This window comes from Streptomyces sp. NPDC033178 (assembly GCF_055577685.1).
The window spans coordinates 165917-223587 of record NZ_JBVIPT010000016.1 but is presented as its reverse complement, the minus strand read 5'-3'; the positions used below and the strand labels follow the sequence as shown (position 1 = coordinate 223587).

The window sequence follows — 57671 nt, the reverse complement described above, 5'->3', positions numbered from 1 at the left end:
CCCGCCAAGGAGAAGTAAGTATCACCGAGCCCCTGCCTTGCAATGGAAGGCAGGGGCTCTGTGCTGGGCGAGAATGTTCGGGTGATTCAGGAACTCTTCACCCCGTCCGTCCAGCACACACTCGACCTGGTCGGCATCTTCGTCTTCGCGATCTCCGGTGCCCTGCTGGCCGTCCGCAAGAACTTCGACGTCTTCGGCATCGCCGTCCTCGCCGAGGTCACCGCGCTGGGCGGCGGGCTGTTCCGCGACCTGATCATCGGAGCCGTGCCGCCCGCGGCCTTCACGGATCTGGGCTACTTCCTCACCCCGCTGCTCGCCGCCCTGCTGGTCTTCTTCCTCCACCCCGAGGTGGAGCGGATCCAGCTCGGGGTGAACATCTTCGACGCCGCCGGACTCGGCCTCTTCTGCGTCGCGGGCACGACGAAGGCGTACGAGTACGGGCTCGGCCTCACCGCCTCGGCCACCCTCGGACTCGCGACCGCGGTCGGCGGCGGTGTGCTGCGGGACGTCCTCGCCAACGAGGTCCCCTCGCTGCTGCGCTGGGACCGCGACCTCTACGCCGTGCCCGCCATCGTCGGCAGCGCGATGGTCGCCCTGTGCATCCGCCACGACGCCCTGAACACCTTCACCTCCGCGCTCGCCGTCGTCACGGCCTTCACGCTGCGACTGCTCGCGATGCGGTACCACTGGCGCGCGCCCCGGGCGTGGCACCGGCGCTCGACGGCGGTCGAGGTGCCGGAGTGAGGCCGAGGTGTCGGAGCGGCCCGGAGTGAGCCGGACCACGGGGTGTTTCACGTGATCGAAACAAGAAAAGCTACTGCTTAGTAATTACTTGTTGTACCGTTCAGGCATGTCAGAAGCAGCTTCCGTGCACGCGGTACGGGCCAGGATCGGCGACAGCGAGTTCGACCGCGACACCGCGGTCACCCGTCGCGCGCCCGGCGTCTACGACATCGACCTGTCCGCCGGATGGACGATCATCAGCGCCGTCAACGGCGGATACCTGCTCGCGGTCCTCGGCCGCGCGCTCGCCGACGCCCTGCCGCACGCCGACCCGTTCACGATCTCCGCGCACTACCTCACCGCGTCCCAGCCGGGCCCGGCGGTCGTCCGCACCGACGTCGTACGCACCGGCCGGACCCTCTCCACCGGCCAGGCGTCCCTGTTCCAGTACGACGACCAGGGCCGCGAGGTCGAGCGGATCCGCGTGCTCGCCTCGTACGGGGACCTCGACGGCCTGCCCGACGACGTCCGTACGACGGCCCGGCCGCCCGCGATTCCGCCCATGGACCAGTGCTTCGGACCCGAGGACGGACCCGCCCCCGTCTCCGGCAGCTCCGCGATCGCCGACCGGCTGATGCTCAAGCTCGACCCCGCCACCCTGGGCTGGGCCCTCGGATCGCCGTCCGGCAAGGGCGAGATGCGCTCCTGGTTCGGCCTCGCCGACGGCCGTGACCCGGACCCCCTCTCGCTGCTCCTCGCGGTGGACGCGCTGCCGCCGACCGCCTTCGAACTCGGCCTCTCCGGCTGGGTGCCGACCGTCGAACTGACCGTGCACGTGCGCTGCCGTCCGGCTCCGGGCCCGCTCCGCGTCTCCATCACCACCCGCAACCTCGCCGGCGGCTTCCTGGAGGAGGACGCCGAGGTGTGGGACAGCGCGGACCGGCTGGTCGCGCAGTCACGTCAGCTGGCGAGGGTGCGGCTCGGCTGAGAGCGCCCCAAAGGGGCGCGAGGCTGTGACATTTGCGGCTCCGCCGCGGGGCGCGCCCAGCCACAACGCACCCGCAGACGAACACCGCACCCATCGGAGCGACTTCGTAGGCTGAGGGCGTGAAGTCCGACCGGCTGCTGTCGATCCTCCTGCTGCTGCAGACCCGCGGCCGGGTGCCGGCGCGGGAACTCGCCGAGCGGCTGGAGGTGTCGGTGCGGACGATCTACCGGGACGTCGAGGCGCTGTCGGCCTCCGGTGTCCCGGTCTACGCCGAGCGCGGACGGCACGGCGGGATCGAGCTGCTCGCCGGATTCCGTACGGACGTCACGGGGCTGACCGTCGACGAGTCGCGCGCCCTGTTCGTCCTGGCCGCCCAGGGAGCGCACGCGGCGCTCGGTCTGGACGCGGCCCACGGCTCCGCGCTGCGCAAGGTGATGGCCGCGCTGCCGGAGCCGTACCAGCCCGCCGCAGAGGTGACCAGCCGCCGCATCCTCGTCGACGCCACCCGCTGGAAGGGCGGCCCACAGGGCCTGGCCGACCTCGCGGCGCTCCAGGACGCGGTGTTCGCCGACCGCAGGCTGCGGCTGCGCTACCGGCACGGCGGCGACACCGAGCCACGTACCTGCACCGTGGACCCGTACGGACTCGTCGCCAAGGCGGGCGTCTGGTACCTCGTCGCCGACCGGCGCGGCAGGCCGCGGCTCTTCCGCGCCGACCGGGTGCGCTCCGCCCGCCCCACGGACGCGCCGGTGCGGCGTCGGCCCGGCGTCGAACTCGCCGACGTCTGGGAGGTGTTGCGACGCCGGGTCGAGGAACGGCCGGGCGGGATCGACGTGACGGTACGGGTGCGGCGCGACCGCTTCGACCTGTTCCTGCGCCTGCCCGGCGGCGCGCTCACCGAGCCGCCCGAGGACGACGGGGCGAGCCCGTGGGTCACCGCGCGGCTCGGGTACGGAGTCGTGGGCGAGGCACGGCCGTTGCTCGCCTTCGGCGACCGGCTGGAGGTCCTCTCGCCGCCCGAGGTGCGCGAGGAACTGGCCCGGGCGGCGGCTTCTGTCACGGACCTGTACCAGGAGCCGCCCTCACGGGGTGATTGAGCCGGTCTGTGCCGGAGCCACAGGCTGGGCACAGCGTGAACCCAATCGAGGCACATGGGCGGTTGGTTGCATGCAGCTCTCAGAAACCGCTCAGAATCCGGGAGTTGTCCTCATGAAGCGTGTACGCCATGTCCCCGCCGTCGCCCTGTTGGTGCTGTCCCCGCTGCTCCTGACGGCGTGTGGATCCGGCTCGGACGACTCCTCGTCCTCGGGCAACGGCAACGGCACCTCGGGGCAGCAGAGTTGCCAGGCGCCCTCGGGTGCGCCGAGCGGGGCTCCGTCGGGTGCGCCGAGTGGGGCGCCGTCCGGGGCGCCTTCAGGAGCACCCTCGGGCGCGCCGTCCGGTGAGGCCACGGCCAAGGCCCCGTCGGGCGCGCCCTCCGGGATGCCGTCGGGGGCGGCCAGTGGCGGCCCCGGCCAGGGCGGCGGTCCCGGCGGCGGGCAGGGCGGCGGCCCGGGCGGAGGCTGTGGGACCGGTGGCCAGCAGGGGCAGGGGCAGGGGCAGCAGGCCCAGGGCTGATCCACTCGCGGCCGGTGGTGAAGGGCGCGAAGGGCGCGAAGGGCGCGTACGAGGCTGTCGTACGCGCCCTTCGCGCGTGCGAGCCGAGTCGTGTCGCGGGGTGTCAGCCCAGCCAGTGGCGGCGGCCGATGCTGATCAGCCGCATCCGGCGGGTGGCCACCCGGGCCACCTGGTCCTGTTCCTCGGGGGCCGCCTCCAGGAACGTACTGGCGGTCATCAGCATCTGGTCGACGTACAGGCCGGCGAGCATCAGCAGGTCGTCGTCGCTCCAGCCGGCGGACTCGGGCTGCTTGGCCAGTTCGGCCTTCACCTCGTCGGTGAACCGGGCCATCTGCTCCGCGATCGAGGACCGGACCTTCTGTACGCCGCCGTTGCGTTCGCGGGCGATGAACCGGATGTGCGCGGGATGCTCCCGCACATGACGGGCGATCAGGGCGACGGCACGGTCTATGCGTGCGTCGCTGTCGCCGGACGCCGAAACCGTACCGGCGATCATCGGGTGCAGGCTGCCCAACGCCTCCTCGACCAGGGCGACTCCGAGATCCGCGGTCGAGTGGAAGTGCCGGTAGAAGGCGGTCGGGGCGACGCCGACGGCGCGGGTGACCTCGCGCAGACCCAGACTGCTGAGGCTCTGCTCCTCCAGCAGGCTCAACGCGGCGTCCAGGAACGCCTGTCGGGTCTTCTGCTTCTGGGCCTGCCGGATGCCGAGGGTGTGACTCATGCCATGTAGTTAACAAGTGTTCTCTGGAATGGGAAAGTCGAACAGCGCGCTAGACTGTGGAGTCAGTGAACAACTGTAACCACAAGCGTTCACCGAGTTGTCGGGTCCCGGAAACATCCGGGGGCATCCGGACCGTACGGAGCTGTGCGGAGCGGACACGGCGGCTCGCCGGACTTCCACGAGAGGCATCTCATGCTGTTCCTCGTCGCAGCGCTCCTGCTGCTGGGCCTCATGCTCGGCACCGTGGCCCACGCCCCGCTGTCCTTCACCCTCGTCGCCGCCGCCGTCATCGGCGTGTGGCTGGCCGTCTTCGCGGTCCGCGAGCGCCACGGCCGGCGCCGCGGGACGTCGGGCTGAACGCCCGAACTCCTCAACCGCCCACACTCGTCCGACTGTTCGACCGCCTGTTGGGAGCAGACACATGGAACTCACCACCGCCGCCCCGCGGCGCCGGAGCACCGTCCGTGACGCCGACGGCATGGCCGTCGCGTCGTTCATCCTCGGCCTCGTCGGCCTGCTGGCCCTGAACATCTTCCTCGGCCCCGTCTCCATCGCCCTCGCCTCGGCAGCCCTCTACCGCGGCACCACCCGCCGCGGCCGCGCCTTCCTCGGCCTCGGCCTGGGAATAGCCGACCTCCTGGTCCTACTGGCCTTCATGTCGGCCGACAGCACGCTGTCGTGGAGCTTCTGAGGCGGACGCCGGCCCCGGGGGTGCCCCTCGCTGCAGGGGGGCGCGACCGACGACCGCTGCTACTGCTGTGGGCAGGCGTTCCGCGGGGCGGAACGGGTGGGCACAGCCCTTGGCGCCGGGTGCCTGGTAAGAGGGGCTGAGCAACAGCGCCGGTGGGCGCACCCCGGCTTGGGCCCAGCAAACCCCCCGCCCGACAGGCCCACCAGACAGCGGGCCCTAGAATCGGGCCTACCATGGCATACCTCGACCACGCCGCGACGACCCCGATGCTCCCGGAGGCGGTCGAGGCAATGACCGCGCAGTTCTCCGTCACCGGCAACGCATCCTCCCTGCACGCCGCCGGCCGCCGCGCCCGCCGCACGGTCGAGGAAGGCCGCGAAACCCTCGCGGACGCCCTGGGCGCCCGCCCGAGCGAGGTGGTCTTCACCTCCGGCGGCACCGAGGCCGACAACCTCGCCGTGAAGGGCCTGTACTGGTCCCGCCGCGACGCCGACCCGGCCCGCACCCGGGTCCTCGCGAGCCCCGTGGAGCACCACGCGGTCCTCGACGCGGTCCACTGGCTCGGTGAGCACGAGGGCGCCACGGTCGAGTACCTCCCCGTCGACCGGTACGGCCGCGTCCACCCCGACGCCCTCCGCGAGGCGATCGCGCGCAACCCCGACGACGTCGCCCTCGCGACCGTCATGTGGGCGAACAACGAGATCGGCACGGTCATGCCGGTCCGCGAACTGGCCGACGTGGCAGGGGAGTTCGACGTCCCGCTGCACGCCGACGCCGTCCAGGCCTTCGGCCAGGTGCCCGTCGACTTCGGCGCCTCGGGCCTCGCCGCGATGACCGTCTCGGGCCACAAGATCGGCGGACCGTACGGAATCGGAGCGCTGCTGCTGGGCCGTGAGTACAGCCCCGTACCGGTCCTGCACGGCGGGGGCCAGGAGCGGCACGTACGCTCCGGCACCCTGGACGTGCCCGCCGTCGCCGCGTTCGCCGTGGCGGGCCGGACCGCCGCCGAGCAGCGCGAGTGGTTCGTCCGCGAGATCGGCGGGCTGCGCGACGACCTGGTCGACGCCGTCCGCCAGGCCGTGCCGGACGCGATCCTCGGCGGGGACCCGGCGAGCGGGGGCCGGCTGCCGGCCAACGCCCACTTCACGTTCCCCGGCTGCGAGGGCGACTCGCTGCTCCTGCTCCTCGACGCGCAGGGCATCGAGTGCTCCACGGGCTCCGCGTGCACGGCGGGCGTGGCCCAGCCGAGCCACGTACTCCTCGCCACGGGCACCGACCCCGACCTCGCCCGCGGCACGCTCCGCTTCTCCCTCGGCCACACCTCGACGGAGACGGACGTCGAGGCGGTCGCGAAGGCGATCGGACCGGCGGTGGAGAGGGCCCGGACGGCGGGGCTGAGCTGAACGCTCCGCTGGAGGGGCGTCCGCCTACGCGCCGCGCGTGGACGGCTCCGCCGACGGGGAGGCCGACCGCTCGGCCGCCTCGCGCACCAGGGGTATGTATCTCTTCCAGTCCCAGTGCGGGCCCGGGTCCGTGTGGTCCGTGCCCGGTACCTCGACGTGGCCGATGATGTGCTCCCGGTCGACCGGGATGTCGTACCGGGCGCAGATACGGGCCGTCAGACGGGCCGAGGCCTCGTACATCGCGTCCGTGAAGTCCTTCGGGCGGTCCACGAAACCCTCGTGCTCGATGCCGACGCTCCGCTCGTTGAAATCGCGGTTGCCCGCGTGGAAGGCGACGTCCAGCTCGCGGATCATCTGCGTGACGCGGCCGTCCTGGCGGACGATGTAGTGCGTGGCGGCGCCGTGCGCGGGGTTCTGGAAGACCTTCACCGCGCTCTCGTAACTGCCCTGTGTGACATGGATGATCACGCGGTCTATGCCGAAGTCGTCGGGCCGGTCGGCCATCCGCCAGTTCGACGAGGACGCCGCCACCCAGCGCGCGCCCCGGAAGTCGACCGCACCCTCCTCGCGCGGCTTCTCCACACTCGGCAGCCGCCACCACATGCGTCTCAGATCGTCCTGGGCCAGCACGGCGGTGCCCACGGCGGCCACGGCCCCGCCGATGAGCAGCGCACGGCGCCCGATGTGCCGGTCCGTGTCCTTCGCCGTGTCCCCACCCTGATCGTGCATGTCTAGTCGAACGGATACTCGTGGGCTCCGGTTCCCACGGACCCGTACCCTTGAAGGGTTATGACTGAGACCTCGCAGCGCCCCCTTCGCGTACTGGCCGCCATGTCCGGTGGTGTGGACTCCGCCGTCGCCGCCGCCCGTGCCGCGGAAGCAGGGCATGACGTGACCGGTGTCCACCTCGCCCTCTCGGCGAACCCGCAATCGTTCCGCACGGGCGCGCGTGGCTGTTGCACCATCGAGGATTCGCGCGACGCCCGCCGCGCCGCGGACGTCATCGGCATCCCGTTCTACGTGTGGGACCTCGCCGAGCGCTTCCGCGAGGACGTGGTCGAGGACTTCGTCGCGGAGTACGAGGCCGGTCGCACCCCGAACCCCTGTCTGCGCTGCAACGAGAAGATCAAGTTCGCGGCCCTGCTCGACAAGGCCCTGGCCCTCGGCTTCGACGCGGTCTGCACGGGCCACTACGCCAAGGTGATCGTGAACGACGACGGCACGCGCGAGCTGCACCGCGCCTCGGACATGGCCAAGGACCAGTCGTACGTCCTCGGTGTGCTGGACGACCGTCAGCTCGCGCACGCGCTCTTCCCGCTCGGCGACACGCTCACCACGAAGGACGAGATCCGCGCGGAGGCCGAGCAGCGGGGCCTCGCCGTCGCCAAGAAGCCGGACTCGCACGACATCTGCTTCATCGCCGACGGCGACACCCAGGGCTTCCTCGCGAACCGTCTCGGCAAGGCGGAGGGCGACATCGTCGACGAGTCAGGCACGGTCCTCGGCAGCCACGAGGGCGCGTTCGGTTTCACGATCGGCCAGCGCAAGGGCCTGCGCATCGGCACCCCGGCCCCCGACGGCAAGCCGCGGTACGTCCTGGACATCTCGCCCGTGGACAACACCGTGACGGTCGGCCCGGCGGCCGCCCTGGACGTCTCCGCCCTGACGGCCGTCAAGCCCCGCTGGTGCGGTGCCGCTCCGGCCGGCCCGGGCACGTACACCGCCCAGCTCCGCGCCCACGGCGGCGAGACGACGGTCACCGCCGAACTCGTCGACGGCGAGCTCCAGGTGCGCTTCACCGAGCCCGTCCGCGGCGTCGCCCCCGGCCAGGCGATCGTCCTTTACGACGACACCCGCGTGGTGGGCTCGGCGACGATCGCGACGACCACGCGCGCGGCGACCGCACTGGCCTGAGACGGCCCGGCACCGGCCGACACCGCCCCCTTGCACGGCGGTACGGCTACAACCCGCTGTACGACGGCTGTGCAGCGGTTGTACGGCTACGCGGCGAAGAACTCCGCCAGCGCCGGTGCCAGGACCCCGGGGTCCACCATGTGGGTCTGGCCGTCCAGCACGCGGTACGTCCCGTCCGGTGCCGCCTCCGCGGTGGCCCGGGCGGACTCGCGCATCCACTCGGGGCTCGCGCCGCCCGCCAGGGCCAGCACAGGCACGGGGACGGAGGCGAGGCGCTTGCGGGGTACCAGTCCGTCGCCCATCACGGCGTTGTCGTACGCGAGGGTCGGGGCGACCGCCTCCAGGGCCGGCCACACCGCGGAGTGCCGCATGCCCCTGATGACCTCGGGGGGCGCCCCGGTCAGGGCGATGAACAGCTCCACCGCGTCTCCGCGCCTGCCCTGCGCCAGCAGTCGGGTGAGGCGCTCGGTGTACTCCGCGCGCTGTTTTTCGCCCCCTTCGTAGAGGGCGAACGGCGGTTCGTAGACGGCCACTTTGCCGACCGGCAGCCCGCTCGCCGCCGCCTCCAGGACCAGCGCGGCGCCCGACGACATGCCGTACAGGGCCGCGCTGCCGTCGCCCGTGGCCTCGATGAGAGCCGCGATGTCCTCGACTTCCCGGGCCACCGCGAAGGGCTGCGTGTCACCGCTCTCGCCGCGGCCCCTGCGGTCGTACACGACCGCGCTGAACCGGTCCGACAGGAGCGAGGCCAGGGGCGCGTCGGAAGCGCCCGTGGCCATGGCCCCGGTCACGAGGACGACCGCCGGGCCTTCACCACTGACTTCGTACGCGATGGGCGTGCCGTCGCGCGAGATCGTCTTCTTCTCCATGCCTGTGAGGACTGCCGGGCGGCCCGGAACTCATCGGTCAGACGGCTTCTACTTCGTAGAAGCACAGGTGGTCCTTGATCTCGGCGACCTCTGGCTTGGGGTCGGGGTAGCTCCAGACGAGGTCGGGAGCGTCCGGCAGCGACCAGTAGGACGCGTCACCCTTGAAGGGGCAGTGGGTGCGGGTCTCCGACGGGGTCAGCAGATCGAGGCGTACGTCCTCCGCGGGGAGGTAGTAGCGCACGGGCAGGCCCGTCTCGCGTAGCAGCAGTGGGCGTGTGCTCTCGGCGAGCACCTGTCCGCCGTGCACCACACGGACGTGCTCGGTGCCCTGCTCGATGGTGATGCGGTGGCCTTGGGTCACGGCTTTTCGGCCTCCTCGGGTAGCGGTCTCGTCCTCTACAGCGCAGGCTGCTGTCGTGTTCTTCCCCGGCTTTCCGGCCACTTTTCTCACCTTCTGCTGTCCTGTTCCGTCCGTTTCTTCCGTTCCTTTCCTGGCTGCTCTCCGGCGGAGGTCCTCATGGGAGCCACGCGCCTGACCCGCAACCGCAAGACCCTGGCCCACCAGGTGCGATACGCCCTGCGGTACCCCGAGAAGGTCCCCGCGCACGCGCGCAGGGCCACGCGTGACGCCTGGCTGCGGCTGCGGTACGGCCATGACCACATCGCGTACTACCGGGCCGTGATGGCCTCGGACACCGCGCGCGGCGCCGAGTCGGCGGTGGGGCACAACCCGTCACGCGACCGGTGGACCCAGATCGGCCGGATGCAGTTCGACTACCTGACGGGGCACGGGCTGAAGCCGGAGCACCGGATGCTGGAGATCGGCTGCGGGAACCTGCGCGCCGGGCGGCTGTTCATCGACTACCTGGAGAGCGGCCACTACTACGGGATCGACATCTCGCCGGACATCCTCATCGCGGCCCAGGACACCCTCGTACGGGAGGGTCTGCAGGACCGGCTGCCGCATCTGACGCTCACCGACGACCTGACGTTCGCGTTCCTGCCGGACGCGCACTTCGACGTGGTGCACGCGCACAGCGTGTTCTCGCACTCGCCGCCGCACGTCATCGAGGAGTGCTTCGCGCACGTCGGCCGGATCCTCGCGCCCGGCGGCTTCTTCGACTTCACCTTCGACCGGACCGAGGGCAGGGAACACCAGGTCCTCCGCGAGGACTTCTACTACCGCACGGAGACCCTCGTCGCACTGGCCGCGACCCACGGCCTGTCGGCCCGCTTCATGGACGACTGGGAGGCCCTGCCGCACCGTCAGTCGAGGATGCGGGTGACGGCGATGTCGGATCCGGCCCGTGATCCGGGACCGGGCCCGTGACGTGGGAACCGGCTCGTGATGTCAGTGCCGGGTCGTAGCGTGGAGCCATGAATATCTGCGTCTTCCTCTCGGCCGCCGACCTCGACGAGCGCTACACCCGCCCCGCCCGCGAGTTCGCCGAGCTGCTAGGCAAGGGCGGGCACACTCTGGTGTGGGGCGGTTCGGACGTCGGGCTCATGAAGGTCGTCGCCGACGGTGTGCAGGAGGCCGGAGGACGGCTGCTGGGCGTCTCCGTGGAGTTCCTGGCGGCCAAGGCGCGCACGGGCGCCGACGAGATGGTCATCGCGGGCGACCTCGCCGAGCGTAAGGCGCTGCTCCTGGAGAAGGCCGACGCCGTCGTGATCATGGTCGGCGGCACGGGCACGCTCGACGAGGCGACGGAGATCCTGGAGCTGAAGAAGCACGGGCACACCGACAAGCCGGTCGTGCTGCTCAACACCGCGGGCTTCTACGACGGCCTGAAGGAGCAGTTCCGCCGTATGGAGGACGAGGGCTTCCTGCCGCTGCCTCTCACGGAGCTCGTGTTCTTCGCCGAGGAGCCCGTCGGTGCGCTGGCCTACCTGGAGGAGAGCCAGGGCACGCAGTGAGCAGCCAGGGCGTACAGCGAGCCCGGGGGCAGCGGCTGTAGGGCCCGGCGGGGGAGGGACACGCGCGTGCGAGCATGGCGGGCATGCCTACTCATCTGATCACCGGGGCCGGTTCCGGCATCGGCGCGGCCGTCGCCCGCCGCCTCCACGCGCGCGGGGACGAACTCGTCCTGCACGCGCGCGACGCGGGCCGCGCGAAGGAGCTGGCCGCCGAGTTCCCCGGGGCCCGGACCCTCGTCGGCGACCTCGCGGACCCGGACCGGCTCTCCTGGGCGTTCTCGCACCAGACGCTGCCCGACCGGATCGACTCGCTGATGCACATCGCGGGTGTCGTCGACCTCGGCCCGGTCGGCGAGCTGACCCCCAAGACATGGCGTCACCAGCTCGATGTGAACCTGATCGCGCCCGCCGAGCTGACCCGCCACTTCCTGCCCCAACTCCGCGTCACCCAGGGGCATGTGATCTTCGTCAACTCCGGCGCCGGACTCAGTGCCTCCGCCGGCTGGTCGGCGTACGCCGCCTCCAAGCACGGCCTGAAGGCCCTCGCCGACTCCCTGCGCAACGAGGAGCACGCGAACGGCGTCCGCGTCACGACCGTCTATCCCGGCCGCACCGCGAGCCCCATGCAGGCCAAGGTCCACCAGCAGGAGGGCAAGGAGTACGACGCCTCGAAGTGGATCGACCCCGAGTCCGTCGCGACGAGCATCCTCATGGCCCTCGACCTGCCCAGGGACGCGGAGATCAACGACCTGACGGTACGCCCCGGCCGCTGACGGGGAGTCGAATCCGGACCCGCGCCTGAGCCCGGACCCGAGCCCGGACACGGACTGTGGCGTCCCGTCCCGCGGGCATTCCGTAGGCTGCCCGGGTGAGCGAAAACAGCGAGTTCAGGCCCGGCCCCGCGACCGGTGTCGGGTCGATGCCGGGCGGGGACGCCCGGGAGGCCGCCAAGACCGTGGCCGGGACCTTCGAGGGCCCCGAGACGGGCATGCCGTTCCTGGCGGAACTGCCCGCGCGGGGCCCCGGCGCCGACATGATCGGGCGGACCGCCGGGATGCTCGCCGAGCTGTACGCGCGCGTGGAGCCCAGTGGCTGGCGGCTCGGGGACCGGCCGGGGCGGGACACCAAGCGGGCCAGGTCCTGGCTCGGCGAGGACCTCGACGCCCTGGAGGAGTTCACCCAGGGCTACCAGGGTCCGCTGAAGGTCCAGGCGGTGGGTCCCTGGACGCTCGCCGCCGCGCTGGAGCTGCGCAACGGCGAGGTGGCGCTCTCCGACCCCGGCGCCTGCCGCGACCTCGCCGGATCGCTCGCCGAGGGACTGCGCGAACACCTCGCCGAGGTACGCCGTCGCGTGCCCGGCGCCGATGTCGTCCTGCAGCTCGACGAGCCGTCCCTCTTCGCCGTACTGAGCGGTCGGGTGAGGTCCGCGAGCGGCTACCGCACCCACCGGGCCGTCGACCGGCAACTCGTCGAGGCAACGCTGCGGGACGTCGTCGGAGTGCAGGCCGGCGGTCCGGTCGTCGTGCACTCGTGCGCCCCCGACGTCCCGTTCGCGCTGCTGCGCAGAGCCGGAGCGACCGCCGTCTCCTTCGACTTCACTCTCCTCACCGAGCGTGACGACGACACGATCGGGGAAGCGGTGGAAGGGGGGACCAAGCTCTTCGCCGGTGTCGTCCCCGGGACGGATGCCGCATTGTCAGACCCTGCCGGTAGCGTCATGGGTGTCAGGACGCTGTGGCGCAGGCTGGGGCTGAATCCGGGGCTTCTCACGGACGCGGTCACCCTCACCCCGTCGTGCGGACTCGCGGGCGCCTCCCCCGAGTACGCGCGCCGGGCACTCGCCCACTGCGCCCGGGCGGCGAGATCCCTCGCGGACAACCCAGAGTAACGGGAGGACGACACGGTGGCCGGCGACAAGGACGCACAATTGGCCTCGGCTGCGGGGCCCGTGCCCGCCGAGGCTCGGGAGAAGCACGCGCAGCTCGCTGAGCAGATCGAGGAGCACCGCTTCCGGTACTACGTGAAGGACGCGCCGGTCGTCAGCGACGCCGACTTCGACAAACTCCTGCGCGCCCTGGAGGCGTTGGAGGACGAGTATCCCGAGCTGCGCACTCCCGACTCACCGACCCAGAAGGTCGCGGGGGCGTACGAGACGGAGTTCACGGCCGTCCAGCACCGCTCGCGCATGCTCTCCCTCGACAACGCCTTCGACGACGAGGAGCTGGCCGGCTGGGCGGACCGCGTCGCCAAGGAGGTCGGCACCTCCGACCACCACTTCCTGTGCGAGCTGAAGGTCGACGGCCTCGCGGTCAACCTCACGTACGAGCACGGCCGTCTCACGCGCGCGGCGACCCGCGGCGACGGCCGCACGGGCGAGGACATCACGCCCAACGTCCGTACGATCACGGAGATCCCCGACCGTCTCCACGGCGACCGCATCCCGGACCTCGTGGAGATCCGCGGCGAGGTCTACTTCCCGATGGAGAAGTTCGAGGAGCTCAACGCCCGTCTGGTGGAGGCGGGTGACAAGCCCTTCGCCAACCCGCGCAACGCGGCGGCGGGTTCACTCCGCCAGAAGGACCCCCGGATCACCGCGACCCGGCCGCTGCACATGGTCGTCCACGGCATCGGCGCCCTTGAGGGCTTCGACGGCATGAGCCGCCTCTCACAGGCGTACGACCTGCTGCACGCATGGGGCCTGCCGACGACCCGCTACGGCAAGGTGGTCGACGACCTCGACGGCGTACGGGAGTTCATCGCCTACTACGGAGAGAACCGCCACTCCGTGGAGCACGAGATCGACGGCGTGGTCGTCAAGCTCGACGAGATCCCCCTCCAGGGCCGCCTCGGCTCGACCTCCCGCGCACCCCGCTGGGCGATCGCCTGGAAGTACGCGCCGGAGGAGGTCAACACCAAGCTGGTCAACATCCGCGTGGGCGTGGGCCGCACGGGCCGCGTCACTCCGTACGCGCAGGTCGAGCCCGTCACGGTGGCCGGCTCCGAGGTCGAGTTCGCCACGCTGCACAACCAGGACGTGGTGAAGGCCAAGGGCGTCCTCATCGGCGACACCGTGGTGCTCCGCAAGGCCGGAGACGTCATCCCGGAGATCCTCGGCCCGGTCGTCGACCTGCGGGACGGCAGTGAGCGGGAGTTCGTGATGCCCGCCGAGTGCCCCGAGTGCGGCACACCGCTGGCGCCCGCCAAGGAGGGCGACATCGACCTCCGCTGCCCGAACGGCCAGACCTGCCCGGCCCAGTTGCGCGAGCGTCTCTTCTACCTCGGCGGCCGCAAGTCCCTGGACATCGAGAACTTCGGTTACGTCGCCGCCGCCGCGCTCACCAAGCCCCTGGAGCCGGCCGAGCCGCCCCTGAGGGACGAGGGCGACCTCTTCGACCTCACCATCGAGCAGTTGCTGCCCATCAAGGCGTACGTCCTCGACCAGGACAGCGGACTGCCCAAGCGGGACCCGAAGACCGGCGAGGAGAAGATCGCCACGGTCTTCGCCAACCAGGAGGGCGCTCCGAAGAAGAACGCGCTCGCGATGCTGGACTTCATCGCGGCCGCCAAGGAGCGTCCGCTGGCCCGGATCATCACCGGCCTGTCCATCCGGCACGTGGGGCCGGTCGCGGCCGAGGCCCTGGCCCGTGAGTTCCGCTCGATCGACCGCATCCAGCAGGCCACGGAGGAGGAACTGGCCGCCGTCGAGGGCGTCGGGCCCACCATCGCCGCGTCCCTGAAGCAGTGGTTCACGGTGGACTGGCACCAGGAGATCCTCCGCAAGTGGAAGGCCGCCGGCGTCCGCATGGAGGAGGAGAGCTCAGGCGAGGACGAAGGCCCCCGCCCGCTCGAAGGGCTCACGGTCGTCGTCACCGGCACCCTGGAACATCACACCCGCGACGGAGCGAAAGAGGCACTCCAGAGCCGGGGAGCGAAAGTGACCGGTTCTGTTTCGAAGAAGACGGCTTTTGTTGTCGTGGGTGACAATCCCGGATCGAAGTATGACAAGGCAATGCAGCTCAAAGTGCCGGTTCTGAACGAGGAGGGCTTCGCCGTCCTGCTCGAACAAGGACCGGAGGCAGCGGCCGAAGTCGCGCTTCCGATCGAGGAGTAGCGGTTGAAGACCACCCGTTCGGCGCATACCAGATGCATACGGGTGGCCGGGTCGCATTCGGGCAACCGTCGACGACCGCTGCCCGTGGAAGCCTTCTGCGGCCTACTGTTGAGATGTGCGCCTGCCGTGCCCAGCTGCGGTTGGGGCATCCCCTGCTCTTCAGGAGCTCTGGGGAAGGGTTATCAGACGCGGTGCCGTTGAGGGTTAGTCGGGCATCGGGCCGCGTGGCGTGGGCACCGCCGGCTGTGAGAGGGACGGGAATGGAACCGACCGAGAGCGCCGCCCCGGACTCACGGCTGCGCCCACGCTGGGTGACCGGCGTGCGGCGATGGGGGCACCCCTTGCTGGAGCGAAGCCGGGAGTTCGGAGCGGGCCTCAGGGTCGCGCGGCCGACGGGGCGTCCGGGCGGGCAGGTGCGCGCCGCCGGACAGTACAGCTCGGCGGCCGGGAACGGCCCGGGCCGCCTCACCTCCGTCCCCGGATCCCCGTCCCACATCCCGGGCCACGAGTCCGAGAAGCAGATGTCCTGGCCCGCGCTGCCCGCGGCGGTCATCACCTCGGCCGCGTTCGTCCTGGGCGCGGGCTTCTACCGGGCGTTCACCGGGAACCACGCGCTCTTTCCGTCCGGCTCCACCGGCTGGGCGCTCGCGGTCCTGGTCGGCATCATCGTCGGCCACCTGGTCGCGCTCGGCCGTTCCCGCTGGTGGGGCGGTACGGGCTCCGGCGCGGCCCTCACTCTCGCCGTGCTGCTGCTGTACGGCTGGGTGCCCGCCGGGATGGTCAGCCTCACGGTCGTCGTCCTCGTCGGCATAGCCCGTCGGCATCGCTGGCGGCAGGGCGTGCTGCACGGCGCGGTGGACATCCTCGGCATCGGTGCCGGGGCGCTGGTGCTCGCCGTGTTCGGCCGGGTGCCGTCCGTCGAGACGCCCTGGAAACCGGAGACCTGGACCGTTTACACGGCTCCTTCGGTGGTGTTGGTGGCCGGGGCGTATCTCGTGGTCTCCCGCGCGCTGCTCTGGTACCTCCATGCGCCGCGTACGGCCGGACTGCCGACCGTGGCCCGAACAGCCCTGGTCAGACAGGGGCTGGTCGCCGTCGCGCTGCTCGGCATCGCCCCGCTGATCTGCGTCGTCGCGATCGCCCTCCCCGTCCTGCTGCCGCTCTTCTCGGTCCCGCTCATCGCTCTCGACTCAACGCTCTGGATAGCGCGGGCGCGGGCCGAGGAGCAACTGCGTGACCCCCTCACCGGACTGCCCAACCGGCAGTGGCTACTCGAACGGACCTGGCGGGCGCTGGATGACGCCGAACGAATCGGTGCACGTTCCGCTCTGATGCTGATCGATCTCGATCGCTTCAGGGCCGTGAATGACACGCTCGGCCACCTCGCCGGAGACCGGCTGCTGTTGCAGATAGCGGACCGGCTGCGGCTGGCGCTGCCGCGCGGGGCGGAGGCCGCGCGGCTCGGCGGTGACGAGTTCGCCGTGTTACTGCCCATCGTCGACTCGACGACGTCCGCGACGCGGGTCGCCCGCAATCTCGTGACCGCGCTCGGGTCACCGCTCGATCTCGACGGGCTGACGCTCGTCCTGGAGGCCAGCGCCGGGCTCGCAGTCTTCCCCGATCACGCGCTGGACGCGGAGGGGCTGCTGCGGCGGGCGGACGTCGCGATGTACCAGGCGAAGCGCGACCGCACGGGTGTGGAGGTGTACGAGTCCAAGCGGGACTCCAACACCCCCGACCGGCTCGGACTGCTGGGGGACCTGCGGCGGGCGCTCGACGCGGGAGACGTCGAGCTGCACTACCAGCCCAAGGTCCGCTTCGACGGACAGGTGGCGGGCCTGGAGGCACTCGTGCGGTGGGTGCATCCCGAGCGCGGGAAGGTACCGCCGGACGAGTTCATAGCGATCGCCGAGTCGTCCGGGCTGATGCCGCATCTCACCGAGTACGTGCTGGAGACGGCGCTCGCCCAGGTGGCGAGCTGGCGGGCCCGGGGGCTGCGGGTTCCGGTCGCCGTCAATGTGTCACCGCGCGACGTGCACACGCCCGGGTTCGCCGGGTCGGTCGCCGCGCGGCTCGCTCGGCACGGAGTTCCCGCGGGGTCGCTTCAGCTGGAGATAACGGAACACGTGCTGCTCGAAGACCCGCAGCGCGCCGCGGACACCCTGGCGGGGTTGACCGGGCACGGCGTGAAGATGTCGCTCGACGACTTCGGGACCGGGTATTCGTCGCTGGTGCATCTGCGGCGGCTGCCCGTGAGCGAGCTGAAGATCGACCGGTCGTTCGTGGCGCGGCTCGCCGTGGACACCGAGGATGCCGAGATCGTGCGGTGCACCATCGATCTCGCTCACTCGCTCGGGCTGGTGGTCGTCGCCGAGGGAGTCGAGGACGACGAGACGTGGGAGCGGCTCCGGGATCTCGGGTGCGACGCGGTTCAGGGGTGGCTCGTGGCGGCGGCGATGCCTCCGGAGGAGGCCACGGCCTGGCTGCTCGCGCGGGGGTCCCGGGGGTGGCAGCGGCCCAAGGCGGCCTTGCCCGCGGCGTTGCCTGCGGCAGCTGAGGAGTAGTTCTTCGGGTGCGGGTCGGCGGGTCCTTGTTTCCCGCCCGCACCGCCCGTTACTGGTACCTGAGACGTGAAGGTTTCCCGTGGGGCGTCCTCGCCGTCGGTCGCCGTCCGGCCGTCTTGCGGCGGTCCGGGCCGTCGTGCGGCGCGTGACACCCGTACGGCCCATACCGCCCGCATGCGTCCCCCACCGAGCCGTGCCCGGGAAACCGATGTACGGGGATCTCCGTGTGACCCATAGGATTGGGCCAAACCACACTCACTCACCCCTGAGGATCGCTGCATGCCTGGCATCACGCGCGAGGAGGTCGCCCACCTCGCCCGGCTGGCGCGTCTGGAGCTGAAGGGCGAAGAGCTCGACCACTTCGCCGGCCAGCTCGACGACATCATCGGCGCGGTCGCCCGCGTCAGCGAGGTCGCCGACCAAGACGTACCGCCGACCTCCCACCCGCTGCCGCTGACGAACGTCATGCGCGCGGACGAGGTCCGTCCGTCGCTCACCCCCGAGCAGGCGCTCTCCGGCGCCCCGGCCCAGGAGCAGCAGCGTTTCAAGGTGCCGCAGATCCTGGGGGAGGACTAATCACCATGACGGACAGCAACGTCAACATCATCAAGCTCACCGCCGCGGAGATCGCCTCCAGGATCGCCGCGGGCGAGCTCACCGCCGTCGAGGTCACCGAGGCGCACCTCGCGCGCATCGAGGCCGTCGACGAGAAGGTGCACGCCTTCCTGCACGTCGACCGGGACGGGGCGCTCGCCCAGGCCCGTGCCGTCGATGCGAAGCGGGAGAGGGGGGAGAAGCTCGGCCCGCTCGCCGGTGTGCCTCTCGCGCTCAAGGACATCTTCACCACCGAGGGCATCCCGACGACCGTCGGCTCGAAGATCCTCGAAGGCTGGATCCCGCCGTACGACGCGACGCTCACCAAGCGGCTGAAGGCGGCCGACGTCGTCATTCTCGGCAAGACCAACATGGACGAGTTCGCCATGGGGTCCAGCACCGAGAACAGCGCGTACGGGCCCACCGGCAACCCCTGGGACCTGACGAGGATCCCCGGCGGCTCCGGCGGCGGTTCGTCCGCCGCGCTCGCCTCCTACCAGGCGCCCCTCGCCATCGGCACGGACACCGGCGGCTCCATCCGGCAGCCCGCCTCGGTCACCGGCACGGTCGGCGTGAAGCCGACGTACGGCGCCGTCTCGCGGTACGGCATGGTCGCGTTCTCGTCCTCCCTCGACCAGGGCGGGCCCTGCGCCCGTACGGTCCTCGACGCCGCCCTCCTCCACGAGGTCATCGCCGGGCACGACCCCCTCGACTCCACCTCCATCGACGCGCCCGTCCCGGCCGTCGTCGAGGCCGCCCGCAACGGCAGCGTCGAAGGCATGCGCGTCGGCGTCGTCAAGCAGTTCCGCGGCGAGGGCTACCAGGCCGGTGTCGTGCAGCGCTTCGACGAGTCCGTGTCGCTCCTCAAGGAGCTGGGCGCCGAGATCGTCGAGCTGGACTGCCCGTCCTTCGACCTCGCCCTTTCGGCGTACTACCTGATCGCCCCCTCGGAGTGTTCGAGCAACCTCGCCCGCTTCGACGGCCTGCGCTACGGCCTGCGCACCGGCGACGACGGCACGCACTCCGCCGAGGAGGTCACCGCCCTCACCCGTGAGGCGGGCTTCGGCGACGAGGTCAAGCGCCGCATCATGCTCGGCACGTACGCGCTCAGCTCCGGCTACTACGACGCGTACTACGGCAGCGCCCAGAAGGTCCGTACGCTCATCACGCGCGACTTCGAGAAGGCGTTCGAGCAGGTGGACGTGATCGTGTCGCCCACGACGCCGACCACCGCCTTCCCGATCGGCGAGCGCGCCGACGACCCGATGGCGATGTACCTCGCGGACCTGTGCACCATTCCGACGAACCTCGCGGGCAACGCCGCGATGTCGCTGCCCTGCGGTCTCGCGCCGGAGGACAACCTGCCCGTGGGCCTGCAGATCATCGCCCCCGCGATGCAGGACGACCGCCTTTACAAGGTGGGAGCCGCCGTCGAGGCCGCGTTCGTGGAACGCTGGGGGCACCCGCTGATCGAGGAGGCTCCGTCGTTGTGAGTGCCACGGCCGCCAAGGCAAAGAACTTCAAGAAGTCGAAGAAGGGGCTGTACCTGTCGCTCGGCAGTACAGCGTTCGGCGCGATCAGTGTCGCCAAGCAGGCCAAGCTGGCCCGCAGTGACGGGGACACCCTGAGGCTCATCGACGCCGCCGTATCCGCCGCCGCCATCGTCACCGGCCTGGCGATCATCTACCGGGAGCTCAAGCGCCTCGGTGACGACGACGTCCTGCTGGGCTGAGAGGGAAAGTTTCACCGTGACTGTCACGACTGACCTGGTGTCGTACGAGGACGCGCTGGCGTCGTACGACCCCGTCATGGGCCTCGAAGTCCATGTCGAACTCGGCACCAAGACCAAGATGTTCTGCGGCTGCTCCACCGAGCTGGGCGCCGAGCCCAACTCACAGGCCTGCCCGACCTGCCTCGGCATGCCCGGCGCGCTGCCGGTCGTCAACGCGATCGGCGTCGAGTCCGCGATCAAGATCGGTCTCGCGCTGCACTGCGAGATCGCCGAGTGGTGCCGCTTCGCCCGGAAGAACTACTTCTATCCGGACATGCCGAAGAACTTCCAGACCTCCCAGTACGACGAGCCGATCGCCTTCAACGGCTATCTGGACGTCCAGCTGGAGGACGGCGAGGTCTTCCGCGTGGAGATCGAGCGCGCCCACATGGAGGAGGACACCGGCAAGTCGCTGCACGTCGGCGGCGCGACCGGCCGTATCCACGGCGCCTCGCACTCGCTGCTCGACTACAACCGCGCCGGTATCCCGCTCATCGAGATCGTCACCAAGCCGATCGAGGGCGCCGGCGAGCGCGCTCCCGAGGTCGCCAAGGCGTACGTCGCCGAGCTGCGCGAGCTCATCAAGGCGCTCGGTGTCTCGGAAGCCCGCATGGAGCAGGGCCAGATGCGCTGCGACGTGAACCTTTCGCTGCGCCCGCACGGCCGCGAGAAGTTCGGCACCCGGAGCGAGACCAAGAACGTCAACTCGCTGCGGTCCGTCGAGCGCGCCGCCCGCTTCGAGATCCAGCGGCACGCCGCGGTTCTCGGCAGCGGCGGAACGATCATCCAGGAGACCCGCCACTTCCACGAGGACACCGGGTCCACGACCTCGGGCCGCGTGAAGGAGGAGGCGGAGGACTACCGGTACTTCCCGGAGCCCGACCTCGTTCCCGTCGCCCCGTCCCGCGAGTGGGTCGAGGAGCTGCGCGCGGGCCTGCCCGAGCAGCCGCTGGCCCGGCGCAACCGGCTGCGCGAGGAGTGGGGCATCACCGCCCACGACATGCAGTCGATCCTCAACGCCGGTGCGATCGACTCCATCGTCGCCACCATCGCGGCGGGCGCCGACGCGGCCTCCGCCCGTAAGTGGTGGATGGGCGAACTGGCCCGTACGGCCAACGAGTCGGGCGTGTCCCTGGACGCGCTGGCCATCGCGCCCGAGCAGGTCGCCCGGGTTACCGCCCTGGTCAACGAGGGCTCCCTCAACGACAAGCTGGCCCGCCAGGTCATCGAGGGCGTCCTCAAGGGCGAGGGCACCCCGGACGAGGTCGTCGAGAAGCGCGGTCTGAAGGTCGTCTCCGACGAGGGCGCCCTGACGACGGCCGTCGAGGAGGCCATCGCCGGCAACGCGGCCATCGCGGACAAGATCCGCGGGGGCAAGGTCGCCGCGGTCGGCGCCCTCGTGGGCGCGGTCATGAAGGCCACGCGCGGGCAGGCCGACGCGGCCCGCGTGAAGGAGCTCATCCTGGAGAAGCTGGGCGTCGAGGGCTGAGCCCTGAACGCCGTGGAGGTCTCGTGCGTACAAGTCTCTGAGGCCGCTCACTCCTACCACGTGTAGGTCGATCGGGGGGTGCATCGGGACCGATGCACCCCCCATTGGCGTGTCTGCGGACATCGTGCGGGGCGACAGAGTTCATTTGATTGTCGTGTGAACTGCCTCGCACTCCTGTGAGTAAACCCACGAATGAGGCCAACGATCACTTTCGGCTGCAAGAGTGATAACGAATTGGTCATGCGTTCTTTGCGGGCAGTTCCCGATAAAGATCCACATAACACCCAGGGAGCTCGTCCGTGGCAGCTCTAGCACGTTGGTGTGTCCAGCACCGCCTCGTCGCCGTACTGCTCTGGCTCCTTGCCTTCGGCGGGATCACCGCCGCCGCTGCCGTCACCGGAACCGCGTACTCGAACGACTACGAGGCGCCGGGCACCGAATCGGGCCGCGCCAGTCAGCTCCTCCAGGACGGTTTCCCCGGCCTCGGCGGCGACAGCGACACCGTTGTCTGGCACACCACCTCCGGCACGGTCCGTGCCGCGGACGTCGAGCAGACCATGAGCCACACCCTCGACGAGATCGCCGACCTGCCCGGAGTGGCCGCGGTCGCCAGCCCGTACAAGGGCCACGGCGCGGACCAGATCAGCGGCGACGGACGTACGGCCTACGCCACCGTGACCTTCGAGGACCCGGCCGAGGACATCGACGAGGGCGAGGCCACGGCCGTCGTCGACACCGCGAGGGCCGCCGGGACGGACGGACTCCAGGTGGAGCTGGGCGGCCAGGCCGTCGCCCTCACCGAGTCGTCGGGCGGCCACATCGCCGAGGTCGTCGGCGTGATCGTCGCCGCCGTGGTCCTCTTCCTCGCCTTCGGCTCCCTCGCCGCCTCGCTGCTGCCCATCGCCACGGCCCTGGTCAGCGTCGGCACGGCGTACGCCGGGATCGCGCTCCTCGGGCACGCGATGACCGTCGCCGACTTCGCGCCGATGCTCGGCATGCTGATCGGACTCGGCGTCGGCATCGACTACGCGCTGTTCATAGTCACCAGACACCGACGCGGCCTGAAACGCGGACTGTCCGTCGAGGAGGCCGCACGGAACGCGGTCGCCACCACCGGGCGCGCGGTCGTCTTCGCCGGCGCCACCGTCTGTATCGCCCTGCTCGGCATGCTCATACTGCGGCTCGGCTTCCTCAACGGCGTCGCGATCGCCGCGTCCCTGACCGTGGTCCTCACCGTCGCGGCCTCCGTGACCCTGCTGCCCGCGCTGCTCTCCTTCATCGGCATGCGCGCCCTCAGCCGCCGTGAGCGCCGCCGCCTGGACGAACACGGCCCCCAGCCGGAGATCCCCACCGGGCTCGCCGCACGCTGGTCCGCCTTCGTCGAGAAGCACCCCAAACTCCTCGGCGGCGTCGCCCTTGCCGTCATGGCCCTGCTCGCGCTCCCGACGTTCTCCCTGCACCTGGGCACCTCCGACCAGGGCAACAACCCGGAAACGGCCACCACACGGCAGGCGTACGACCTGCTCGCGGAGGGCTTCGGACCCGGACTGAACGGGCCGCTGACCCTCGTCACACACGTCGACGGCGCCCAGGACCGGGTCGCCCTCGACAACCTCGACGCCACGCTCAGAGCGACCGAGGGCGTCCGGACGGCGACCCCGGTGACGTACAACAACGCTGGCGACACCGCCTACCTCAGCGTCGTACCGACGTCCTCGCCGCAGTCCGAACGGACCAGCGACCTCGTCGACCGGCTGCGCGACGACGTGCTGCCGCAGGCCGAGAGGGGGACCACGCTCGACCTCCAGGTCGGCGGCATGACCGCCTCGTACGACGACTTCGCCGATGTCATCGTCGGCAAACTGCCCCTCTTCGTGGGCGTCGTCATCGGCCTCGGCTGCGTCCTGCTGCTGCTCGCCTTCCGATCCATCGGCATCCCCCTGAAGGCCGCCGCGATGAACATCGCGGCCGTCACCGCCTCCTTCGGAGTCGTCGTCGCGATCTTCCAGTGGGGCTGGGGCAGCGAGCTGCTGGGCCTCGGCCGCGCAGGCCCGATCGAACCATTCCTGCCCGTGATCATGGTCTCCGTGCTCTTCGGACTCTCCATGGACTACCAGGTGTTCCTGGTCAGCAGGATGTACGAGGAGTGGCTGGAGACCGGCGACAACCGGCGGGCCGTCCGCGTGGGCCTCGCCGAGACCAGCCGGGTGATCAACTCCGCCGCCGTGATCATGATCTCGGTCTTCCTGGCCTTCGTGCTCAGTGGCGACCGCGTCATCGCGATGTTCGGCATAGCGCTCGCCGCGGCCGTCGCCCTCGACGCCTTCGTGCTGCGTACGCTCCTGGTGCCGGCCCTGATGCACATGCTGGGCGGCGCCAACTGGTGGCTGCCCCGCTGGCTCGACCGGCGCCTGCCGCGCATCAGCATCGAGCCGCCGGAAATCCGTACCGTCGACGCGGAGGGCCGTGCGAGGATCCCGGGGGCGCGCGAGGACGCGCTCGTGGAGGTTCTCGTGAAGGAGCAGCAGCAGGATGTACGCGATATCCCTGGGTGACGACGGCGCCGAGCTGCGACCCCTGGAGCCGTGGCACGCGGAGGAGTTCCTGGCGCACCTGGACCGGGGGCGCGAGTTCATCGGGCAGCACATTCCGTTCGGGACCAAGGCCGTCGACGTCGACTCCGCGAGGGAGCTCCTTCAGGCGTACGCCGACAAGCGCGCCACCGACACCGGCAGCCTGCACGGGCTGTGGCTGGAGGGGAAGCTGGTCGGCGGTGTGCTGTTCCTCCACTTCGACGCCGAGCGGGGCACCTGCGAGGTCGGCTGCTGGCTGGAGCCGGCCGGCGCGGGACGCGGACTGGTCACGCGCGCCATGCGGATCCTCATCGACTGGGCGGTCGAGGAGCGGGGCATCCACCGCGTGGAGTGGCAGGCGTCGTCCGCCAACGAACCGAGCATCAACGTGGCGCGGCGGCTGGGCATGAACCGCGACGGGGTGCTCCGGGAGAGCTTCCCGTACCGGGGCGTACGCCAGAACCTCGAAGTGTGGTCGGTGCTCGCGCCCGAGTGGCGTGCCGCACGCGCGCGTGCCTGGAAGTGACGTCCGTACCGGTGGCCTCCCGGCAGTGATGTCGGCGGTCGGGACGTTGGCGTACGGCCGCCGAGTAAGGCGAAAAACCGCCCGGCGCGTGAGGATCTTGGGATCTTAAAGAAATTCTCAGACAGCGTCCGTACGGTGCGGAGCATGGGAACCAAGACAGAGGACGAAGCCGGAACCAAGACCGGCACCGAGGTACAGCGCGACGAGGAGGCCGTGGAGCTCAAGAAGGGCGAGGAGACGGCCGCGATCGGGGAGGTCGAGGAGGCCGAGGCCGCCGAGGCGGGTGACGACCAGGCCGACTCCGAGGTCCTCGGCGAGGACGAGGACGACGAGGCCGTGGTCGCGGCCGAGCGCGGTTCCGGCGTGGGCCTGGGTGCTGCCGCCGTCGTATCCGCCGGACTGGGCGTGGTCTCGCTGACCGGCAGCTGGGTAGGCACCATCGCGCAGGCGCGCGACTCGCTGTACGGCCAGCTGGAGACCGCGCAGAGCGCCGGTGTGGCCGAGCAGATCAAGCAGGTCTACGCCGACTCCTGGAACGCCAACGCGCTGGTCGCCGGGTTCTTCGCGCTGGCCGCGCTGATCGTCGGCGTCGTGGTGCTGGTCCGGCCCGCGTTCGGCAACCCCGACCGGATCCCGGCCCAGGCCCCGTGGGTCAAGTCGGTCGCCTGGGCGGGTGTCGCGCTCGGCGTCGTCGGCCTCCTGCTGGCCGCGCTCAAGTACTCCGACATCCTGCTCGGCATGCCGTCCACGAGCTGAAAACCGCACGTCTGAGGGGCCTTAGTCCCGCCGTAGGCCACTTACGGCGGGACTAAGGCCCTTCCTGCGCCCAAGATGCGGAACTCTCCCGATGTGGCGCACCCCCCTTGGAGACGAAGGTTGAGGCATCGCAACAGAGCGAAGCCGGAAACAACACTTCACGAGGGGTACGAGATGTTCGAGTACGAGCTCCAGCAGATCCGCACCGCGGAGATGATCCGCGAGGCCGACAACTACCGACTGGTCCGCGAGGCCGTCCGCGGCCGCCGTGCCGCCAGGCGCGAGGCCGCGCGGTCCGGCCGCGACGACAGTGAGGGGCGGGTGCATAGCCGGCGCCACCGCACACCCCGGTCCGCACGCGTCGCGTGAGCACCGGGGCGGGGGAGGGCGGCCGCACGGGGGTCGGCCGCCCTCACCGGGACGGAGCCACCGTGACCGCCCTCCCGACCGCGAACACACCCTCCGAAACCACGGGCCCGTCCGCAGCCGCGGCCGGGCCCGAGGTCTTGAGGGGGGCTGACACGGCGTGCGGCCCCGGGGCTGTGGGCGGGCCCGAGGCTTTGGGCGGACCTGAAGGCATGGGCGGGCGCGGAGCGGCGGGTGAGCGCGAGGCCGCGAGCAGGCTCGTAGCCGTGGGCAGGCCCGAGGCTGCGGGCGGGGCCGAGGTCGCGGGTAGGCCTGAGGTCGTGGGCGGGGCGCAGGTCGCGGGTAGGCCCGAGGTCGTCGGTGGGCTTGTGGGCGTGCGCAGGGACGAAGGTCTGGGCCGGGCAGAAGTCGCGGGCCTGCCCGCGATAACCAGTGCCGTTGTGTCAGAGCCCTGTGCGATGCTCGGCGCTGTGGAGACCAGGTCCGTCAGTCCGGTCTTCGTCGGCAGGGCCGACGAACTGGGCGTGCTGAACGACGCGCTCGCCCGCGCCGCCGCGGGCGAGCCGCAGGCGTTGCTGCTCGGCGGTGAGGCCGGCGTCGGAAAGACCCGGCTCATCGAGGAGTTCGCCACCGCGGCCTGTCGCGAGGGGGCAGTCGTGGCGCTCGGCGGCTGCGTCGAGATCGGCGCCGACGGCCTGCCCTTCGCCCCCTTCTCCACCGCGCTGCGCGCCCTGCGCCGCCACCTGCCCGACGAACTGGCCGCCGCGGCCGCGGGGCAGGAGGAGGAACTGGCCCGGCTGCTGCCCGAGTTGGGCGACACCTCACGCGGGCGGCACGACGAGGACGGCATGGCCCGCCTCTTCGAGCTCACCGTCCGGCTGCTGGAGCGCGTCGCCGCCGACCGCCCGGTCGTCGTCCTCCTGGAGGACCTGCACTGGGCCGACGCCTCGACCCGCCACCTCCTCGCCTACCTCTTCCGTACGCTCCGCAGCGGCCGCCTCCTCGTCGTCGCCACCTACCGCGCCGACGACATCCACCGCCGCCACCCGCTGCGCCCCCTGCTCGCCGAACTCGACCGGCTGCGCACCGTCCGCCGTATCGAACTCGGCCGTTTCAGCCGCGCGGAGGTCGGCCGCCAGATCGCCGGAATCATCGCCTCGGAACCCGACCCGACCCGGGTCGACGAGATCTTCACGCGCTCCGACGGGAACGCGTTCTTCGTCGAGGAACTGGCCGTGGCCGCCAACGACGGCTGCCGCACCGGCCTCACCGACTCCCTGCGCGACCTGCTCCTCGTCCGCGTCGAGAGCCTGCCCGAGAGCTCCCAGCGGGTCGCCCGGATCGTCGCCGAGGGCGGCTCCACCGTGGAGTACCGGCTGCTCGCCGCCGTGGCACGGCTCTCCGAGGACGACCTCATCGAGGCACTGCGGGCCGCCGTCGGCGCCAACATCCTGCTCGCGACGCCCGACGGTGACGGCTACCGCTTCCGCCACTCCCTGGTGCGCGAGGCCGTGGGCGACGACCTGCTGCCCGGCGAGCGCTCCCGCCTCAACCGCCGGTACGCGGAAGCGCTGGAGGCCGACCCCACGCTCGTCCCGGCCGACGAGCGAGCCGCCCGCCTGGCCAGCCACTGGTACCACGCGCACGACGCGGCCAAGGCCCTGCCCGCCGTCCTCGACGCCTCCGTCGCGGCCCGCCGCCGGCACGCCTACTCGGAGCAACTGCGGCTCCTGGAGCGGGCGATGGAGCTCTGGGACACGGCCCCCGACTCCGTACGCGCCGAACTGCGGCCCGTCGACTACACCGAGGTCTATCCTCCGTGCGGCTGTGACCCGGCCACCACGCCGCTGCGCTACCTCGACCTGATGGCCGAGGCCGCCGTAGCGGGCCGGTTCTGCGGGGAGCGCGAGCGTGCCCTGAAGATCACCAAGCGGGCCCTGCACCTCCTGGAGGACGAGGACGATCCGCTGCGCGCGGCCTGGTTCTGGATCCAGCGCTCCCGTCTCATCGAGGCGGTGGCCCGCGGGGACGGGTGGAAGGAACTCGCCACCGCCCAGGAGCTGGTGCGAGGGCTCCCGCCGTCCGAGGTGCACGCCGACGTCCTCGCCAATGTCGCCAACTGGTCGATGATGCACAGGCCGGGGCCGGAAGCCCTCCTGGCCGCCGAGCGCGCGGTGGAGTACGCCCGGATGGTGGGCGCCCGCGACATCGAGCTGAACGCACGGCTCACTCTGGGCGGCCTCCTCGTCGAGTCCGGCGACATCGAGGCGGGACTCGCCGAGGTGCACGAGGTCAAGGAGCGGGCCGGGGAGATCGGCGCCGCCTATGTGGTGGGCCGCGCCCATGTGAACCTGCCCTCCCACCTGGAGGGCATCGGCCGCTCCCAGGACGCCGTCCCTATCCTTGAGGAAGGGGTCGAACTCGCCCGCAGACTCGGTCTGTTGGACACCGAGGCCTGGGTGTGGGGCAATCTCGCCGAGTCCCTCTTCTCCCTGGGCCGCTGGGACGAGGCGGGGGCGGCCGGCTTCAACTCGGACCGTGTCGGCCAGAGCGCCAAGCCCCGCGGCTTCCGCACCACCCTCCACGCCCATCTCGCGCGCGCCCGGGGCGACCTGCCCGAGGCCGGCCGCCAACTGGCCGCCGCGCGGGAGCACTTCGGCACCCACGACACCGTGCCCCAGCACGCGCTGCCGCTGACCACCCTCGCGATCGGCATAGCCGCCGACGAGGGCCGTCTCCTCGACGCCCGTGCCGAACTGGACGAGGCCCTGAACACCGGCTTCCCGCCGGGCACCCAGCGTTACGCCTGGCCCCTGCTGCTCGCCGCCGCGACCGCGGAGGCCGACGCCCGCGGACTGCCCGTCGCCGAACCGGGCCGCCCCGACGTCCTGGAACGCTTGCGCAAGGCCGCCAAGTCCCTCGCCACGAACGTGCCCGTCTGGCAAGCCCACGAGCACTGGGTGCGCGCCGAACTGCTGCGCGCCGAGGGCCGGGACACCCCTGACGAGTGGTCCGAGGCGGTCACCGCCTTCGAACCCCTTGAGCGTCCGTACGACCTCGCCCGGGTACGGCACCGGCTCGCGGAGGCCCTGCTGGCCTCCGGAGGCGGTGAGGAGGAACGGGATCGCGCCACGGAACTGCTGCGGCTGGCCCGCGCCGTGGCCGACCACCTCGGCGCGCGCCCGCTCGCCGATGCCGTCGCCCTGCTCGCCCAGCGCGCCCGCCTCACCCTCGCCCGCGCTCCCGAGCGGTCCGCCCCCGCTCCCGCCGACCCGGTCGAGGCGCTCGGCCTGACCAGCCGCGAGCGCGACGTCCTCCGTCTGGTCGCGGCCGGCCGCAGCAACCGCCAGATCGCCGAGGAGCTCTTCATCTCCCCGAAGACGGCCAGCGTCCACGTCTCCAACATCCTCGGCAAGCTCAACGTCTCCGGCCGCGGCGAGGCGGCCGCGCTCGCACACCGGATGCGGCTGTTCCCGCCCCACCCGGCCGGCGCCCGGACGGCCGGGTGAGATCCACGCTGACAGGGGTACGCAGACGGATCCACCCAGTGGGATCCACGCCGTGAGGTCTACGCTGTAAGAGACCCAGGGTCGAGGGAGGCACCGTGTTCAACATGATCGAGGAGCTCTTCGCACCAGGCCGCAAGCACACCGACGAGGAACGCAAGCGGCTGGAACTGACCCGCGTCGACCTGAACGACGGAGACCCCGGACGAGGCCCGATAGACCTCGCCTCCGGCAAGGTGACCGTCCGCCTGCCGAACCAGGCCGAGTCGGACCCAGGCCCCGCCGCGGACCCGGCCACGGACCCAGCCCCAGGCCCGGCCCCCGAGGACGCTCCCGAATAGGCGCCCCCGCTTTCGAGTGTCCTATGTGACCTCCAGCTCCAGAATCTTGTCGTCCCCCGACTCCGGGGTGCCCCGGCCGTCCGTCTCGCTCGTCATCAGCCACAGCTTGTTGCCGCCCGCCGAGACCACCGTGCGCAGTCGGCCGTAGTCGCCCTCCAGGAAGGCCTGGGGATCCGCCGACTCCTCCGTGCCGTTGAGCGGGATGCGCCACAGCCGCTTGCCGCGCAGCCCCGCCATCCAGATCGAGCCCTCCGCGTAGGCGATGCCGCTGGGGGAGGCCTCGTCGGTGCTCCACTGGTCGATCGGGTTGTGGTACTTGGAGTCGTCGGACCGGCCCTCCGCCTCCGGCCAGCCGTAGTTGTCGCCCGGCTTGATGTGGTTCAGCTCGTCCCAGGTGTCCTGGCCGAACTCGGAGGCGAACAGGCGCTGCTTGGAGTCCCAGGCCAGGCCCTGCACATTGCGATGGCCGTACGAGTAGACCGGCGAGTCGAACGGGTTGCCCGGGGCCGGCTCGCCCTCCGGGGTCAGACGGAGGATCTTGCCGCCGGTGGACTTCTTGTCCTGGGCCAGCTCGGTCACGTAGGTCTCGCCCGTGCCCACGTACAGCATCTTGTCCGGGCCGAAGGCGATCCGGCCGCCGTTGTGGTTGGTGCCCTTCGGGATACCCCTGAACACCGTGTCGGGAGCGCCCAGCTGCTCACCGGCCGGCTTCTTCGCGTCGTACAGCATGCGCACGATGCGGTTGTCCGAGTCCGAGGTGAAGTACGCGTAGACCATGTGGTCCGATGCGTACGAAGGGGAGAGGGCCAGGCCCATCAGGCCGCCCTCGCCGGCGGGGGCGACTCCGGGCACGGAGCCCACCTCGGTCTTCTTCCCGGTCTTCTCGTCGACCCGGGTGATCGTCCCCTCGTCCCGCGAGGACACCAGGAGGCCGCCCTCGGGGAGTGGCGCCAGGCCCCAGGGGGTCTTCAGACCCTCGGTGACGGTCCGCACGACCTTCACGGAGCCCTTGGCGGGCGGGGTCTCCTCGGCCGCCTGCCCGGAGGCCGGGGCCGAGGCGCCGGGCTCCGAGCTGCTCGGAGACGTGCTCCCGCCGCCGCCCGACTCCTCCCCGTCCCCCGAGGAGCACCCGGCCGTCACCAGGAGCGTGGCCGCGGCCAACATGGCCGTCACAGCTCGACGTTGCACGATCTGGATCCCTTCGACGCGGCAGGTTCTACTTTTCATACACCGCTCGCGCCTCATGGGTTCCCGATCACCGAACCCCGAAGCGACGAACTCCGAAACGCGGGGCCCGCGCGAACCGTGCCATTGGGTCCCAAGGGCTCCGATCGGTGCCGGGCGGAACCCTCTCAGTCCCAGGATCCCCGTGCCGAAGGCAGTCCCGCCACCTCCGCGAGATCCTCCGTCGTCAGACGCAGTCCGGCCGCCCCCGCGTTCTCCGCGGCCCAGCACTCCCGCTTGGTCCCCGGCACCGGCACCACGTGCCGCCCTCGCGCCAGTACCCACGCGAGCGCCACCTGCGCGGGAGTGACGTCCGCCCCCTGGGCCGAGTGCCGGGCGGCTATGCGCCGCAGACCGGCGACTATCGGCTGGTTCGCGGCCATCATCTCGGCGGTGAAGCGGGGGTGCCGGGCCCGTACGTCGTCGGGTTCGAAGCCCTCGCCGGGGGTGAGCGTCCCGGTCAGGAAGCCGTTGCCGAGCGGCATCGCCGCCAGGAAGCCGACGCCGCGCGCCTCGCACCACGGCAGCAGCCCCTCCAGCGCCTCCGGCGACCACACGGACAGCTCGGCCTCCACCGTGCTCACCGGGAAGACCTGCTGCACCCGCTCCAGCTGGCGGATCGTTCCGTCGTGCAGCCGGGCTCCCGAACGGCGGTGGGAACGCGCACCCACCGCGCACAGCCCGAGCGCCCGCACCTTGCCGGCCGAGACGAGGTCCGCCATCGCGCCCCATGTCTCCTCGACCGGCACCTCCGGGTCGGCGCGGTGCAGTTGGTACAGGTCGATGACGTCCGTCTGGAGGCGGCGCAGCGAGGCGTCGCACGCCCGCTTCACATAGCCGGGGCGGCCGTTGGCCACGATGTGCTGTTCGCCAACCAGGAGGCCGACCTTGGTCGACACGAAGGCCTCGGAACGCCGCTCCTTGAGTGCCCGTCCCACCAGCAGCTCGTTGGTGAACGGTCCGTACATGTCGGCGGTGTCCAGAAGCGTCGCGCCCCGGTCGAGGGCCGTGTGCACGGTCCGCAGCGACTCGTCGCCCCGCTGCCGCGAACCCGAGTACGCCCAGCTCATCGGCATGCACCCGAGGCCGACAGCCCCCACCTCGAGCGCCGCCGCCCCGATCGTCCTGCGCTCCACCTGGCCGTGCCCTCCCTTTCCTGGCACCCCAAACTAACCTCTGCGTCCCCAGGTGCTTCGCATAGCCTCCTGACCATGACGTACGAAGTGTGGCTTCCGTTTCACGCAGACGATCTCGACGGCCTCCCCGACGGCCCCAACTACCGCTACTGGAACGGTGAGCAGGACTTTCCCGCCGATCCCGCCGACTGCGCCTTCTATGTCGTGCCCTACATGAAGAGCAGCGACATCTCGGTGCGCCCCCTGGCCGAAATGACGTCCGTCCAGGTCGTGCAGACCCTGTCCGCCGGTATCGACCACGTACAGCCGGGCCTGCAACTGCTCCCCGAGGGCGTGAAGTTGTGCAACGCGCGCGGGGTGCACGACGCGAGCACCGCCGAACTCACCCTCACCCTGATCCTCTCCTCGCTGCGAGGCATCCCCGACTTCGTCCGTGGGCAGGACAGCGAGGAGTGGCGGTCCGGATTCCGTCCCGCGCTCGCCGACAAGTCCGTACTGATCGTCGGCTACGGAGCGGTCGGTTCGGCCATCGAGGACCGGCTCGTTCCCTTCGAGCTCGCGCGGGTGGCGCGCGTCGCGCGCTCCGCACGCGAGACGGCGCGCGGTCCCGTGCATCCGATCACCGCCTTGCCCGAACTCCTCCCGGAGGCCGATGTCGTGGTGATCATCACGCCCCTCACCGAGCAGACGAAAGGCCTGGCAGGGGCCGACTTCCTGGCCCGGATGAAGGACGGCGCCCTGCTCGTGAACGTCTCCCGCGGCGGAGTCGTCGACACCAAGGCGCTCCTCGCCGAGCTGGAGAGCGGCCGGATCACGGCCGCCCTGGATGTCACCGATCCCGAGCCGCTGCCCCCGGGACACCCCTTGTGGCACGCGCCGGGCGTCCTCATCAGCCCCCACGTGGGCGGCCCGACCTCCGCGTTCTTCCCGCGCGCCAAGCGGCTCCTGGGCGACCAGTTGAACCGTTTTGTGAACCGGGAGCCGCTGCGGAACGTGGTCCTTACGACGGGCTCCTAGTCCTCCTCCACCCTCGGCCGCGCCCGAGCGGGGACCCCGCCGGGCACCCTCCGCAGTCCTCCGAATGCGGGACGTGTCCGCATTCCCGCTGGTCGTTACGGAGCGTAGAGAGACTATGTCCCTGAGTGACGAGACTGGTGTATCGTCCCGACAGGGGCTGCGCCGCGCACGTTCGGCGCCGGGGAGCGACAGACAGCAACAGCGAGGGGGGCGACGGGCGATGCACGGTCTATGGACCAACGATCCGACGCGGCGGGGCCGCCGACGGCGACCCTGGCGCCTACCGACGCACAGACGCGGTCACAGCGGCCATCACCACCGAAGGCCCGGCGGTCGCAGGAGGCACGCACATCCGGCACGCCGGGACCAGAGGGACTCGGGGGCGGCACGGTCCGGAGAGACACAGTGAGCTCCCCGGCGGCGCTGCCGGCCCGTCGTCCGGTCCCCGGGGGCGGAGCGGGTGTCGTACCGCAACTCGTGCTGGCCCTGGTGTGCGCGGGATACGCCGTCGGTTCCGCGCTCGGCTGGGGATCACCACGACTCGCCCTGATCATGGGCGACTTCGGGCTGAGTGCGGCGGCCGCCACCGCGGCCGTCTCCTGCTTCCTCTGCGCCCGCACCCCTCGCAGCCGCTTTCGACCCGCATGGCTGCTCTTCGCGCTCTCCTCCGCCATGGCGGCGGCGGGCAACTTCGTCTGGGGCTGGTACGAGGTCGTACTGGAAGCCCCGGTGCCCAGCCCGAGCTACGCGGACCTGTTCTTCCTGTGCTTCGCACCACCGGCCATCGTGGGACTGCTCGTCCTCGCCAAACGGCCGGTGAGCAAGGCCGGCTGGGTCTGTCTGGGTCTGGACGCCTGGCTGATCGGCGGCTCGCTGCTCACGCTCTCCTGGAGCCTTGCGCTCGCCCAGGCGGCGAAGGCGGAGGGTCCGAGCGTCCCGCACACCGCGCTCTCGCTCGCGTATCCGCTGCTGGACATCGCCCTGGTGAGCATGGTGCTCGCACTGCACTTCAGGCGCTCGGCCGTGAACCGCTCCGCGGTGAACACCGCGATCGGCGCCCTGGCTCTGACGGTCATGTGCGACGCCCTGTTCACCTCACCGCTGATGCACAACGACTACCGCTCCGGGCAACTGCTCGACGCCGGCTGGTTCGCCGGATCACTACTGCTCGCGTACGCCCCCTGGGTGGGGCAACGACGCGGACACACGGAAGAAGAGGGGCACACGCGCGTGGTGTACGGCTACGTGCCCGGGCCCCAACAGGGACAACCGGCACACGTGCCCCTCCAGGAAGGAGGTCACAGTCGGTATCCGGCCGGCCGGCCCATCAGCAGTTCACTGGCGGCACTCACTCCCTACCTGGCCGCCGCCGTCTGCACGCTGGGCATCCTCTACAACGTGCTCAACGGCCGCAGCGTCGACCGCGTGGTGCTCGTCACCGGCGGCACGGTCGTCCTCGCCCTCGTCGTGCGCCAGGGCATCATGCTCCTCGACAACATCACCCTCACCCAGGAACTGGCCCAGAAGGAGAACCACTTCCGCTCCCTGGTGCAGGGCTCCAGCGACGTCATCATGATCGCCGCTCCGAACGGCATCCTCCGGTACGTCAGCCCGGCCGCGGCCGGGGTCTACGGACGGCCCGCCGAGGAACTCGTCGGCTCCGAACTCGCCTCGCTGATCCACCCGGAGGACCTGGGCTGTGTGGTGCACGAGGTGCGCCGCTTCCTCGCCGCCAGCCCCGGCGAGGAACCCACCACCCGCATCGAGTGCCGCTTCAAGTCCGGCGGTGGGGGAGGCTGGCTCAACGTCGAGTCGACCGTCAACCGCCACCACGGCGGCCTCATCTTCAACAGCCGGGACGTGACCGAACGGGTCCGCCTCCAGGCACAGCTGCAGCACAACGCCGAGCACGACCCGCTCACCGACCTGCCCAACCGCGCCCTGTTCACCAAGCGCGTCGGACAGGCGCTTTCCGGCCGCCGTTCCTCCGACCGCGGCACCGCCGTCCTCTTCATCGACCTCGACGGCTTCAAGGCCGTCAACGACACCATCGGGCACCAGGCCGGCGACGAACTGCTCGTCCAGGCCGCCCGCAGACTCCAGGACGCCGTCCGGAAGAGCGACACAGCCTCCCGGCTCGGCGGCGACGAGTTCGCGGCCCTGATCGTCGGCGACGGCGGCCGCGACCGCACCGCACGCGAGCACCAGATCTTCGAACTCGCCGACCGACTGCGCGTGACCCTCTCGCAGCCGTACACCATCGACGGCAACGATGTCCGGGTCGCCGCCTCCATCGGCGTCGCCTTCTCCGAACCCGGTCTCGGCGCGGGCGAGCTGCTGCGCAACGCGGACCTCGCGATGTACCGCGCGAAGGCCGCGGGCAAGGGGCGCGTCGAGCTGTACGCGCCCCAGATGCAGCAGGACGTCGTACGGAAGGCCCAGCTGGCCACCCGGCTGCGGGCAGCCCTGCACGACGGCGAGTTCGCGCTGCTGCACCAGCCCGTGGTCTCCCTCGACACCGGCCGGATCACGGCGGTCGCGGCCCAGGCGCGCTGGCGCTCGGCCCAGGGCGTGCTGTTCACCCCCGCCGAGTTCCTGCGCGTCGCCGAGGACAGCGAGCGCACCGCCGAACTGGGCCGCTGGATGCTGGAGGAGGCCGTCGAGCAGGCCGCCGAGCGTGCCGCCACGGGGCTCGCCGTGCCCGTCACCGTCCGGATGACCGCCCGCCGGCTCCTCGACCGGTCCATGCCCCTCGGATCCGTCGAGGCCCTGCTGACCCGGCACGGCCTGCCGTCCGGTGCCCTTGTCATCGAACTGGCCGAAACCGATCCCAAGATCTCCCTCGACGAGCTGGAGCGCCGACTCAACGCGCTCAGGCGGCTGGGCGTCCGGATCGCCCTGGACGGCTTCGGCAACGGCTACGCCACGATCACCGCACTGCGCCGCCTCCCCGTCGACGTACTGAAACTGGACCGCGGTCTGGTGGAGGGTGTCGTCGAGTCCGCCCGGCTCCACAAGATCACCAGTGGACTGCTGCGTATCGCGAACGACCTGGGCCTGCAGACCGTGGCCGCCGGCGTGGACCTGCCCGAGCAGGTCATCGCCCTGCGCTCGATGGGCTGCACCCACGGACAGGGCAACGCGTTCTCCGGACCCCTGGACGAGTACCGACTGCGCCGCGCCCTCGCGGCCGGCGCCTACCCCGTGCCTCACGGCCCCGTGGAACCGATCTTCGTGGGAGGCGGCAGCAGCGGTGTCTACGCAGGTGGGAGTACGAGTGCGTACGTGGCCGGAGTGTCCTCGGCCGCGTACGGAACCGGTACGGCCCTCCGCTCACATGATGAGACTCCCGTCCCACCCACTTGACACGCACTGCGTGCCGGGGGGAGGGTCTGTGCCATGCGCACCCGAATTCTCGTACTTGGAAAGCGCGTCGGCTGAGCTGGGAAGCACCGGATCGATGACCCGGAACTCCCAGCGACCGCACCCGGCGCGCTCCCCTCGCTTGCCTCACGGCACGAGGGGTTTTTTGTTGCACAGGTGCAGGCCGAGCAGCAACTGAACACCGCACAAACCTCGCAAAAACCCTCAGCATCGAGAAGAGAATGCCGATGACCGAGCAGGCCACCGGGGCCCACCACCCGCAGCCGCGGCCCCGTTCCGGAGGACAGCAGTCCGCCCCCGAGCAGGTGACGGGAGCGCAGTCCCTCATCCGTTCTCTCGAGGAGGTCGGGGCCGAGACGGTATTCGGCATTCCCGGCGGTGCGATCCTTCCGGCCTACGACCCGCTGATGGACTCCCGGCGGGTGCGCCACGTGCTCGTCCGCCACGAGCAGGGCGCGGGCCACGCGGCCACCGGCTACGCGCAGGCCACTGGCAAGGTCGGCGTCTGCATGGCGACCAGCGGTCCCGGCGCCACCAACCTGGTGACCCCGATCGCCGACGCGCACATGGACTCGGTGCCGCTCGTGGCGATCACCGGCCAGGTCGCGTCCAAGGCGATCGGTACGGACGCCTTCCAGGAGGCGGACATCGTCGGCATCACGATGCCGATCACCAAGCACAACTTCCTCGTCACCAAGGCCGAGGACATCCCGCGGACGATCGCGGAGGCCTTCCACATCGCCTCCACCGGCCGCCCGGGCCCGGTCCTGGTCGACATCGCCAAGGACGCCCTCCAGGCGCGCACCACCTTCCAGTGGCCGCCCGCCCAGGACCTGCCCGGCTACCGCCCGGTGACCAAGCCGCACGCCAAGCAGATCCGCGAGGCCGCCCGGCTGATCACCCAGGCCAAGCGGCCCGTCCTGTACGTCGGCGGCGGCGTCCTCAAGGCCGGTGCCACCGCCGAGCTGAAGGTCCTCGCAGAACTCACCGGAGCGCCCGTCACCACCACACTGATGGCGCTCGGCGCATTCCCCGACAGCCACCCGCTGCACGTGGGAATGCCGGGCATGCACGGTGCGGTCACCGCCGTCACCGCGCTGCAGAAGGCCGACCTGATCGTCGCCCTCGGAGCCCGCTTCGACGACCGCGTCACCGGCAAGCTGTCCAGCTTCGCTCCGTACGCAAAGATCGTCCACGCCGACATCGACCCGGCGGAGATCGGCAAGAACCGCGCCGCCGACGTCCCGATCGTCGGGGACGCCCGCGAGGTCATCGCCGACCTGGTCCAGGCCGTGCAGAAGGAGCACAGCGAGGGCCAGACCGGCGACTACACCGCGTGGTGGAAGGACCTCAACCGCTGGCGCGAGACCTACCCGCTCGGCTACGAGCAGCCCGACAACGGTTCGCTCTCCCCGCAGCAGGTCATCGAGCGCGTCGGACAGCTCGCCCCCGAGGGCACGATCTTCGCGGCGGGCGTCGGCCAGCACCAGATGTGGGCCGCGCACTACATCCAGTACGAGAAGCCCGCGACCTGGCTGAACTCCGGCGGCGCCGGGACGATGGGCTACGCGGTCCCGGCCGCGATGGGTGCCAAGGCCGGCGCCCCGGACCGTACGGTCTGGGCGATCGACGGCGACGGCTGCTTCCAGATGACCAATCAGGAGCTCACGACCTGCGCCCTGAACAACATCCCGATCAAGGTCGCCATCATCAACAACGGCGCCCTCGGGATGGTCCGCCAGTGGCAGACCCTCTTCTACAACCAGCGGTACTCCAACACCGTGCTGCACTCCGGCCCCGACGCCGACGGAAAGCAGCCGAGCGCCGGCACCCGCGTCCCCGACTTCGTCAAGCTGTCGGAGGCCATGGGCTGCTACGCGATCCGCTGCGAGTCCGCGGACGACCTGGACAAGGTCATCGAAGAAGCGAACTCGATCAACGACCGTCCCGTCGTGATCGACTTCATCGTCCACGAGGACGCCATGGTGTGGCCGATGGTCGCCGCCGGCACCTCGAACGACGAGATCCTGGCCGCCCGGGACGTCCGCCCGGACTTCGGCGACAACGAAGACGACTGAGAGCCGTAGGTAAAGGAAGCAGATCATGTCCAAGCACACGCTCTCCGTCCTGGTGGAGAACAAGCCCGGTGTCCTCGCCCGGATCACGGCCCTGTTCTCCCGCCGCGGCTTCAACATCGACTCGCTCGCCGTCGGCGTCACCGAGCACCCCGACATCTCGCGCATCACGATCGTGGTGAACGTGATCGAGGAACTGCCGCTCGAACAGGTCACCAAGCAGCTCAACAAGCTCGTCAACGTCCTGAAGATCGTCGAACTGGAGCCGGCCGCGGCCGTTCAGCGCGAACTCGTTCTGGTGAAGGTGCGCGCCGACAACGAGACGCGCTCCCAGATCGTCGAGATCGTCCAGCTGTTCCGCGCCAAGACCGTGGACGTCTCCCCGGAGGCCGTCACCATCGAGGCCACCGGCGGCAGCGAGAAGCTGGAGGCCATGCTCAAGATGCTGGAGCCGTTCGGCATCAAGGAGCTCGTCCAGTCCGGCACGATCGCCATCGGCCGCGGCGCCCGGTCCATCACCGACCGTTCCCTGCGCGCCCTCGACCGGTCCGCGTAGGCCTCGTACGACTTCACGTACGACCCGTATGTGAAGTCGTACGCGCCCGTATTCCGAGACCCCGAAACTTCCCTTCCCCCTCCCGCCGTACGGTGGGACGCAACACCCAGCACACATAGGAGAGAACCCAGTGGCCGAGCTGTTCTACGACGACGACGCCGACCTGTCCATCATCCAGGGCCGCAAGGTCGCGGTCATCGGCTACGGCAGCCAGGGCCATGCCCACGCGCTGTCGCTCCGTGACTCGGGTGTCGACGTCCGGGTCGGTCTGCACGAGGGCTCCAAGTCCAAGGCCAAGGCCGAGGAGCAGGGCCTGCGCGTGGTGACCCCGTCGGAGGCCGCCGCCGAGGCCGACGTCATCATGATCCTCGTTCCGGACCCGATCCAGGCCCAGGTGTACGAGGAGTCCATCAAGGACAACCTCAACGACGGCGACGCGCTGTTCTTCGGCCACGGCCTGAACATCCGCTTCGGCTTCATCAAGCCCCCGGCCGGCATCGACGTCTGCATGGTCGCCCCGAAGGGCCCGGGCCACCTGGTCCGCCGCCAGTACGAGGAGGGCCGCGGCGTTCCGTGTATCGCGGCCGTCGAGCAGGACGCGACCGGCAACGGTTTCCCGCTGGCGCTCTCGTACGCCAAGGGCATCGGTGGCACGCGCGCGGGCGTCATCAAGACGACCTTCACCGAGGAGACCGAGACCGACCTGTTCGGTGAGCAGGCCGTTCTCTGCGGTGGTACGGCCGCGCTGGTCAAGGCGGGCTTCGAGACGCTGACCGAGGCCGGCTACCAGCCGGAGATCGCGTACTTCGAGTGCCTCCACGAGCTGAAGCTGATCGTGGACCTCATGTACGAGGGCGGCCTGGAGAAGATGCGCTGGTCGGTCTCCGAGACCGCCGAGTGGGGCGACTACATCACCGGCCCCCGCATCATCACGGACGCCACCAAGGCCGAGATGAAGAAGGTCCTGGGCGAGATCCAGGACGGCACGTTCGCCCAGCAGTGGATGGACGAGTACCACGGCGGTCTGAAGAAGTACAACGAGTACAAGCAGCAGGACGCCGAGTCCCTCCTGGAGACGACCGGCAAGGAACTGCGCAAGCTGATGTCGTGGGTCAACGACGACGAGTGACTCCGTCGGTTCGGCCGTGGTGTCGGGGCTGCCCGGCGCCACGGCCGTGCCCGTCCGCCCGTGGTGCCGCCACGGGGCTCCGCCCCGGACCCCGCTCCTCAAACGCCGGAGGGGCTGGATCATCCACGTCCGGGTGATCCTTCTGCGGAGGCGTAAGAACAGCACCGCGCCGCCACTAGACTGCTCCACTACATACGCGTCGGGCCCACAGCGTCGTGCGTCTTCCACGCGGCAATCGCGACACCGAGGAGTTTCAGGCACGTCCCCACGCCGCCCGGCGCGCACTCTCGCTGCACCGGTCAAAGGCCCGAGTAGCTCCGCTACGAGGACCTTCGCCCGGCACACCGAGAGCACGCACCGAACGACGCGGGAACGCACCCGGAACTCCCCGGCGCCGCTCCCTCCACCGCATGCGGCCGTCGGGACGGCCGTCCGCATTGGACCTGTGAGGACTCACGTGAGCTCGAAACCTGTCGTACTCATCGCTGAAGAGCTGTCGCCCGCGACCGTCGACGCCCTGGGCCCGGACTTCGAGATCCGGCACGCGAACGGCGCGGACCGCGCCGAACTGCTGCCCGCCATCGCCGACGTCGACGCGATCCTGATCCGTTCCGCGACGAAGGTCGATGCCGAGGCCATCGCCGCCGCGAGCAAGCTGAAGGTCGTCGCACGAGCCGGCGTCGGCCTGGACAACGTCGACGTCTCCGCCGCCACCAAGGCCGGCGTGATGGTCGTCAACGCCCCCACCTCGAACATCGTGACCGCCGCCGAGCTGGCCTGTGGTCTGCTCCTGGCCTCCGCGCGTCACATCCCGCAGGCCAACACCGCGCTCAAGAACGGTGAGTGGAAGCGCTCCAAGTACACCGGCGTCGAGCTCGCGGAGAAGACCCTCGGTGTCGTGGGTCTGGGCCGCATCGGCGCGCTCGTCGCCCAGCGCATGTCGGCCTTCGGCATGAAGGTCGTCGCCTACGACCCGTACGTACAGCCCGCGCGGGCCGCGCAGATGGGCGTCAAGGTCCTGTCGCTGGACGAGCTGCTGGAGGTCTCCGACTTCATCACCGTGCACCTGCCCAAGACGCCCGAGACCGTCGGTCTCATCGGCGACGAGGCGCTGCACAAGGTCAAGCCGTCGGTGCGGATCGTCAACGCCGCGCGTGGTGGGATCGTCGACGAGGCCGCGCTGTACTCCGCGCTCAAGGAGGGCCGCGTCGCCGGCGCCGGCCTCGACGTGTACGCGAAGGAGCCCTGCACGGACTCCCCGCTCTTCGAGCTCGACGAGGTCGTCTGCACCCCGCACCTCGGTGCCTCCACGGACGAGGCGCAGGAGAAGGCCGGTATCTCCGTCGCCCGCTCGGTGCGCCTCGCGCTCGCCGGTGAGCTGGTCCCGGACGCGGTGAACGTCCAGGGCGGTGTCATCGCCGAGGACGTCAAGCCTGGTCTGCCGCTCGCCGAGAAGCTCGGCCGTATCTTCACCGCCCTCGCGGGCGAGGTCGCGGTCCGCCTCGACGTCGAGGTGTACGGCGAGATCACCCAGCACGACGTCAAGGTGCTCGAACTCTCCGCGCTCAAGGGCGTGTTCGAGGACGTCGTCGACGAGACCGTGTCGTACGTGAACGCCCCGCTGTTCGCGCAGGAGCGCGGTGTCGAGGTGCGGCTGACCACGAGCTCGGAGTCCTCGGACCACCGGAACGTGGTGACCGTGCGCGGCACCCTCGGCGACGGCCAGGAGGTCTCGGTCTCCGGCACGCTCGCCGGACCCAAGCACCACCAGAAGATCGTCGCGGTCGGCGAGTACGACGTGGATCTGGCGCTCGCCGACCACATGGTCGTCCTCAACTACACCGACCGTCCCGGTGTCGTCGGCACCCTCGGCCGGATCCTCGGCGAGGCGGGCATCAACATCGCGGGCATGCAGGTCGCCCGTGCGGACGTGGGTGGCGAGGCTCTGGCCGTGCTGACCGTGGACGACACGGTTCCGCAGACGGTGCTGACGGAGCTGGCTGAGGAGATCGGCGCGACGCAGGCCCGGTCGGTCAACCTCGTGTGAGGATGCCCGCCACTGGGGGCTGCCGCCCCCAGACCCCCGCTTCGGCCTGAACGGCCTCGTCCTCAAACGCCGGACGGGCTGAAAGGGCGTGGCTGGGTTAAAAGATTGCGCAGTTCCCCGCGCCCCTGAACAGGGGCGCGGGGAACTGCGCAATCTTTTTGCGGGGGTTCGGGGGCGGAGCCCCTGAGTCAGGGACGGGAATGGGTAGGGGCGGCGGGGGCGAAACCTGTTGGTCAGACGCAGACCTTCTCCGGCTCGGCGGACTCCGTCTCCCGGACGCGGACCCGGCGCAGGGTCACCGCCGCCAGTACCGCCGCGCCCAGCAGGAGCAGCGCGCCCGCGATCGCGGCGGCCTGCATTCCGCTGGTGAAGGCCTCGCGGGCCGCGCTCACCAGGGCGTCACCCGCGCGGCCCGGCAGCTGCGGGGCCACGGCGAGGGCCGCGCCGAGGGTTTCGTGGGCCGCGGCAGGAGCCGCGTCCGGGATGTCGTGGCGGTACACCGCGGTACCGATGGAGCCGAGGAGCGCCATACCCAGCGCACCGCCGAACTCCGCGCCGGTCTCCAGGACCGAGGAGGCGGTGCCCGCCTTCTCCACCGGTACGGTGCCCAGCGCCAGGTCCATCATCTGGGACATCACGGTGACGATGCCGGCGGCGATGACCCCGGCCCCGGCGAGGACCAGCCACAGCGAGTCCGTACCGGCGGCCGTCAGCATTCCGTAACCGCACGCCGCGAGGACGAAGCCGCCGGAGACGACGTACGCCCGGTTGACTCCCCGCTGGACGAGTTGCGCGGCGACCGGTGCGGCGACGCCGACCAGCACGGTGGGCAGCAGGCCCCACAGCGCGGCCTCCATGGAGCTCTTGCCGAGCACCGACTGCAGGTACTGCGTGGTGAAGAGCGCCGAGCCCATCATCCCGAACGAGGACAGCAGGTTCAGCGAGACGGCCGGTGCGAAACCGCGGCCGCGGAAGAGCGAGGGCGGGATCATCGGCGACTCGATCGTGCGCTGGCGGTGGACGAAGAGCGCGGCGAAGAGCAGACCGATGGTCACCGACAGGACGTAGCGGACGTTCCAGCCCTCCGAGGGGATCTCCTTGAGGCCGTAGATCATCGGCAGGACGGCTGCCATGGACAGCGGCACGCTCAGCAGGTCGAAGCGGCCCGGCGCCGGGTTCTTCGACTCGGGGAGCAGAATCGGGCCGAGGATCAGCAGGAGCACCATCGCGGGCAGGTTCACCAGGAAGACCGAGCCCCACCAGAAGTGCTCCACGAGCACTCCGCTCATGACCGAGCCGAGCGCGACGCCGGCCGTCATCACGCCGGACCACAGGCCGATCGCCTTGGAGCGCTGGGCCTGGTCGGTGAAGAGCGTACGGACGATCGCCAGCGTGGACGGCATCAGCGTCGCGCCGCCGATGCCGAGCACCGCGCGCGCCGCGATCAGTGTCTCGGCGCTGTCGGCGTACGCCGCGACCAGCGAGGCCGCGCCGAAGGCGGCGGCGCCGACCAGGAGCAGCCTGCGGCGGCCGATGCGGTCGCCGAGCGAGCCCATCGTCATCAGCAGCCCGGCGAGCACGAACGCGTACATGTCGAAGATCCACAGCTGCTGGGTGCCGGTCGGCTCCAGGTCCGCGCTGATCTGCGGGATCGCGAAGTAGAGGACCGAGACATCCATGGAGACCAGGAGCAGCGGCAGCATCAGGACGCCGAGCGCGGTCCATTCGCGGCGTCCGGCACGGGTGGGAGTGCCCGGGGTGCCCGAGGCGGGCGTGGACGGAGGGACCGGGTTGGGCGCGCTGGGATTCGTCATGTCGAGGAATGTACGGGCGTCTTAAACGTCTGTCTAGTACGACCGTATAAAACTGTCGTTCAATACGTCCGTATTAGACGTCGGTCTGGGACACTTGTCTGTCGCGGAGGTACGCTGAGCCGCATGGGACACCGTGAGGATCTGCTCGAAGGCGCCAAGCGCTGCCTGCTGGAGAAGGGCTTCGTGCGCACGACGGCCCGCGACATCGTCAAGGAGTCGGGGACGAACCTGGCGTCGATCGGCTACCACTACGGATCGAAGGACGCGCTGCTCGCGGAGGCCTACGTCTCCATCGTCGAGGGGCTGTCCGACGACTTCGACGCGGGCGGGAGCGCCACGGCGAGCACGGAGCCGGGGTCCCTGGAGCGGTTCCAGGAGGTGTGGTCGAACGTCATCGGGACCATGCAGCGGCCCGGTTCGATGTGGCATCTCAGCATGGAGATCGTGGTCATGGGCGACAAGGTGCCCGGCGTGCGCGACCACTTGGCCAAGGCCCAGCGCGAGGGGGCGCGGGGCATCATCCCGCTGCTGATGGGCGGGCTGGAGGAGGACGTGCCGGAGAGGGACGTCGACACGCTGGGCAAGTTCTACATGACCCTGATGATGGGGCTCATCGCGCAGTGGACCTTCGATCCCGAGACCGCGACCAGTGCGGAGGAACTCACCGAGGGGTTGCGGAAGGTCCTCGCGAAGGCGGAGGCGGGGGCGGGTACGGGGGCCGTGGATTCGGCGGGTTCTGCGGCCGAGGTCACGGCAGAGGGGTCGTCCTGACGATCCTGCCCTCGCGCATCTCCGCCACGCGGTCGCAGAAATGGCCTACGAGCGCCATGTCGTGGCAGATGAACAGGTAGCCGAGGCCGAGGCGTTCCTGCAGCTCGGCCAGCAGGTTGAGGATGCCCGCGCGCAGGGACGGGTCCAGCGCGGAGACCGGTTCGTCGAGCACCAGGAGTTTCGGCTCGCAGGCCAACGCACGGGCGATACCTGCGCGTTGGCACTGGCCGCCGGAGAGTTCGTGCGGGCGCCGGTCGCCGAGTGACGGGTCGAGGCCGACCTGCTCCAGCAGCTCGACCACGCGCTCGGGGCCGGTCGTCCGGTCCCAACTCCCCTGTACGCGCAGGGGTTCCGCGATGGCGTCGCGGATGCGGTGGCGGGGGCCCAGTGATCCGTACGGGTCCTGGAACACGGGCTGCATCGCCGGTCTGAGCGGGCGCAGCTGCTTCTCGTTCAGGGAGGTCAACTCGCGGCCGTCGAACCACACTTCGCCGCTGTCCGGGCGGCGCAGCTGCAGTACGGCCACGGCTGTGGACGACTTGCCGCAACCCGAGGGGCCGATGAGACCGAGGGTTTCGCCTGGGGCGATCTCGAAGGAGACGTGGTCCACGGTGGTGCGGGGGCCGTGGCGGACGACCAGGTCGCGTACGTCCAGCAGAGGGTTCACACCGACTCCAGGTACAACTCGGCGGGGTGGGCGGGGAGTTCGCGCCAGTGGTGGCAGGCGACGGTGCGGTTGTCTCGCGTTTCCGGCTCTGGGTGGGCCGTGGCGCACCGGGTCGCGTCCGCGAGGGGGCAGCGAGGGGCGAAGGCGCAGCCTGGGGGGAGAGCGGTGGGGTTGGGAGGGATGCCGGGGATCGAGGGGAGTCTGCGTCTGCGGGTTCGTTGTGGCTGGTCGCGCCCCGCAGCGGAGCCGCAGGTCGGCACAGACCCGCGCCCCTCAGGGGGCGCCGATGCCAGCAAGCCCGCCGTGTACGGCGCCCGGGGACGGGTGAACACCTCCTCCACCGGGCCCTCCTCCACCAGGCGACCCGCGTACATGACCAGAACTCGGTCGGCGTGTTCGCGGACCATGGGGAGGTCGTGGGTGATCAGGACCAGCGTCGTGCCGGTGACCTCGGTGCGGTGGGTCAGGAGGTCGAGGACCTGGCGCCGGGTCTCCGGGTCCTGGGCCGTGGTCGGTTCGTCGGCGATCACGAGGGCGGGGGAGTGGAGCAACGCCATGGCGATGACGGCTCGTTGGCGCATACCGCCCGAGAACTCGTGCGGGTAGGCCCTCGTCCGGTCCGCGGGGATGCCGACCTCCTCCAGTGCGGCCACCACCCGCACCCGCGCCTCCTTGCGGGAGACCCCGTCCACGGACCGTACGGCGGCGGCGAGTTGATCGGAGACCCGGTGCACGGGGGACAGTGCCGAGAGCGCGTCCTGCGGGACGAGGGCGAGTTGGCGGCCCCGGAGGGCGGCGCGTACTGAACGTGGGGCGCCCACCAGTTCGTACGACCCCATCCGCACGCTGCCCGTCACCGTCGCCTCCTGTGGCGGCATGCCGAGCAGGGCACGGGCCGTCAGGGACTTGCCCGCGCCCGACTCGCCCACCACGGCGAGGACTTCACCCCTGCGCACGTCGAAGGAGAGGCCCCGTACGGCCTCGACCGCGCCGACGGAGATGTGCAGGTCCCGGACGGAGAGGAGGGCTTCGGGGTTCAACGGGTCGGCTCCTTGCGGGGGCGGAGGGCGGAGAAGTTGGCACGGGAGAGGGGGAGGAGACCGGAGCGGGGCTGCGCGGCCGTTCTGCTGGGTCCGGCCTCCGCGTATGCCGACGACGACACCGCGAGGCCCGCCAGCAGGGCCAGGGCGACCGCCGGGGCCAGGGCCGCCCACGGGGCGCGTTCCACGTACGCCCGTGACTCGTCCAGGAGGAGTCCCCACTCCGGTGCGGGCGGCTGGGCGCCTAGGCCGAGGAAGCCGAGGGAGGCCAGCGCCAGGGCGATGCCGGGGAGGCGCAGGAGGGCGTGGCGGGTGACCGGGGCCGCCACCGAGGGCAGGACGTGACGGGTGAGGATCCACAACGGGCTTGCCCCGATGGCCCGTTGGGCCAGCAGGAACGTCGACGCGCGGACCTCCTGCACCAGGGCCGCCGCGTGCGACGACAGGGCGGGCCAGGAGAGCAGGGCAACGGCGAGCGCGGCACCGCCCGTTCCGGGGCCCACGACGGCCGCGACCAGGATGCCCGCGATCACCGGCGGCAGCGCGTTGGCGATGTCCGAGGCGCCGGACGCCACGGCCGGCAGGAAACCGAGGGCGAGCGCGAGGACGAGGCCGGCCAGACAGACCGCGGCCGCCGTGCCGATCGTCGACGCCGCGCCGTGCCCGAGTCGCGCCAGCACATCACGGCCGAGCCCGTCCGTGCCGAGGGGAAACGCCCAGGAGGGCGCCTGGAGGCGGGCGGTCGTGTCCACCGTGTACGGGTCGCGCAGCAGACCCCAGCCGACGCAGGTCCCCAGCGTGATCCCGAGCGTCAACGGGACGGCCGGGTGCGCGCGGACCGGGCGGGCCGCGGGCAGCGTCAGCCCCGCGTCGCGCAGGGCGGGGCCCAGCAGCCGACGCCGTACGAAGGCCGCCGCCGCGCCCGTGACCAGGCCGAGGACGAGCAGCGCGAGAACCGCCCCCTGGAGCAGCGGCAGGTCCTGCGACTTGGCCGCCCCCAGCGCCGTACGGCCGATGCCCGGCACCGCGAACACCGTCTCCACGGCGACCGCCCCGCCGGTCAGGCCGACGGCGACCATCCCGAACTGCGGTACCAGCGGCGGCAGTACGCGACGCAGGGCGGCGGCCGAGATGCGTGCCCTGCCGACCCCGGCGCCCCGCCACAGTTCCACCCAGCGCTCGTCGAGGACGGGCGGCAGTGCGTCCGCGACCAGGCGGCCGAGGAGTCCGCCCGCGGGAACGCCGAGTGCGACGGCGGGCAGCACCATGTACTGCGGGCCCTGCCAGCCGGAGGTCGGCAGCATGCCCAGCCACACTCCGCACACCAGCAACGCGACCGTCGCCAGCAGGAATTCGGGCAGTGCGGCGAGCATCGCGGCGAACGAGCCGGCCGACCCCCGGCCCCGTACGAGTACGGGAGTGACGACCGTGCAGGTCACCAGGAGCGCGACCCCGAGCGCCGCGCCCATTAGGGCGAGCGAGACCTGGAGTCCGGAGACGACCGACGGCAGGACATCGGTGCCCGACACCCAGGACGTGCCGAGGTCGCCGCGCGGCAGACCGGACAGCCAACTCCCCAGCAGGGAAAGGGGACCCGCGTCCAGGCCAAGGTCGGCGCGGATCGCGGCGAGGGCCTCCGGCGTGCCCTCCTGTTCGGCCGAACGGGCGCGCAGGACGGTGAGGGCGGGGTCGCGGCCGGAGAGCCAGGGGAGCAGTCCGACGGCGGCGAGAACCGCGGCGAGACAGCCGAGCCGCGTGAGAGCGGCCCGGCTGCCCGGCGAGAACGGAGTGACCGGAGTAACCGGAGTGAACAGGCGTGCCATGAACGTCACTTGACGTACGTGTCCGCGGTGATCAGTGCCCGCTCGCGCGGGTCGTGCTCGACGTCCACGACACCGGCCGCGTCGCCCTGGATCACGCGCTCGTGCAGCATCGGGATCGCGGCGTCGGTGGCCAGCACCGCGGCCTCCGCGTCGACGACGGCCTGGCGGCGCGCGTCACCGGTCTTGGTCCCGGCGGCCTTCTCCAGGGCCGCGTCGACCTTCTTGTCGGACAGCTGGGAGATGTTGAAGGACCCCTTCGACCCGAAGTCGCTGTAGAGGTACGCGGCCGGGTCGCCCGAGTCGAGGACGGTCGCCCGGGACAGGATGAACGCGTCGAACTCGCCCGCCAGCGCGTCGGATTCGATGTTCGCGTACTCGCGGACGTCCAGCTTCACCTTGAACCCGGCCTTCTGGAGCCGCTGTTGCAGCGTCTGGGCCACCTCGGGCAGTTCGGCGCGGTCGGTGAACGTACCGATCGTGATCGTCTTGCCGTTCGGGTCACCGGACTTGGCGCGCTCGACCGGCTTCCGCAGGTCGGCGGCCCAGGGGAGGGCCGGGCCCAGCAGGCCCTTCGCGATGTCCGCGCGGCCCTCGTACACGCCCTTGACGATCGACTCGGCGTCGACGGCCTCGCGGGCGGCGGCCCTGAGGGAGGCGTCCTTGAAGGGGCCGCTCCCGGTGTTCAGGTACAGGGTGTTGGTGCGCGGCATCGGCACCTCGGTGACCAGCTCCTTGTCGAGCAGCGCGGCCTGCGAAACCGGTACCGCCTCGACGACGTCGGCCTCGCCGCTGCGCAGGGTGGCCGCGCGGGCGGTGCCGTCGGGCACGAACCTCACATCGATTCCGGGGGACTTGGCCGTGCCGCCCCAGTAGTCGTCGTAGCGGTCGAGGGTCGCCGACGACGTGCCGTTCACCTTCGTCAGCTCGAAGGGGCCGGTACCCGCGCCGACCGGGCTGACGGTCTTCCCGCCGTACGCCTTCGCCGCCAGGATCGACAGCTGCGGCGAGCTCAGCCGCTGCGGGACCAGCGGGTCCTCGGTTCCGGTGGTGACGGCGACCGAGTCGCCGTCGGCCTTCACCGTCAGGTCGACGCCGTCGAGGATGCGCGGCTTGGGAGAGGCGGTCGCGGCCCTCGTGAGTGACCGGACGACGGACTCGGCGGTGAGCTTCGTACCGTCGTGGAAGGTGACGCCGTCCCGTATCTCGAAGGTCCAGGTCCGGCCGTTCTGCTGCCACTTGGTGGCGAGGGCGGGCTCGGCGTCGCCGTCCGTGTCGAGCGTCACCAGTGTCTCGGCGGTCGACCAGCGCGACAGCTTGAACGCGTCGTCGGACAGCGGCGACAGCCCGGAGCGCGGCGGGTTCATCATCGCCACGCGTACGCGCTTGCCGTCGCCGCCCGCGGAGCCGCCCGCGGAATCGTCCGAGGCGGATTCCGAGAAACACCCGGTGAGCAGCAGGGTGGAGGCCGCGGTGACCGCGGAGAGGGGGAGAAGACGGGCGGGCAGGCGCACGGAGCACTCCGGGTAAAGGGATGGTCAATGGAGACGTCGCGCCGACCGTAGCATGATGACAATCGTTTTCAGTAGTGGCGTCCGAATCCCGACCGCCACCGGGTGGCTGCTGTGCAAGCCCCGGGAGGTGTTCTCGTGCCTGTGCTCGTTCGGGTGTACGTCGACTTGATGATGTTGTGGTCGGTGCCGGGTGGGGAGGATCGGCCTCGTCGGTGGCCAGGGGCGGCACAACCGCGGTCACCGAGTGGCCCGACGGATCTTGAGGTCCAAGGGTTCAAGGTGAACAGAAGGGGTTCGACATGTCCGTGGCGGATGCCGAGGTGGACGTACTGATCGTCGGTGGCGGGCCGGTCGGGCTCACCGCTCGCGCGCTGCTGGAGCGCTGGGGAGTGCGGGTGTCACTGGTCGAGAAACGCGGCGAGCTGTCCCCCTTTCCACGGTCCCGGCTGGTCAACGTGCGCTCGATGGAGATCTACCGCGGGCTCGGGCTCGCCGGCGGGATCACGGCCGGCGCCTTCGGGCCGGAGTACGGCCGCATCCGCTTCCGGGACACCCTGCACGACCGCGACTTCGCCACGGCGGCGATGGTCGGGATCAACGCGCCGATCCCCGAAAGCCCCGTGACCGGCGTCGTCACCTCGCAGGACCGGCTGGAACCCACCCTGCTCGCCGCGGCAGACGCACGGATGAGGTTCGGGGCCGAGCTCGTCGACCTCACCGAGGAAGCCGACAGCGTCGTGGCCGTACTCGTCGACCACCGGAGCGGTGAGGAGAACCGCGTCCGTGCCCGCTATGTTCTCGCCGCCGACGGCGCGCACTCCACCGTCCGGCAGCGGCTGGGAATCGGCACCACCGGCCCCGGAGCGCCGGCTGCCGTCACCACCGTCGTGTTCGACGCCGACCTCGACGGCTGGTGTGCCGATCAGCCCGCCGGGGTCTACTTCACCGCGCACGGATCCTTCCTCCCGCTCTACCCCGAAGGCGGCTGGGCCTGGCTGGGCCCCACCCCCGACGACGCCGAGCGCACCGACTGGCCCGGCCTCGTCTCGCGTGCCCTCGGGCCCGACGCAGGCGTACGGGCCGACGTGTCCCGGGTGCAGCACTGGGTGATGAACGCGTTCGTCGCCGAGCGCTTCCGGCACGGCCGGATCCTGCTGGCCGGGGATGCCGCGCACGCGATCCCGATCGTCGGCGGCCTGGGCATGAACACCGGCATCGCCGACGTCCACAACCTGTGCTGGAAGCTGGCGGGCGTTGTCCACGGGTGGGCCGGACCAGGCCTGTTGGACACGTACGAGACGGAACGGCAACCCGTCGCCCACCGGACCCTCCACCAGGCGGTGGCCAACAGCAAGCTCATGTTCGAAGCGCAGAGGCTGCGCCACGAGCAACTGCAGACCGGTGGAGCGGCGTCGGCCCGGGTCGAACTGCCCTGGACCGACCGGTACTTCGCCCAGCTCGGTCTCGTGCTCGGTGTCGCCTACCGATCCGACGCCGTCCTCACCGACGGCAGCGCCCCGCCCGAGCCGTCCGACACGGGCACGGACTACGTCCCCACCGCGGAGCCCGGCCACCGCATGCCGCACCTCTGGCTCACACCCGACCGCTCCACGCTCGACACCTTCGGCGAATGGTTCACCCTGCTCACCCCCGACCCCGCCGCCTGGGAGCAACAGACCACCGCACCATGGGTGTTGCACATCGAGCGTCTTCCCGACGAGCACGCCGATCTCTGTGGCCTGGGCCCCCGGGGAGCGCTGCTCGTCCGACCCGACGGCCACATCGGTGCCCGCTGGCGCGACCGTGCACCGAGCGACACCACCCTCCATCACGCGCTCACCGCAATCGGTGGGTCTCCGCGATCGAGTCCGTGACAACGAGACACGCCCCAACCGGGGTGTGTCGGACCGCTGTTGCAGACTGGCCGTCATGAACGCACTTGACGAATACCGGGCGGCGGCCCGCAAGCGGGGCGTGCCCGAGGATCTCCTCGACAGGGCGCTGCGGCTCGCCCGCCCGCGCCTGGAACTGCGGTCGACGGAGGGCTCCGACGCTCCGGTCGTCGGACAGTACGGAGGACATCCCCGGCTTCCCCCGGACGTCGAATGGACCGGCTTCCCGGCATTCGTCGCGTCGGTCGACTGTGCCGCCGTTCCGGTCGGCGAACTGGATATCCAGCTGCCGGAGGACGGGCACTTACTGTTCTTCGCCAACAACAGCGAGCCGAGCTACGTCCCCGGGCCCACGCAGGAAGGCCGGGTGGTGTACGTCCCGGCCGGAACGGCGACGACGGAACAGGCCCCGTCCGATGAGGACGCGCCCTACACGTTCGAGCCGTACCCCCTCCGAGGCCGGCTCGACCGGTTCATGCCGGACACCAACCACGACATCGCCGACAAGGAAACCCTGCGGCTCATCCACCCGTACCTGTCGGACTACTGGGAAGAGACCACGAACGGCGAACTCACCCTGGGCGGATACGCCTCCGTGATACATCACGACCCGGCCCCCTGGCCCGTCACCGATGACGAAGCGTTCATCATGCTGGCGCGCGCGGATTTCACGTTCGTGGACACGCCCCTCAGCTGCGCCGCGTCCTGGCTGATCCGCCCCCGGGATCTGGCGGAACGGAACTTCGACAACGTGCGGCTCGATTTCCAGTCCTACATGTGACCCCTCCGCCATGTGACCCCTCCGCAGGGCGCTCACCGGCCCGACCGACTGCTTCTCAAGCAAGCCGTCTAGAGCCGCCGCGCCTTGAGCCCCATGTGCAGGAGCAGGCGGTCCTCGCCGTCGTCCAGGTCGAGGCCTGTGAGCTGTTCGACGCGGGAGAGGCGGTAGTAGAGCGTCTGGCGGTGGATGCCCAGTTCGGCGGCGGTGCGGCCGGCCTGGCCCGCGCAGTCGAGGAACACCTCGGCGGTGTGGGCGAGTTCGCGATGCGCGGGGGCGAGGAGAGGGCGTACGGCGGGGTCGTGGGAGGCGGTCGGCGCCAGCGTCGTCAGCAGGCGGTACGGGCCGATGGACGACCAGTGCGCGATCGGTCCCAGCCGCGGCTCGGCCAGCGCCGCGTGCGCGGCGGCCGACGCCTCCTGCCAGGCGGTGCCGAGGTCGGCGAGACCGGCGTGGGGGACGGCGATCCCGGCCACGACCCGGCCGGGACGGGGGCCGTACGGTTCCGGAGCGTGTCCGGCAGCCCGCCCCGCTGCCCCTGCCCGCCCCGCTGTCTCTGTCCGCCCAGATGTCTCTGTCCGTCCGGCTCCTTCTGTCCGTCCGGCTCCTTCTGTCCGTCCCGTTCCCTCTGTCCGCCCGGCACCCCCCGCCCCCTCGCCCGCACGCGCGGCCTCCGCCTCGCCCGGACGGTCCGGTGGCTGGGCCGCCCCGGTGTCGGTGTCCTGGCCCTGGGCGGTCTTGTTCGGCGGCTGGGCCGGGCCCCGGCCCTGGGTGCCGCCTGTTTGCTGGTGAGCGGCAGGGGGGCCGGACCCGGCCGGGGAGGACTGGGGGCGCCCTGATCCCCGTACCCCTTCCGCCCTCTCCAGCAGGCGGGCCGCCGCGGTTGTCGCCGGAGTGAGGACCTCCGGTGAGCGCAGGCGGACCAGGAGGGCCAGGCTCTGGGCGGTGGGGCCCCAGGGGAGGGCGCAGACGGCGGTGGCGGACGGGATGGTGCGGACCGACGGGGCGTCGTCGGGGTGGGACGAGGGCCAAGGGGCCACGCAGACCATCGTGTGCAGGCCCTCGCCGCGGGCGCCGAGTTCCGTGTGGAGCTCGGCCAGTGCCATGTCACGCTGCCAGCCGCTCTCGGCGGTGAGGACCGCGCGGAGTTCCCGGCTGAGGTCGGCGCCCGCCTGGGCCTCGTCCGCCAGGAGGGCGCCGATGCGCGGGGTGACCTCCATCGCCGCGGAGAGCTGCTGGTCGGTGGGACCCGGATCGTCCGACAGCAGCCACACGTACCCGAGGACCACACCCCGATGGCGTACGGGGAGGCAGACGCGGCCCCGGTACACGCCCGCCTCCGGGGTGGGCGGGATACGGACCGGGGCCGTGGCGCGGGCGATGCCGAAGCCCTCGAACCAGGTACGGACCGCCGAGGTCGAGCGGCGCGTGAGGATCGAGCGGGCGCGTACGGGGTCCAGCGCGGAGGCGTCCAGCTCGCCCTCGCTGTCGTACGCGCCGAAGGCGATCAGCTCGAAGTCACGGTTCTCCAGCGTCGCGGGGGCGCCGAGGAGCTCCGAGATCTCGTCCACCAGCTCCTGGTATTCGCCCTTGGGGTCCGATGTCACCCGGGCATTCTCCATCATTTCCCCGCGCCTTCATACATCTGTCTGAGATCCAGGGCACGGATGCGTGACAGCTGTCGATGGCCGACGATCGGAGGGATCCTTAGGTTTCACGGTGGTTCTCCGTGTCGTACCGGAACGCCGCCGGGCGGTGGCGGGTACGGCCTTCCGCCGGCCTTGTTGTGGAGGTGCCCCGTGCTGGGTCCCGTGATTCTCGCCGCTTCGCGCAGCGACCGGATGCGTCGTCTGATCTCGGCGGCCCCGGTGACCAAGCCGGTCGTCGACCGCTTCATCCCCGGTGAGAGCGTCGACCAGGTCGTACCGATCATCCAGGACCTCACGGCCAAGGGCCTGGAGGTCACCATGGACGTGGTCGGCGAGGACATCACCACGTCGGAGCAGGCCACACTCGCCCGCGACGCGTACCTGGAGCTGATCGACCGCCTCAAGCAGCTGGAGCTCGGGGAACGCGCCGAGATGTCGGTGAAGCTGTCCCTGTTCGGGCAGGCGCTCCCCGGTGGCCACGAGCTCGCCCTCGCCAACGTCCGCCCGGTCGTCGAGGCCGCCACCGCCATCGGTACGACCGTCACGCTCGACGCCGAGGACCACACCACCCTCGACTCGATGTTCGCCATCCACGAGGAGCTGCGGAAGGACTTCCCGCAGACCGGCTGCGTCATCCAGGCCTACCTCTTCCGCACCGAGGCCGACGCCCGCCGCCTCGCCGACAGCGGCAGCCGCGTACGGCTCGTGAAGGGTGCCTACAAGGAGCCCGCCGAGGTCGCGTACCAGCAGAAGGCCGAGACCGACAAGGCGTACGTGCGCATCCTGCGCATCCTGATGGAGGGCGAGGGGTACCCGATGATCGGGTCCCACGACCCGCGCCTCATCTCCATCGCGCAGGAGCTGGCCCGGCGCGCCGGCCGCAAGCCCGACGAGTACGAGTTCCAGATGCTGTACGGGATCAGGAGCGACGAGCACCTGCGGCTCGCCGCCGAAGGCCACCGCATGCGCGTCTACACCGCGTACGGCACCGACTGGTACGGCTACTTCATGCGGCGCCTGGCCGAGAAGCCCGCCAACCTCCTCTTCTTCGGCCGCTCGATCCTCACCAAGAGCTGACGCCAACCACCCCGCTGTTAAGGAGTTACGGACACCATGGACGCCGTCACCCAGGTCCCCACCCCCGTCAACGAGCCGGTGCACGGCTATGCCCCCGGCTCTCCCGAGCGCGCCCGCCTGGAGTCCAGGCTCAAGGAGCTTGCCGAGAACCCGGTCGACCTGCCGATGACCATCGGCGGCGAGAAGCGGATGGGCGGCGGCGACCGCTTCGACGTCGTGCAGCCGCACAACCACAAGGCCCGCCTCGGCACGTACGCGAACGCCACCCGGCAGGACGCCCAGGACGCGATCGACGCGGCCCTCGCCGCCGCGCCCGCCTGGCGCGCGATGTCCTTCGACGACCGCGCCGCGATCATCCTGCGCGCCGCCGAGCTGCTGGCAGGCCCGTGGCGCGAGACGCTCGCCGCCTCGACGATGCTCGGCCAGTCGAAGACCGCCCAGCAGGCCGAGATCGACTGTCCGTGTGAGCTGGTCGACTTCTGGCGCTTCAACGTCAAGTATGCCCGTGACCTGCTCGCCGAGCAGCCGCCGGCCAACTCGCCGGGCGTCTGGAACCGTCTCGACCACCGCCCGCTCGAAGGCTTCGTCTACGCGATCACGCCGTTCAACTTCACGGCGATCGCGGGCAACCTGCCGACCGCGCCCGCGCTGATGGGCAACGTGGTCGTGTGGAAGCCGTCGCCGACGCAGACCCACGCGGCCGTCCTGCTCATGCAGCTGCTGGAGGAGGCCGGTCTCCCCAAGGGCGTCATCAACCTCGTCACCGGTGACGGCATCGAGGTCTCCGAGGTCGCCCTGGAGCACCGCGATCTCGCCGGTATCCACTTCACCGGCTCGACCAAGACCTTCCAGTACCTGTGGAAGACGGTCGGCAACAACATCGAGAAGTACCGCACCTACCCGCGCATGGTCGGCGAGACCGGCGGCAAGGACTTCGTCGTCGCGCACCCGAGCGCCGACCCCGCCGTCCTGAAGACGGCCCTGACCCGCGGCTCCTTCGAGTACCAGGGCCAGAAGTGCTCGGCCTCCTCGCGCGCGTACGTCCCGGCCTCCATCTGGAACTCCGGCTTCAAGGAGGAGTTCGCGGCCGAGATCGACGGCATCACGATGGGTGACGTCACCGACCTGTCGAACTTCATCGGCGCCGTCATCGACGAGCGCTCCTTCGCCAAGAACAAGGCGGCGATCGACCGGGCGCACGCCGACCCGTCCTGCACGGTCGTCGCGGGCGGCACCTACGACGACTCGGTCGGCTACTTCGTCCGCCCGACCGTCGTCGAGTGCTCCGACCCGGCCAACGAGGTCTTCACCACGGAGTACTTCGGCCCGTTCCTCGCGGTGCACGTGTACGACGACAGCACGGCCGACGGGTACGACGAGATGCTGGCCCAGATGGAGTCGGTGTCGGACTACGCGCTCACCGGCTCGGTCATCGCGGGTGACCGCGCGGCCGCCGCGTACACGATGGAGAAGCTCCGCTACGCCGCGGGCAACTTCTACATCAACGACAAGTCGACCGGTGCCGTCGTCGGCCAGCAGCCCTTCGGTGGCGGCCGCGCGTCCGGCACCAACGACAAGGCGGGCGCCCCGCAGAACCTGATGCGCTGGACCCTGACCCGCGCCATCAAGGAGACCCTGGTCCCGCCGACCGACTACCCGTACCCGCACATGGGCTGAACCCGTACCCGCGCACGGGCCGAGCCCCGTACGCGCCCACGAGCCGAGGCGTCCCCGTACACGGGCCGGCGTCTCACTGAACCGCCCCCGCCCCGGACGCACCCCTCCGGGCCGGGGGCGGCGTGCGTCGTGTCGACGTGCCGTGGCCCTGCCTCCGTGCGGAGACAGGGCCACGGTCCACGGCAGGGACGTGCGGTGTCAGCGGTCGCAGCTCGTCCGGCCCGGGTACCAGTGGCAGGCCAGCGCGGCGAAGCCGCCGTCCGCCACGACGGGCACGGTGAGCGAGGCGCCGCCACGGACGACGTGCGGTGCGCGGACCAGGCCCGACGGGCCGTCCGTCACGGTCTCGACGAGCCACTTGCCCGCGCCCAGACGCATGGGTACGTCCACGCTGTGGGCCGCCCCCGCGAACGTGCCGCCGATGAACCAGCGGCCGTCGGGCGCACGGCGGGCCATGACCGCGGAGCGGCCGGGATCGCCGGTCAGCAGCCTGGTCTCCTCCCACCCGCCGGGCAGTTGCTCCAGATAGCGGCGGGCCTCCGGACGGGCCTCGTACGACTCCGGGGTGCCGGCGAGGTTCTGGATGCCGGACTCGTAGAGGACGGTCAGGCCCAACTCACCCGCGTCGGAGCCGACGTTGGGGCGGAAGGGGCGGTGGAAGGCGCCCGGCGTGAAGTCCATGGAGCCGATGACGTTGCGGGTGTAGGGGAGCGCGGCCAGCTGCTCGGGCGTGTTGTTGCGCTTCTCCTCGCCGCCGACGCCCTCCAGCGTCATCACGTGCGGCCAGGTGCGCTGGATGCCCTTGGGGATCGTGGAGCCGTGGAAGTTGACCATCAGGTGGTGCTTCGCGGTGGCCGGCAGGATCTCGTCGTACCAGGCCATCCGCTCCTGGGACTCGGAGTCCATGAAGTCGATCTTCACGCCCTTGACGCCCCAACGCTCCAGCGTGGAGAGCCACTTCTCC

49 protein-coding genes (2 of these 49 running past the window's edge) are annotated in these 57671 nt (G+C 70.9%); 36 read left to right on the top strand and 13 right to left on the bottom strand.

Translation table 11 applies throughout. From position 1 onward, the window contains the following. The 5 genes from ACZ5VQ_RS34720 to ACZ5VQ_RS34700 all read left to right on the top strand — a co-directional run. Positions 1 to 18: the end of an ABC transporter ATP-binding protein gene (locus tag ACZ5VQ_RS34720; protein WP_469108454.1), read on the top strand. The gene continues 1293 nt to the left of window position 1, outside the view; 18 of the gene's 1311 nt are visible here — the last part of the coding sequence; the start codon falls outside the window, past its left edge; it ends in the stop codon at positions 16 to 18. A gap of 24 nt (positions 19 to 42) precedes the next feature. Continuing rightward, complete coding sequence (locus ACZ5VQ_RS34715) at positions 43 to 744, top strand: trimeric intracellular cation channel family protein (protein ID WP_469108410.1); 702 nt, start codon at positions 43 to 45, stop codon at positions 742 to 744. A gap of 106 nt (positions 745 to 850) precedes the next feature. Then, positions 851 to 1711: a thioesterase family protein gene (locus tag ACZ5VQ_RS34710; protein WP_469108409.1), complete on the top strand. Its 861-nt coding sequence runs from the start codon at positions 851 to 853 to the stop codon at positions 1709 to 1711. Positions 1712 to 1830: 119 nt separating this feature from the next. After that, positions 1831 to 2808: a helix-turn-helix transcriptional regulator gene (locus ACZ5VQ_RS34705; protein WP_469108408.1), complete on the top strand. Its 978-nt coding sequence runs from the start codon at positions 1831 to 1833 to the stop codon at positions 2806 to 2808. 112 nt (positions 2809 to 2920) lie between these two features. Then, a complete protein-coding gene (locus ACZ5VQ_RS34700) occupies positions 2921 to 3328 on the top strand; it encodes a hypothetical protein (RefSeq protein ID WP_469108407.1) in 408 nt (135 codons plus the stop codon). Between the two features lie 103 nt (positions 3329 to 3431). Here the strand turns inward: ACZ5VQ_RS34700 and ACZ5VQ_RS34695 are convergent, their stop codons facing one another. Beyond that, a complete protein-coding gene (locus ACZ5VQ_RS34695) occupies positions 3432 to 4049 on the bottom strand; it encodes a TetR family transcriptional regulator (RefSeq protein ID WP_469108406.1) in 618 nt (205 codons plus the stop codon). A 144-nt stretch (positions 4050 to 4193) separates the two neighbouring features. Between ACZ5VQ_RS34695 and ACZ5VQ_RS34690 the strand changes: the two genes are divergently transcribed. The 3 genes from ACZ5VQ_RS34690 to ACZ5VQ_RS34680 all read left to right on the top strand — a co-directional run bounded on the left by ACZ5VQ_RS34690 (position 4194) and on the right by ACZ5VQ_RS34680 (position 6143). Further along, on the top strand, positions 4194 to 4406 hold the full coding sequence (locus ACZ5VQ_RS34690) for a hypothetical protein (protein ID WP_469108457.1): 213 nt from the start codon (positions 4194 to 4196) through the stop codon (positions 4404 to 4406). A 64-nt stretch (positions 4407 to 4470) separates the two neighbouring features. Next, the gene (locus ACZ5VQ_RS34685; protein WP_469108405.1) at positions 4471 to 4740 is read left to right on the top strand and encodes a DUF4190 domain-containing protein; all 270 of its coding nucleotides are present in this window, start codon (positions 4471 to 4473) and stop codon (positions 4738 to 4740) included. Positions 4741 to 4973: 233 nt separating this feature from the next. Further along, positions 4974 to 6143, top strand: a complete 1170-nt coding sequence (locus ACZ5VQ_RS34680; protein ID WP_469108404.1) for a cysteine desulfurase family protein — start codon at positions 4974 to 4976, stop codon at positions 6141 to 6143. Between the two features lie 24 nt (positions 6144 to 6167). On the opposite strand, the gene ACZ5VQ_RS34675 is transcribed toward ACZ5VQ_RS34680, so the two are convergent. Next, a complete protein-coding gene (locus ACZ5VQ_RS34675) occupies positions 6168 to 6872 on the bottom strand; it encodes an N-acetylmuramoyl-L-alanine amidase (RefSeq protein WP_469108403.1) in 705 nt (234 codons plus the stop codon). 60 nt (positions 6873 to 6932) lie between these two features. Here ACZ5VQ_RS34675 and mnmA point away from each other — a divergent pair, with 60 nt between their 5' ends. Then, positions 6933 to 8057 (top strand): tRNA 2-thiouridine(34) synthase MnmA, encoded by a 1125-nt coding sequence (mnmA, locus tag ACZ5VQ_RS34670; RefSeq protein ID WP_469108402.1) that lies wholly within the window; start codon positions 6933 to 6935, stop codon positions 8055 to 8057. Between the two features lie 86 nt (positions 8058 to 8143). Here mnmA and ACZ5VQ_RS34665 read toward each other — a convergent pair whose 3' ends face one another. Further along, the gene (locus tag ACZ5VQ_RS34665) at positions 8144 to 8926 is read right to left on the bottom strand and encodes an alpha/beta fold hydrolase (protein ID WP_469108401.1); all 783 of its coding nucleotides are present in this window, start codon (positions 8924 to 8926) and stop codon (positions 8144 to 8146) included. Positions 8927 to 8963: 37 nt separating this feature from the next. Continuing rightward, on the bottom strand, positions 8964 to 9287 hold the full coding sequence (locus ACZ5VQ_RS34660) for a DUF427 domain-containing protein (RefSeq protein ID WP_142940575.1): 324 nt from the start codon (positions 9285 to 9287) through the stop codon (positions 8964 to 8966). Between the two features lie 156 nt (positions 9288 to 9443). On the opposite strand from ACZ5VQ_RS34660, the gene ACZ5VQ_RS34655 reads away from it, so the two are divergent. From ACZ5VQ_RS34655 to ACZ5VQ_RS34580, 16 genes are all read left to right on the top strand, one after another. Beyond that, on the top strand, positions 9444 to 10256 hold the full coding sequence (locus ACZ5VQ_RS34655; protein WP_469108400.1) for a class I SAM-dependent DNA methyltransferase: 813 nt from the start codon (positions 9444 to 9446) through the stop codon (positions 10254 to 10256). Between the two features lie 47 nt (positions 10257 to 10303). Then, the gene (locus ACZ5VQ_RS34650; protein WP_469108399.1) at positions 10304 to 10843 is read left to right on the top strand and encodes an LOG family protein; all 540 of its coding nucleotides are present in this window, start codon (positions 10304 to 10306) and stop codon (positions 10841 to 10843) included. A gap of 74 nt (positions 10844 to 10917) precedes the next feature. Then, positions 10918 to 11616 carry an SDR family oxidoreductase gene (locus tag ACZ5VQ_RS34645; protein WP_306937755.1) on the top strand — a complete coding sequence of 233 codons (699 nt, stop codon included), beginning with the start codon at positions 10918 to 10920 and terminating at the stop codon, positions 11614 to 11616. Positions 11617 to 11711: 95 nt separating this feature from the next. Then, on the top strand, positions 11712 to 12731 hold the full coding sequence (locus tag ACZ5VQ_RS34640; protein ID WP_469108398.1) for a methionine synthase: 1020 nt from the start codon (positions 11712 to 11714) through the stop codon (positions 12729 to 12731). A gap of 15 nt (positions 12732 to 12746) precedes the next feature. Then, positions 12747 to 14954 (top strand): NAD-dependent DNA ligase LigA, encoded by a 2208-nt coding sequence (gene ligA / locus ACZ5VQ_RS34635; protein WP_469108397.1) that lies wholly within the window; start codon positions 12747 to 12749, stop codon positions 14952 to 14954. 260 nt (positions 14955 to 15214) lie between these two features. Beyond that, on the top strand, positions 15215 to 17518 hold the full coding sequence (locus ACZ5VQ_RS34630) for a putative bifunctional diguanylate cyclase/phosphodiesterase (protein ID WP_469108396.1): 2304 nt from the start codon (positions 15215 to 15217) through the stop codon (positions 17516 to 17518). A gap of 279 nt (positions 17519 to 17797) precedes the next feature. Then, positions 17798 to 18094, top strand: a complete 297-nt coding sequence (gene gatC, locus ACZ5VQ_RS34625) for an Asp-tRNA(Asn)/Glu-tRNA(Gln) amidotransferase subunit GatC (protein WP_015036350.1) — start codon at positions 17798 to 17800, stop codon at positions 18092 to 18094. Positions 18095 to 18099: 5 nt separating this feature from the next. Further along, complete coding sequence (gatA, locus tag ACZ5VQ_RS34620; protein ID WP_469108395.1) at positions 18100 to 19605, top strand: Asp-tRNA(Asn)/Glu-tRNA(Gln) amidotransferase subunit GatA; 1506 nt, start codon at positions 18100 to 18102, stop codon at positions 19603 to 19605. Continuing rightward, complete coding sequence (locus tag ACZ5VQ_RS34615; RefSeq protein ID WP_398896408.1) at positions 19602 to 19844, top strand: hypothetical protein; 243 nt, start codon at positions 19602 to 19604, stop codon at positions 19842 to 19844. Before gatA ends, ACZ5VQ_RS34615 begins: the two co-directional genes overlap by 4 nt. A 16-nt stretch (positions 19845 to 19860) precedes the next feature. Further along, positions 19861 to 21372, top strand: coding sequence for an Asp-tRNA(Asn)/Glu-tRNA(Gln) amidotransferase subunit GatB (gatB, locus tag ACZ5VQ_RS34610; protein ID WP_469108394.1), 1512 nt, complete (start codon positions 19861 to 19863; stop codon positions 21370 to 21372). A gap of 299 nt (positions 21373 to 21671) precedes the next feature. After that, positions 21672 to 23927: an MMPL family transporter gene (locus ACZ5VQ_RS34605; RefSeq protein WP_469108393.1), complete on the top strand. Its 2256-nt coding sequence runs from the start codon at positions 21672 to 21674 to the stop codon at positions 23925 to 23927. After that, positions 23905 to 24471: a GNAT family N-acetyltransferase gene (locus ACZ5VQ_RS34600; RefSeq protein WP_362075460.1), complete on the top strand. Its 567-nt coding sequence runs from the start codon at positions 23905 to 23907 to the stop codon at positions 24469 to 24471. Before ACZ5VQ_RS34605 ends, ACZ5VQ_RS34600 begins: the two co-directional genes overlap by 23 nt. 144 nt (positions 24472 to 24615) lie before the next feature. Next, on the top strand, positions 24616 to 25227 hold the full coding sequence (locus ACZ5VQ_RS34595; protein ID WP_469108392.1) for a hypothetical protein: 612 nt from the start codon (positions 24616 to 24618) through the stop codon (positions 25225 to 25227). Positions 25228 to 25401: 174 nt separating this feature from the next. Continuing rightward, complete coding sequence (locus ACZ5VQ_RS34590; RefSeq protein WP_143640578.1) at positions 25402 to 25596, top strand: hypothetical protein; 195 nt, start codon at positions 25402 to 25404, stop codon at positions 25594 to 25596. 455 nt (positions 25597 to 26051) lie between these two features. Continuing rightward, positions 26052 to 29102 (top strand): helix-turn-helix transcriptional regulator, encoded by a 3051-nt coding sequence (locus tag ACZ5VQ_RS34585; RefSeq protein WP_469108453.1) that lies wholly within the window; start codon positions 26052 to 26054, stop codon positions 29100 to 29102. Positions 29103 to 29206: 104 nt separating this feature from the next. Further along, positions 29207 to 29440: a DUF6191 domain-containing protein gene (locus ACZ5VQ_RS34580; protein ID WP_469108452.1), complete on the top strand. Its 234-nt coding sequence runs from the start codon at positions 29207 to 29209 to the stop codon at positions 29438 to 29440. 21 nt (positions 29441 to 29461) lie between these two features. Here ACZ5VQ_RS34580 and ACZ5VQ_RS34575 read toward each other — a convergent pair whose 3' ends face one another. Both ACZ5VQ_RS34575 and ACZ5VQ_RS34570 read right to left on the bottom strand, forming a co-directional pair. Next, positions 29462 to 30604 (bottom strand): PQQ-dependent sugar dehydrogenase, encoded by a 1143-nt coding sequence (locus ACZ5VQ_RS34575; RefSeq protein ID WP_469108451.1) that lies wholly within the window; start codon positions 30602 to 30604, stop codon positions 29462 to 29464. Positions 30605 to 30792: 188 nt separating this feature from the next. Further along, positions 30793 to 31800 (bottom strand): aldo/keto reductase, encoded by a 1008-nt coding sequence (locus ACZ5VQ_RS34570; protein ID WP_190232243.1) that lies wholly within the window; start codon positions 31798 to 31800, stop codon positions 30793 to 30795. A gap of 75 nt (positions 31801 to 31875) precedes the next feature. Here ACZ5VQ_RS34570 and ACZ5VQ_RS34565 point away from each other — a divergent pair, with 75 nt between their 5' ends. The 6 genes from ACZ5VQ_RS34565 (at position 31876) to serA (ending at position 42008) form a co-directional block, all read left to right on the top strand. After that, on the top strand, positions 31876 to 32817 hold the full coding sequence (locus ACZ5VQ_RS34565) for a 2-hydroxyacid dehydrogenase (protein ID WP_469108391.1): 942 nt from the start codon (positions 31876 to 31878) through the stop codon (positions 32815 to 32817). Between the two features lie 405 nt (positions 32818 to 33222). After that, positions 33223 to 36183, top strand: coding sequence for a putative bifunctional diguanylate cyclase/phosphodiesterase (locus tag ACZ5VQ_RS34560; RefSeq protein WP_469108390.1), 2961 nt, complete (start codon positions 33223 to 33225; stop codon positions 36181 to 36183). A gap of 239 nt (positions 36184 to 36422) precedes the next feature. Further along, a complete protein-coding gene (locus ACZ5VQ_RS34555) occupies positions 36423 to 38279 on the top strand; it encodes an acetolactate synthase large subunit (protein WP_362075478.1) in 1857 nt (618 codons plus the stop codon). Positions 38280 to 38304: 25 nt separating this feature from the next. After that, positions 38305 to 38832: an acetolactate synthase small subunit gene (gene ilvN, locus ACZ5VQ_RS34550; protein WP_469108389.1), complete on the top strand. Its 528-nt coding sequence runs from the start codon at positions 38305 to 38307 to the stop codon at positions 38830 to 38832. A 130-nt stretch (positions 38833 to 38962) separates the two neighbouring features. Then, positions 38963 to 39961, top strand: a complete 999-nt coding sequence (ilvC, locus tag ACZ5VQ_RS34545) for a ketol-acid reductoisomerase (RefSeq protein WP_143640586.1) — start codon at positions 38963 to 38965, stop codon at positions 39959 to 39961. Positions 39962 to 40418: 457 nt separating this feature from the next. Further along, positions 40419 to 42008, top strand: a complete 1590-nt coding sequence (serA, locus tag ACZ5VQ_RS34540) for a phosphoglycerate dehydrogenase (RefSeq protein WP_189843650.1) — start codon at positions 40419 to 40421, stop codon at positions 42006 to 42008. Between the two features lie 233 nt (positions 42009 to 42241). Here serA and ACZ5VQ_RS34535 read toward each other — a convergent pair whose 3' ends face one another. Further along, the gene (locus tag ACZ5VQ_RS34535; protein ID WP_469108388.1) at positions 42242 to 43822 is read right to left on the bottom strand and encodes an MFS transporter; all 1581 of its coding nucleotides are present in this window, start codon (positions 43820 to 43822) and stop codon (positions 42242 to 42244) included. A gap of 123 nt (positions 43823 to 43945) precedes the next feature. On the opposite strand from ACZ5VQ_RS34535, the gene ACZ5VQ_RS34530 reads away from it, so the two are divergent. Continuing rightward, positions 43946 to 44593, top strand: coding sequence for a TetR/AcrR family transcriptional regulator (locus tag ACZ5VQ_RS34530; protein ID WP_469108387.1), 648 nt, complete (start codon positions 43946 to 43948; stop codon positions 44591 to 44593). Here the strand turns inward: ACZ5VQ_RS34530 and ACZ5VQ_RS34525 are convergent. From ACZ5VQ_RS34525 to ACZ5VQ_RS34510, 4 genes are read right to left on the bottom strand one after another with little or no spacing between them, the layout of a single operon-like run. Then, positions 44571 to 45260: an ATP-binding cassette domain-containing protein gene (locus ACZ5VQ_RS34525; RefSeq protein ID WP_469108386.1), complete on the bottom strand. Its 690-nt coding sequence runs from the start codon at positions 45258 to 45260 to the stop codon at positions 44571 to 44573. The two genes, ACZ5VQ_RS34530 and ACZ5VQ_RS34525, sit on opposite strands and share 23 nt — an antisense overlap. Then, positions 45257 to 46300: an ABC transporter ATP-binding protein gene (locus tag ACZ5VQ_RS34520; protein ID WP_469108385.1), complete on the bottom strand. Its 1044-nt coding sequence runs from the start codon at positions 46298 to 46300 to the stop codon at positions 45257 to 45259. Before ACZ5VQ_RS34520 ends, ACZ5VQ_RS34525 begins: the two co-directional genes overlap by 4 nt. Next, positions 46297 to 48123, bottom strand: a complete 1827-nt coding sequence (locus ACZ5VQ_RS34515) for an ABC transporter permease subunit (protein ID WP_469108384.1) — start codon at positions 48121 to 48123, stop codon at positions 46297 to 46299. The genes ACZ5VQ_RS34520 and ACZ5VQ_RS34515 overlap by 4 nt, the downstream gene beginning before the upstream one ends. A 5-nt stretch (positions 48124 to 48128) precedes the next feature. Beyond that, on the bottom strand, positions 48129 to 49634 hold the full coding sequence (locus ACZ5VQ_RS34510) for an ABC transporter substrate-binding protein (RefSeq protein ID WP_469108383.1): 1506 nt from the start codon (positions 49632 to 49634) through the stop codon (positions 48129 to 48131). A 299-nt stretch (positions 49635 to 49933) separates the two neighbouring features. On the opposite strand from ACZ5VQ_RS34510, the gene ACZ5VQ_RS34505 reads away from it, so the two are divergent. After that, positions 49934 to 51508: an FAD-dependent monooxygenase gene (locus ACZ5VQ_RS34505; protein WP_469108382.1), complete on the top strand. Its 1575-nt coding sequence runs from the start codon at positions 49934 to 49936 to the stop codon at positions 51506 to 51508. Between the two features lie 55 nt (positions 51509 to 51563). After that, entirely contained in the window at positions 51564 to 52307 is a 744-nt protein-coding gene (locus tag ACZ5VQ_RS34500; RefSeq protein ID WP_469108381.1) for a DUF1963 domain-containing protein, read from the top strand. Positions 52308 to 52375: 68 nt separating this feature from the next. Here the strand turns inward: ACZ5VQ_RS34500 and ACZ5VQ_RS34495 are convergent, their stop codons facing one another. Further along, a complete protein-coding gene (locus tag ACZ5VQ_RS34495; RefSeq protein WP_469108380.1) occupies positions 52376 to 53929 on the bottom strand; it encodes a PucR family transcriptional regulator in 1554 nt (517 codons plus the stop codon). 174 nt (positions 53930 to 54103) lie between these two features. On the opposite strand from ACZ5VQ_RS34495, the gene ACZ5VQ_RS34490 reads away from it, so the two are divergent. Together ACZ5VQ_RS34490 and pruA are read left to right on the top strand one after the other, a co-directional pair. After that, entirely contained in the window at positions 54104 to 55030 is a 927-nt protein-coding gene (locus ACZ5VQ_RS34490) for a proline dehydrogenase family protein (RefSeq protein ID WP_469108379.1), read from the top strand. Positions 55031 to 55066: 36 nt separating this feature from the next. Beyond that, a complete protein-coding gene (gene pruA, locus ACZ5VQ_RS34485; RefSeq protein ID WP_469108378.1) occupies positions 55067 to 56707 on the top strand; it encodes an L-glutamate gamma-semialdehyde dehydrogenase in 1641 nt (546 codons plus the stop codon). A gap of 198 nt (positions 56708 to 56905) precedes the next feature. Here pruA and ACZ5VQ_RS34480 read toward each other — a convergent pair whose 3' ends face one another. Next, positions 56906 to 57671: the final stretch of a glycoside hydrolase family 97 catalytic domain-containing protein gene (locus ACZ5VQ_RS34480; RefSeq protein WP_469108377.1), read on the bottom strand. 1157 nt of this gene lie beyond the right edge of the window; 766 of the gene's 1923 nt are visible here — the last part of the coding sequence; the start codon falls outside the window, past its right edge; the stop codon is at positions 56906 to 56908.

Bases quoted from the DNA above. Each gene is read 5' to 3' on its own strand.
- ACZ5VQ_RS34675 (WP_469108403.1), bottom strand. From the start codon at position 6,872: ATGCACGATCAGGGTGGGGACACGGCGAAGGACACGGACCGGCACATC.
- ACZ5VQ_RS34680 (WP_469108404.1), top strand. From the start codon at position 4,974: ATGGCATACCTCGACCACGCCGCGACGACCCCGATGCTCCCGGAGGCG.
- ACZ5VQ_RS34645 (WP_306937755.1), top strand. From the start codon at position 10,918: ATGGCGGGCATGCCTACTCATCTGATCACCGGGGCCGGTTCCGGCATC.
- ACZ5VQ_RS34500 (WP_469108381.1), top strand. From the start codon at position 51,564: ATGAACGCACTTGACGAATACCGGGCGGCGGCCCGCAAGCGGGGCGTG.
- ACZ5VQ_RS34590 (WP_143640578.1), top strand. From the start codon at position 25,402: ATGTTCGAGTACGAGCTCCAGCAGATCCGCACCGCGGAGATGATCCGC.
- ACZ5VQ_RS34710 (WP_469108409.1), top strand. From the start codon at position 851: ATGTCAGAAGCAGCTTCCGTGCACGCGGTACGGGCCAGGATCGGCGAC.
- ilvN (WP_469108389.1), top strand. From the start codon at position 38,305: ATGTCCAAGCACACGCTCTCCGTCCTGGTGGAGAACAAGCCCGGTGTC.
- ACZ5VQ_RS34535 (WP_469108388.1), bottom strand. From the start codon at position 43,822: ATGACGAATCCCAGCGCGCCCAACCCGGTCCCTCCGTCCACGCCCGCC.
- ACZ5VQ_RS34495 (WP_469108380.1), bottom strand. From the start codon at position 53,929: ATGATGGAGAATGCCCGGGTGACATCGGACCCCAAGGGCGAATACCAG.
- ACZ5VQ_RS34555 (WP_362075478.1), top strand. From the start codon at position 36,423: ATGCCGATGACCGAGCAGGCCACCGGGGCCCACCACCCGCAGCCGCGG.
- gatA (WP_469108395.1), top strand. From the start codon at position 18,100: ATGACGGACAGCAACGTCAACATCATCAAGCTCACCGCCGCGGAGATC.
- ACZ5VQ_RS34575 (WP_469108451.1), bottom strand. From the start codon at position 30,604: ATGTTGGCCGCGGCCACGCTCCTGGTGACGGCCGGGTGCTCCTCGGGG.
- ACZ5VQ_RS34695 (WP_469108406.1), bottom strand. From the start codon at position 4,049: ATGAGTCACACCCTCGGCATCCGGCAGGCCCAGAAGCAGAAGACCCGA.
- ACZ5VQ_RS34530 (WP_469108387.1), top strand. From the start codon at position 43,946: ATGGGACACCGTGAGGATCTGCTCGAAGGCGCCAAGCGCTGCCTGCTG.
- ACZ5VQ_RS34650 (WP_469108399.1), top strand. From the start codon at position 10,304: ATGAATATCTGCGTCTTCCTCTCGGCCGCCGACCTCGACGAGCGCTAC.
- ACZ5VQ_RS34665 (WP_469108401.1), bottom strand. From the start codon at position 8,926: ATGGAGAAGAAGACGATCTCGCGCGACGGCACGCCCATCGCGTACGAA.
- ACZ5VQ_RS34655 (WP_469108400.1), top strand. From the start codon at position 9,444: ATGGGAGCCACGCGCCTGACCCGCAACCGCAAGACCCTGGCCCACCAG.
- ACZ5VQ_RS34580 (WP_469108452.1), top strand. From the start codon at position 29,207: ATGATCGAGGAGCTCTTCGCACCAGGCCGCAAGCACACCGACGAGGAA.
- ACZ5VQ_RS34700 (WP_469108407.1), top strand. From the start codon at position 2,921: ATGAAGCGTGTACGCCATGTCCCCGCCGTCGCCCTGTTGGTGCTGTCC.
- ACZ5VQ_RS34505 (WP_469108382.1), top strand. From the start codon at position 49,934: ATGTCCGTGGCGGATGCCGAGGTGGACGTACTGATCGTCGGTGGCGGG.
- ACZ5VQ_RS34630 (WP_469108396.1), top strand. From the start codon at position 15,215: ATGGAACCGACCGAGAGCGCCGCCCCGGACTCACGGCTGCGCCCACGC.
- pruA (WP_469108378.1), top strand. From the start codon at position 55,067: ATGGACGCCGTCACCCAGGTCCCCACCCCCGTCAACGAGCCGGTGCAC.
- mnmA (WP_469108402.1), top strand. From the start codon at position 6,933: ATGACTGAGACCTCGCAGCGCCCCCTTCGCGTACTGGCCGCCATGTCC.
- ACZ5VQ_RS34585 (WP_469108453.1), top strand. From the start codon at position 26,052: ATGCTCGGCGCTGTGGAGACCAGGTCCGTCAGTCCGGTCTTCGTCGGC.
- ACZ5VQ_RS34515 (WP_469108384.1), bottom strand. From the start codon at position 48,123: ATGGCACGCCTGTTCACTCCGGTTACTCCGGTCACTCCGTTCTCGCCG.
- ACZ5VQ_RS34685 (WP_469108405.1), top strand. From the start codon at position 4,471: ATGGAACTCACCACCGCCGCCCCGCGGCGCCGGAGCACCGTCCGTGAC.
- ACZ5VQ_RS34715 (WP_469108410.1), top strand. From the start codon at position 43: ATGGAAGGCAGGGGCTCTGTGCTGGGCGAGAATGTTCGGGTGATTCAG.
- ACZ5VQ_RS34565 (WP_469108391.1), top strand. From the start codon at position 31,876: ATGACGTACGAAGTGTGGCTTCCGTTTCACGCAGACGATCTCGACGGC.
- ACZ5VQ_RS34600 (WP_362075460.1), top strand. From the start codon at position 23,905: ATGTACGCGATATCCCTGGGTGACGACGGCGCCGAGCTGCGACCCCTG.
- gatC (WP_015036350.1), top strand. From the start codon at position 17,798: ATGCCTGGCATCACGCGCGAGGAGGTCGCCCACCTCGCCCGGCTGGCG.
- ACZ5VQ_RS34595 (WP_469108392.1), top strand. From the start codon at position 24,616: ATGGGAACCAAGACAGAGGACGAAGCCGGAACCAAGACCGGCACCGAG.